63 protein-coding genes (1 of these 63 only partly in view) are annotated in these 57324 nt (G+C 33.6%); 33 read left to right on the top strand and 30 right to left on the bottom strand.

Annotation, left to right across the window (positions count from 1 at the left end):
* The 3 genes from LS70_RS06350 to traT all read right to left on the bottom strand — a co-directional run.
* Positions 1–747, bottom strand: the 5' end (the start) of a protein-coding gene (locus LS70_RS06350) for a heavy metal translocating P-type ATPase (RefSeq protein ID WP_034290044.1). The gene continues 1164 nt to the left of window position 1, outside the view; only the first 747 of its 1911 coding nucleotides appear in the window; its start codon is at positions 745–747; its stop codon lies beyond the left edge, outside the window.
* 9 nt (positions 748–756) lie between these two features.
* The gene (locus tag LS70_RS06345; protein ID WP_034290043.1) at positions 757–1098 is read right to left on the bottom strand and encodes an ArsR/SmtB family transcription factor; all 342 of its coding nucleotides are present in this window, start codon (positions 1096–1098) and stop codon (positions 757–759) included.
* A 150-nt stretch (positions 1099–1248) separates the two neighbouring features.
* A complete protein-coding gene (traT, locus tag LS70_RS06340; RefSeq protein WP_034290042.1) occupies positions 1249–2013 on the bottom strand; it encodes a complement resistance protein TraT in 765 nt (254 codons plus the stop codon).
* 161 nt (positions 2014–2174) lie between these two features.
* Here traT and tviB point away from each other — a divergent pair, with 161 nt between their 5' ends.
* Positions 2175–3428, top strand: coding sequence for a Vi polysaccharide biosynthesis UDP-N-acetylglucosamine C-6 dehydrogenase TviB (gene tviB, locus LS70_RS06335; RefSeq protein ID WP_034290041.1), 1254 nt, complete (start codon positions 2175–2177; stop codon positions 3426–3428).
* A 34-nt stretch (positions 3429–3462) separates the two neighbouring features.
* On the opposite strand, the gene LS70_RS06330 is transcribed toward tviB, so the two are convergent.
* The 8 genes from LS70_RS06330 to LS70_RS06295 all read right to left on the bottom strand — a co-directional run bounded on the left by LS70_RS06330 (position 3463) and on the right by LS70_RS06295 (position 11170).
* Positions 3463–4437 carry a hypothetical protein gene (locus LS70_RS06330; RefSeq protein ID WP_034290040.1) on the bottom strand — a complete coding sequence of 325 codons (975 nt, stop codon included), beginning with the start codon at positions 4435–4437 and terminating at the stop codon, positions 3463–3465.
* A 120-nt stretch (positions 4438–4557) separates the two neighbouring features.
* Positions 4558–5739 (bottom strand): type II secretion system F family protein, encoded by a 1182-nt coding sequence (locus LS70_RS06325; protein ID WP_034290039.1) that lies wholly within the window; start codon positions 5737–5739, stop codon positions 4558–4560.
* On the bottom strand, positions 5723–7120 hold the full coding sequence (locus tag LS70_RS06320) for a GspE/PulE family protein (RefSeq protein WP_052083402.1): 1398 nt from the start codon (positions 7118–7120) through the stop codon (positions 5723–5725). Before LS70_RS06320 ends, LS70_RS06325 begins: the two co-directional genes overlap by 17 nt.
* Positions 7120–7776: an SH3 domain-containing protein gene (locus LS70_RS06315; protein ID WP_034290038.1), complete on the bottom strand. Its 657-nt coding sequence runs from the start codon at positions 7774–7776 to the stop codon at positions 7120–7122. Before LS70_RS06315 ends, LS70_RS06320 begins: the two co-directional genes overlap by 1 nt.
* On the bottom strand, positions 7776–9239 hold the full coding sequence (gene mshL / locus LS70_RS06310) for a pilus (MSHA type) biogenesis protein MshL (protein ID WP_034290037.1): 1464 nt from the start codon (positions 9237–9239) through the stop codon (positions 7776–7778). The genes LS70_RS06315 and mshL overlap by 1 nt, the downstream gene beginning before the upstream one ends.
* Positions 9239–9517 (bottom strand): hypothetical protein, encoded by a 279-nt coding sequence (locus tag LS70_RS06305; RefSeq protein ID WP_034290036.1) that lies wholly within the window; start codon positions 9515–9517, stop codon positions 9239–9241. The genes mshL and LS70_RS06305 overlap by 1 nt, the downstream gene beginning before the upstream one ends.
* Positions 9517–10074 carry a hypothetical protein gene (locus tag LS70_RS06300; protein WP_138109390.1) on the bottom strand — a complete coding sequence of 186 codons (558 nt, stop codon included), beginning with the start codon at positions 10072–10074 and terminating at the stop codon, positions 9517–9519. Before LS70_RS06300 ends, LS70_RS06305 begins: the two co-directional genes overlap by 1 nt.
* On the bottom strand, positions 10061–11170 hold the full coding sequence (locus tag LS70_RS06295; protein ID WP_034290034.1) for a hypothetical protein: 1110 nt from the start codon (positions 11168–11170) through the stop codon (positions 10061–10063). The genes LS70_RS06300 and LS70_RS06295 overlap by 14 nt, the downstream gene beginning before the upstream one ends.
* Positions 11171–11299: 129 nt before the next feature.
* Here LS70_RS06295 and LS70_RS06290 point away from each other — a divergent pair, with 129 nt between their 5' ends.
* From LS70_RS06290 to LS70_RS06220, 15 genes are all read left to right on the top strand, one after another.
* A complete protein-coding gene (locus tag LS70_RS06290) occupies positions 11300–11533 on the top strand; it encodes a hypothetical protein (RefSeq protein ID WP_138109389.1) in 234 nt (77 codons plus the stop codon).
* Positions 11534–12310, top strand: coding sequence for a type II secretion system protein (locus LS70_RS06285; protein ID WP_052083401.1), 777 nt, complete (start codon positions 11534–11536; stop codon positions 12308–12310).
* A complete protein-coding gene (locus tag LS70_RS06280) occupies positions 12310–12723 on the top strand; it encodes a hypothetical protein (protein WP_034290032.1) in 414 nt (137 codons plus the stop codon). The genes LS70_RS06285 and LS70_RS06280 overlap by 1 nt, the downstream gene beginning before the upstream one ends.
* Before the next feature lie 65 nt (positions 12724–12788).
* Complete coding sequence (locus tag LS70_RS06275) at positions 12789–13661, top strand: ATP phosphoribosyltransferase regulatory subunit (protein ID WP_034290031.1); 873 nt, start codon at positions 12789–12791, stop codon at positions 13659–13661.
* A 49-nt stretch (positions 13662–13710) separates the two neighbouring features.
* Positions 13711–14913 (top strand): adenylosuccinate synthase, encoded by a 1203-nt coding sequence (locus tag LS70_RS06270; protein WP_052083404.1) that lies wholly within the window; start codon positions 13711–13713, stop codon positions 14911–14913.
* Entirely contained in the window at positions 14910–15338 is a 429-nt protein-coding gene (locus tag LS70_RS06265; RefSeq protein WP_034290029.1) for a flagellar export protein FliJ, read from the top strand. Before LS70_RS06270 ends, LS70_RS06265 begins: the two co-directional genes overlap by 4 nt.
* Positions 15339–15347: 9 nt before the next feature.
* Positions 15348–15926: a MotE family protein gene (locus LS70_RS06260; protein ID WP_034290028.1), complete on the top strand. Its 579-nt coding sequence runs from the start codon at positions 15348–15350 to the stop codon at positions 15924–15926.
* Between the two features lie 163 nt (positions 15927–16089).
* Complete coding sequence (gene rplM, locus LS70_RS06255; RefSeq protein WP_201273974.1) at positions 16090–16503, top strand: 50S ribosomal protein L13; 414 nt, start codon at positions 16090–16092, stop codon at positions 16501–16503.
* A gap of 10 nt (positions 16504–16513) precedes the next feature.
* Positions 16514–16903 carry a 30S ribosomal protein S9 gene (gene rpsI, locus LS70_RS06250; protein ID WP_034290026.1) on the top strand — a complete coding sequence of 130 codons (390 nt, stop codon included), beginning with the start codon at positions 16514–16516 and terminating at the stop codon, positions 16901–16903.
* A gap of 22 nt (positions 16904–16925) precedes the next feature.
* Entirely contained in the window at positions 16926–19106 is a 2181-nt protein-coding gene (locus LS70_RS06245) for an STT3 domain-containing protein (protein WP_034290025.1), read from the top strand.
* Positions 19082–20923, top strand: coding sequence for an asparagine synthase (glutamine-hydrolyzing) (gene asnB, locus LS70_RS06240; RefSeq protein ID WP_034290024.1), 1842 nt, complete (start codon positions 19082–19084; stop codon positions 20921–20923). Before LS70_RS06245 ends, asnB begins: the two co-directional genes overlap by 25 nt.
* The gene (locus LS70_RS06235; RefSeq protein WP_034290023.1) at positions 20923–21705 is read left to right on the top strand and encodes a HesA/MoeB/ThiF family protein; all 783 of its coding nucleotides are present in this window, start codon (positions 20923–20925) and stop codon (positions 21703–21705) included. The genes asnB and LS70_RS06235 overlap by 1 nt, the downstream gene beginning before the upstream one ends.
* Complete coding sequence (locus LS70_RS06230; RefSeq protein WP_034290022.1) at positions 21705–22745, top strand: SAM-dependent methyltransferase; 1041 nt, start codon at positions 21705–21707, stop codon at positions 22743–22745. Before LS70_RS06235 ends, LS70_RS06230 begins: the two co-directional genes overlap by 1 nt.
* A gap of 78 nt (positions 22746–22823) precedes the next feature.
* Entirely contained in the window at positions 22824–23372 is a 549-nt protein-coding gene (locus LS70_RS06225) for a queuosine precursor transporter (RefSeq protein WP_034290021.1), read from the top strand.
* Positions 23369–23932: a D-glycero-alpha-D-manno-heptose-1,7-bisphosphate 7-phosphatase gene (locus tag LS70_RS06220; protein WP_034290020.1), complete on the top strand. Its 564-nt coding sequence runs from the start codon at positions 23369–23371 to the stop codon at positions 23930–23932. Before LS70_RS06225 ends, LS70_RS06220 begins: the two co-directional genes overlap by 4 nt.
* Positions 23933–24078: 146 nt before the next feature.
* Here the strand turns inward: LS70_RS06220 and LS70_RS06215 are convergent, their stop codons facing one another.
* Entirely contained in the window at positions 24079–25287 is a 1209-nt protein-coding gene (locus LS70_RS06215) for an argininosuccinate synthase (RefSeq protein WP_034290019.1), read from the bottom strand.
* 91 nt (positions 25288–25378) lie between these two features.
* Between LS70_RS06215 and LS70_RS06210 the strand changes: the two genes are divergently transcribed.
* From LS70_RS06210 to rlmN, 3 genes are read left to right on the top strand one after another with little or no spacing between them, the layout of a single operon-like run.
* Positions 25379–25630, top strand: a complete 252-nt coding sequence (locus LS70_RS06210; RefSeq protein WP_034290018.1) for an RNA-binding S4 domain-containing protein — start codon at positions 25379–25381, stop codon at positions 25628–25630.
* A complete protein-coding gene (locus LS70_RS06205) occupies positions 25627–26217 on the top strand; it encodes a phosphorylase family protein (protein ID WP_034290017.1) in 591 nt (196 codons plus the stop codon). Before LS70_RS06210 ends, LS70_RS06205 begins: the two co-directional genes overlap by 4 nt.
* A complete protein-coding gene (gene rlmN, locus LS70_RS06200; RefSeq protein WP_034290016.1) occupies positions 26218–27267 on the top strand; it encodes a 23S rRNA (adenine(2503)-C(2))-methyltransferase RlmN in 1050 nt (349 codons plus the stop codon). It begins immediately after the preceding gene.
* A 95-nt stretch (positions 27268–27362) separates the two neighbouring features.
* Here rlmN and LS70_RS06195 read toward each other — a convergent pair whose 3' ends face one another.
* Complete coding sequence (locus tag LS70_RS06195) at positions 27363–28457, bottom strand: deoxyguanosinetriphosphate triphosphohydrolase (RefSeq protein WP_034290015.1); 1095 nt, start codon at positions 28455–28457, stop codon at positions 27363–27365.
* A 77-nt stretch (positions 28458–28534) separates the two neighbouring features.
* Here LS70_RS06195 and LS70_RS06190 point away from each other — a divergent pair, with 77 nt between their 5' ends.
* Positions 28535–29263, top strand: coding sequence for an MBL fold metallo-hydrolase (locus LS70_RS06190; RefSeq protein WP_034290014.1), 729 nt, complete (start codon positions 28535–28537; stop codon positions 29261–29263).
* On the opposite strand, the gene LS70_RS06185 is transcribed toward LS70_RS06190, so the two are convergent.
* Both LS70_RS06185 and LS70_RS06180 read right to left on the bottom strand, forming a co-directional pair.
* Positions 29260–29646, bottom strand: a complete 387-nt coding sequence (locus LS70_RS06185; RefSeq protein ID WP_034290013.1) for a group III truncated hemoglobin — start codon at positions 29644–29646, stop codon at positions 29260–29262. The genes LS70_RS06190 and LS70_RS06185 overlap by 4 nt on opposite strands.
* Before the next feature lie 10 nt (positions 29647–29656).
* Complete coding sequence (locus LS70_RS06180; protein ID WP_034290012.1) at positions 29657–30091, bottom strand: copper resistance protein CopD; 435 nt, start codon at positions 30089–30091, stop codon at positions 29657–29659.
* A 108-nt stretch (positions 30092–30199) separates the two neighbouring features.
* Here LS70_RS06180 and LS70_RS06175 point away from each other — a divergent pair, with 108 nt between their 5' ends.
* The gene (locus LS70_RS06175) at positions 30200–30781 is read left to right on the top strand and encodes a Crp/Fnr family transcriptional regulator (protein ID WP_034290011.1); all 582 of its coding nucleotides are present in this window, start codon (positions 30200–30202) and stop codon (positions 30779–30781) included.
* A gap of 44 nt (positions 30782–30825) precedes the next feature.
* Here the strand turns inward: LS70_RS06175 and fliR are convergent, their stop codons facing one another.
* The 5 genes from fliR to LS70_RS06150 form a co-directional block, all read right to left on the bottom strand.
* Complete coding sequence (gene fliR / locus LS70_RS06170) at positions 30826–31608, bottom strand: flagellar biosynthetic protein FliR (RefSeq protein ID WP_201273973.1); 783 nt, start codon at positions 31606–31608, stop codon at positions 30826–30828.
* Positions 31609–31646: 38 nt separating this feature from the next.
* The gene (locus tag LS70_RS06165; RefSeq protein ID WP_034290009.1) at positions 31647–32288 is read right to left on the bottom strand and encodes an ABC transporter ATP-binding protein; all 642 of its coding nucleotides are present in this window, start codon (positions 32286–32288) and stop codon (positions 31647–31649) included.
* A gap of 9 nt (positions 32289–32297) precedes the next feature.
* Positions 32298–33365 (bottom strand): translation elongation factor Ts, encoded by a 1068-nt coding sequence (tsf, locus tag LS70_RS06160; protein ID WP_034290008.1) that lies wholly within the window; start codon positions 33363–33365, stop codon positions 32298–32300.
* A gap of 9 nt (positions 33366–33374) precedes the next feature.
* Entirely contained in the window at positions 33375–34166 is a 792-nt protein-coding gene (gene rpsB, locus LS70_RS06155) for a 30S ribosomal protein S2 (protein WP_034290007.1), read from the bottom strand.
* A gap of 159 nt (positions 34167–34325) precedes the next feature.
* A complete protein-coding gene (locus tag LS70_RS06150; protein WP_034290006.1) occupies positions 34326–35273 on the bottom strand; it encodes a D-2-hydroxyacid dehydrogenase in 948 nt (315 codons plus the stop codon).
* A gap of 52 nt (positions 35274–35325) precedes the next feature.
* Here LS70_RS06150 and argB point away from each other — a divergent pair, with 52 nt between their 5' ends.
* The 4 genes from argB (at position 35326) to LS70_RS06130 (ending at position 39745) form a co-directional block, all read left to right on the top strand.
* Entirely contained in the window at positions 35326–36180 is an 855-nt protein-coding gene (argB, locus tag LS70_RS06145) for an acetylglutamate kinase (protein WP_034290005.1), read from the top strand.
* 342 nt (positions 36181–36522) lie between these two features.
* Positions 36523–37725 carry a hypothetical protein gene (locus LS70_RS06140; RefSeq protein WP_034289999.1) on the top strand — a complete coding sequence of 401 codons (1203 nt, stop codon included), beginning with the start codon at positions 36523–36525 and terminating at the stop codon, positions 37723–37725.
* A 114-nt stretch (positions 37726–37839) separates the two neighbouring features.
* Entirely contained in the window at positions 37840–38265 is a 426-nt protein-coding gene (locus tag LS70_RS06135) for a PepSY-like domain-containing protein (protein ID WP_034289997.1), read from the top strand.
* Between the two features lie 247 nt (positions 38266–38512).
* Positions 38513–39745: a multidrug effflux MFS transporter gene (locus LS70_RS06130; protein ID WP_034289994.1), complete on the top strand. Its 1233-nt coding sequence runs from the start codon at positions 38513–38515 to the stop codon at positions 39743–39745.
* Positions 39746–39848: 103 nt separating this feature from the next.
* Here the strand turns inward: LS70_RS06130 and cmoB are convergent, their stop codons facing one another.
* The 10 genes from cmoB to dnaA all read right to left on the bottom strand — a co-directional run bounded on the left by cmoB (position 39849) and on the right by dnaA (position 49958).
* A complete protein-coding gene (cmoB, locus tag LS70_RS06125) occupies positions 39849–40769 on the bottom strand; it encodes a tRNA 5-methoxyuridine(34)/uridine 5-oxyacetic acid(34) synthase CmoB (protein ID WP_034289993.1) in 921 nt (306 codons plus the stop codon).
* On the bottom strand, positions 40769–40978 hold the full coding sequence (locus LS70_RS06120; RefSeq protein WP_138109387.1) for a hypothetical protein: 210 nt from the start codon (positions 40976–40978) through the stop codon (positions 40769–40771). Before LS70_RS06120 ends, cmoB begins: the two co-directional genes overlap by 1 nt.
* Before the next feature lie 106 nt (positions 40979–41084).
* Positions 41085–42470, bottom strand: coding sequence for an anaerobic C4-dicarboxylate transporter (locus tag LS70_RS06115; protein WP_138109386.1), 1386 nt, complete (start codon positions 42468–42470; stop codon positions 41085–41087).
* A 211-nt stretch (positions 42471–42681) separates the two neighbouring features.
* Positions 42682–42942, bottom strand: a complete 261-nt coding sequence (locus LS70_RS06110) for a heavy-metal-associated domain-containing protein (RefSeq protein ID WP_034291117.1) — start codon at positions 42940–42942, stop codon at positions 42682–42684.
* Complete coding sequence (locus LS70_RS06105) at positions 42935–43258, bottom strand: hypothetical protein (RefSeq protein WP_034291118.1); 324 nt, start codon at positions 43256–43258, stop codon at positions 42935–42937. The genes LS70_RS06110 and LS70_RS06105 overlap by 8 nt, the downstream gene beginning before the upstream one ends.
* A complete protein-coding gene (locus LS70_RS06100; protein ID WP_034291119.1) occupies positions 43258–44361 on the bottom strand; it encodes a transglutaminase-like domain-containing protein in 1104 nt (367 codons plus the stop codon). Before LS70_RS06100 ends, LS70_RS06105 begins: the two co-directional genes overlap by 1 nt.
* Positions 44362–44447: 86 nt before the next feature.
* The gene (plsY, locus tag LS70_RS06095) at positions 44448–45095 is read right to left on the bottom strand and encodes a glycerol-3-phosphate 1-O-acyltransferase PlsY (protein WP_052083459.1); all 648 of its coding nucleotides are present in this window, start codon (positions 45093–45095) and stop codon (positions 44448–44450) included.
* A gap of 9 nt (positions 45096–45104) precedes the next feature.
* The gene (gene gyrB / locus LS70_RS06090; RefSeq protein ID WP_034291121.1) at positions 45105–47417 is read right to left on the bottom strand and encodes a DNA topoisomerase (ATP-hydrolyzing) subunit B; all 2313 of its coding nucleotides are present in this window, start codon (positions 47415–47417) and stop codon (positions 45105–45107) included.
* A gap of 8 nt (positions 47418–47425) precedes the next feature.
* On the bottom strand, positions 47426–48493 hold the full coding sequence (dnaN, locus tag LS70_RS06085; RefSeq protein ID WP_034291123.1) for a DNA polymerase III subunit beta: 1068 nt from the start codon (positions 48491–48493) through the stop codon (positions 47426–47428).
* A gap of 172 nt (positions 48494–48665) precedes the next feature.
* A complete protein-coding gene (dnaA, locus tag LS70_RS06080; protein WP_034291124.1) occupies positions 48666–49958 on the bottom strand; it encodes a chromosomal replication initiator protein DnaA in 1293 nt (430 codons plus the stop codon).
* Between the two features lie 135 nt (positions 49959–50093).
* Between dnaA and ruvC the strand changes: the two genes are divergently transcribed.
* From ruvC to LS70_RS06040, 8 genes are all read left to right on the top strand, one after another.
* The gene (gene ruvC / locus LS70_RS06075; RefSeq protein WP_034291125.1) at positions 50094–50585 is read left to right on the top strand and encodes a crossover junction endodeoxyribonuclease RuvC; all 492 of its coding nucleotides are present in this window, start codon (positions 50094–50096) and stop codon (positions 50583–50585) included.
* Positions 50576–51202: an FAD-dependent thymidylate synthase gene (gene thyX / locus LS70_RS06070; RefSeq protein WP_138109385.1), complete on the top strand. Its 627-nt coding sequence runs from the start codon at positions 50576–50578 to the stop codon at positions 51200–51202. The genes ruvC and thyX overlap by 10 nt, the downstream gene beginning before the upstream one ends.
* Complete coding sequence (locus LS70_RS06065) at positions 51195–53345, top strand: RNB domain-containing ribonuclease (RefSeq protein ID WP_034291128.1); 2151 nt, start codon at positions 51195–51197, stop codon at positions 53343–53345. Before thyX ends, LS70_RS06065 begins: the two co-directional genes overlap by 8 nt.
* The gene (locus tag LS70_RS06060; RefSeq protein WP_034291130.1) at positions 53345–54355 is read left to right on the top strand and encodes a DNA polymerase III subunit delta; all 1011 of its coding nucleotides are present in this window, start codon (positions 53345–53347) and stop codon (positions 54353–54355) included. Before LS70_RS06065 ends, LS70_RS06060 begins: the two co-directional genes overlap by 1 nt.
* Positions 54356–54452: 97 nt before the next feature.
* Positions 54453–54839, top strand: coding sequence for a 30S ribosomal protein S6 (gene rpsF / locus LS70_RS06055; RefSeq protein ID WP_034291132.1), 387 nt, complete (start codon positions 54453–54455; stop codon positions 54837–54839).
* 10 nt (positions 54840–54849) lie between these two features.
* Positions 54850–55419: a single-stranded DNA-binding protein gene (locus LS70_RS06050; protein ID WP_034291134.1), complete on the top strand. Its 570-nt coding sequence runs from the start codon at positions 54850–54852 to the stop codon at positions 55417–55419.
* 9 nt (positions 55420–55428) lie between these two features.
* The gene (rpsR, locus tag LS70_RS06045; protein WP_034291136.1) at positions 55429–55686 is read left to right on the top strand and encodes a 30S ribosomal protein S18; all 258 of its coding nucleotides are present in this window, start codon (positions 55429–55431) and stop codon (positions 55684–55686) included.
* A gap of 419 nt (positions 55687–56105) precedes the next feature.
* The coding region (locus LS70_RS06040) for a Cache 3/Cache 2 fusion domain-containing protein (RefSeq protein WP_201273971.1) at positions 56106–57324 on the top strand (1219 nt) is incomplete at its 3' end.

The following is a 57324-nucleotide window of genomic DNA, read 5'->3' as shown; positions in this document are numbered from 1 at the left end:
GCGCGCAAATTTTGTAATAAACTCTTCGCTTTTGCTTTTTTGTGCATTTCCTTCAGCAATCAGCTGCAAAACTTTGCTAAAAGTGGAATCCGCATAACTTTGCGTTGCTTGAATATGCAAGATTCCACTTAGATTAATTGCGCCCGAGCATACTTTGTCTCCTTCTTCAACGCTTACAGGGACAGATTCTCCATTTAATGCAGAGTTATCCACACTCCCGAATCCTTTAATAATCACTCCATCTGCTAAAATCCTTTCCCCTGCAAATACGACTAAAATCTCTCCTTTTTGCACTTCTTCTGGAGCGATACTTTCTTGTTTTTCTCCCCTTAAAACCCTTGCATTTTCTATTTTTAAATCCGCTAAGCTTCTAATTTGCTTTTTAGATTTCTCCACAATAAAAGATTCTAAAAATTCTCCGATTCTATAAAACAGCAAAATTGCAACTGCTTCAGCCCCATCTCCAACATAAAATGCTCCCAAACTTGCAAGCACCATTAGGCTATTTTCGTTAAAATACTCACGCTTTAAAAGCCCAAAAAATGCTTCTTTTAAGATTCCATATCCAAGGGAGAAATAGCATAAAACAAAAAGAAGTGATAAATAGGGCAAATAAAATAATCCGAGTTCGGCACATAATGCTACGCTATAACAAAAAATTGCAGCAGCAAAAATGCTATTTTCTAAAACTTTAGAATCGCTTTTTTTAGCTCTTGTTGCAGAACAACAACCTTGCGCACATTGCATAATCTTCTCCTACATTTCATTAATATGTTCTAAACCTTGGTCTAGGATTTTTTCAATATGGTCATCATCAAGACTATAAAACACTTCCTTGCCGATTTTTTGATAACGCACAAGACGCGCTTGGCGCAGGATTCTAAGCTGATGAGAAACAGCACTAGGGGAGATTTGCAAAAGAAAAGAAATTTCATTCACGCAAAGCTTTTCTTCACGCAAAATTGATAGGATTCTAATCCTTGAAGAATCTCCAAAAATCTTAAAAAATTCTGCTAAGTCATACAGCAACTCTTCTTTTGGAAGACTCTTTGCAATAGAATTTAAGGCATTTTTCCTTGTTGTATCAATTTCTGGCATTTTTATCCTTTAATATATGAACATTTATTCATATATTGTAATATTAAATTTCTTAAAGAGAAATTAGATAAAAAATGCAAAATTAAAAACGCTAAAAATTACAATCAATGAATTTGTAGAAAAATAGAAGTGAAATCTTCCAGGAAAAACCTAAAAGATTCCAGAGATTTGGCTAGAGACTTTATCCTCTAAAACAGGAATCGCCTCTTCAAGTGTTAGGTTAAGCTTTGTTGCTTCAGCAAGAAGTGTTGTTTGTTTTTGTGTGTAGTTGCGCTCATAAAATTGGTTATCATAGTTTGCAATATTGCTCTGTATTTGTCCGCCACCTTGTATATCGCGCACATTTCCACCAAAACTATTAAAAAATCCTGCTCTTCTTTGGTCGCTCACATTTGCTTGCCCAACATATTGTCCATCATTTACCCAAATATTTCTGTCAGTTTTTTGCTGTATGTTAATATCTACTTGCATTTGAAAGACTTTATCTTCTGTTATTTTTCCAACCAATCCACCAACAGCAGCTCCAGCTAATCCTCCCACAACAGTTCCTGTCGCGCTAGAATGATTATATGCTCCTACTCCAGCTCCAGCTGCCGCGCCTAGAATTGCAGCGTCTTTTGCATTATTTTCTTGTTTTAAATCACAATACAAAATATTTGCTTGCAAAATAAAAGTTGCATCATATGGGTTTTGTGTAATTCTATAACCTTTTTGCTGCAAATGATTTTCAATTTTTGATTGCAAATTGATATTATAACCACTTGTGTTTCTCACTGCGACATAAACAACCTTTTGTGTTATATCAACCGGGTCAATAAACACACTTTGCGACATTGTGGCTTTTGTTTGCAAATCTGTTGTTACACATCCACCAAACAACAATACACTAAAGATTCCAAGAATTAACTTTTTCATAAACTCTCCTTTACACAAAAAAGACAAATCACACTTTATTCAAAATTTAATAACAAATGAACAATATCTAAAAATTAATAAAATCTTCTATATTTTAGATTTTCTTTACTTTTTGTTTATTGAAACTCGATAAAATTTTATAAATTTTTTAAAGGATAACAATGAAAACTCTTGCAGTTATCGGACTTGGTTATGTTGGGCTTCCCTTAGCGGTTGAATTTGGCAAAACTTACAATATCATAGGATTTGATATTTTTCAAAAACGTATTGATGAGTTAAAAAATGGATACGACCGCACATTAGAAGTTGATACCGAAGAATTAAAAATGGCAAAGCATTTACAATTTACGACAAATTTAGAAGACTTAAAAGTTGCGCAAATTTATATCGTAACCGTGCCAACACCTATTGACAACTACAACAAACCTGACTTAACTCCACTTAAAAAAGCTTCACAAAGCGTAGGAAAAGTGCTAAAAAAAGGGGATATTGTAATTTATGAAAGCACAGTTTATCCGGGTTGCACAGAAGAAGATTGTGTGCCAATTTTAGAGCGCGAAAGCGGGCTTAAGTTTAATATAGATTTTTATTGTGGATATTCTCCAGAACGTATTAATCCGGGAGATAAAAAACATCGCCTGCCTAATATCAAAAAAGTAACAAGTGGCTCTACATCGCAAATTGCTGATGAAATTGACGCTCTATACTCTAGCATAATCACTGCTGGAACACATAAAGCATCTAGCATCAAAGTCGCAGAAGCAGCAAAGGTTATCGAAAACTCTCAACGCGATATTAACATTGCCTTTGTTAATGAACTTGCGTTAATTTTTGACAAACTCGGTATTGATACACTTGATGTTTTAGAAGCAGCAGGAAGCAAATGGAATTTCTTGCCCTTCCGTCCAGGGCTTGTTGGCGGGCATTGTATTAGTGTAGATCCTTATTATCTTACGTATAAAGCAGAATCTCTAGGCTATCATTCTCAAGTGATTTTAGCAGGACGTCATATTAATGATAATATGGGAATTGTCGTAGCAAATAAAGTGATTAAACTTATGGTAAAAAATGCGCATCAGATTGTAAAAGGAAAAGTTGCGATTCTTGGTGTTACTTTTAAAGAAAATTGTCCAGATATTCGTAACTCTCGCGTTGTAGATATTGTCAGAGAACTCAAAGATTTTGAATGTGAAGTTGATGTGTATGACCCATGGGCAAATGCAGAAGAAGTCAAACACGAATATGGACTAGTTTTAAGTGATTTTAACAATTTTGCCTTGCAAAATTATCAAGCAGTTATCATTGCAGTAGCGCATGATAAATTTAAAACACTAGATTTTAGCAAACGCGGTTCTGTAGTCGTGTATGACCTAAAAGGAATCTTACCAAAAGACCAGGTAAGCGCACGTTTATAGACTTTTGGTCTTTTGCGCTTATTAATAATACAGCCTAAACTCTCGCTTCAAACACTAAGCTAGAATCCGACTCAATTTGCTCAATAAATGTGTTAATTGTCTGCTCTAAATGCTTATTAACAACATCTGCATCTTTGCTTTTAAGCTGTTCGACTTCTCCTGCAAAATATTCTTTTAATAGCTCTTTCTCTTCTGGGCTTAGCGATTCTATGTCTTTGCTTTGCTTGATTTTTGCAAGTAGCTCTATTGCCTTTTCTTGTGCTTCCTCTTCCTCACTTTTCTTTTTCTTTTTTGCAGGCAATTTTACGCGCATTTCTTCAATCATTTCAGCAAGTTTATTTTCTCTAGCATTTAATTTTTCTTTTAGTGCATTATAAAGACTTCCATGTGTTTGTGTCGTATAATCCTCCAAACTTACCTTGCCATTTAAATTCCTATCAGCACTAATAAATGTATTGATAAAATCATCTAAAGTTTGAGAAAGCATAGAATCATCATTTCCATATTGATAACGCTCTAAATTATACACTCCAATATTTTTATCAAGGATTCCTTGTTTTTCACTACTTAAATGATAGGTATAGCCATTTAAAATTAATGTGCGCTCTTGATTTGAAAATTTACCATCTCCATCAATATCTGCTTTATCTGCGCCCATATTTTCTAAAAATTCACTAACCCAACCCCCAACATATGCTTCTGCTTTGCCACTTAAACGCAACGCTCCATCTTCTCTTTGATAAAAATTATTTGTATCAAATTTCTCTTTTAAGCGTGCAATATTTTCTTTTGTTAGCATAAGATTTATACGCTCTTCATTAATACTAACCTGCACAACTCCATAATTGCCTTTATCCTCTTGCCCAACAAGCTTTGCAGATTTTTTAATTCCAACGCCTCCATCTTGCAAATCCTGCTCTTCTTCGCTTCTTAGCATTGCTTCATCACGATTGTTTGCTACTAAATATGTCTTTGTATATAAAATATCATTTGCATTTTTAATAAACATAACATCTCCTTGACTATTGCCAAACTTAAACAAATATTTTACAAATTTTTATTTTAAAAAATACAACTTTTGTTTCTAAAATAGCAATAATTTCCATTTTGTATATTTCTGTAACAATCTTTATACATTTTGCATTTGCAAAGGCAGCTCCCAAAGGGGCAAAAAGATTCCAAGCGCGAGCCACAAAACAAGCGCACCAAGTATTAGAATCATTAGCGGTTCAATCGCTCCTAAAAGTGCTTCAGAATGTGTCTTTAACTCTTCTTGATAAAGCTCTAACAACACTTCTAAACTCTCCAAAAATCCAATTTCATTATGCACGCCGCTTAAAAGTTGCGCCCCAAAACCATCAAATAGCACACTTAATGCTTCTTTAATCTCCACACCTTGTGCGATTACGCTAAAGATTCCACTTGCTTTGTGCTGTAAATACCCATTATGCAAAGACTTTGTTGCGATTTCTAAAGCTTCTTTCAAAGAAACTCCAGCCCTATAAAGCCAAAAGAAACTTAGCAAAAATTGCACCATTTCAAAATCATACAACACCCTACCTAAAATAGGAAGTTTTAATGCCAAAAAATCGACACGCATTTTAAAAGATTCCACTTTTTTATACGTGCTCAAAAGCATTATGCAAAATGCACCAAACAATGCTAAACTTAATACCCCATAATCTAGCACCACTTCACGCATAAAAAGCAAGCTTTGACTCACAAAAGGTAACTGCGTATCAATTCCACTAAATAGCACTTCAAATTGTGGCAAGACAAAAAGTGTAACCCCAAGAAACACACAAACCATCACAAAAAATACAATGCTAGGATAAAGCATAACTTTTGTTAAAATTTTTTGATTTTTTTGTTGATTTTTAAGACGCAGAATCACAATATCCACAACTTCTTGTAATAAATTTGCCTTTTGTCCAACCAAAAGCATCGCACAAACAAAATCTGAAAATCCAGCTTCTTTAAAACTTTGTGCCAAATTCTTTCCAGAATTTAGCGCAAAGAGTGCCTTTTGGAATCGCAAAGCAAGTGTTTTATTTTTGCAATGGTTTTGGATATTCTCTAGCAAAACCTGCAAGGGAAGTTGCGCCTTTAATCCCAATTTTAACTCATAAAATGCACCCAACAAGTCTTTTGTGCTAATGCGCCTTTGAAAACTCTCCAAAAAGCTTGCTCTATGTGTGATTGATAACACCATATAATTTTTTAGATTCTGCTCTAAAGCGCTTTGTGAGTGTGCATTAAACGCCTTTGTATAAATTCTGCCTTGTGATTTATACTTAACAATAAAGCGCATTTTTTACCACACGATACACTTCATTTTCATCTGTGATTCCACACTCTACTAATGCCATAGCTTGTTGCTCTAATGTGAAATTTGACGTCAAAGATTGCAAAATCTCCAACATTTTTTCTTTTGAAATTTGCCCCTTAATAAAACATTCTAAATCTTTAGAATGGCACACCACCTCAACAACTGCGATTCTTCCAAAATAGCCTGTATGGTTGCATTTTGAACAACCTTTTGCAAAATAACCCTTATTGCTATTGCTTTTTTCTTTACAATCACATAGCTTTCTAAGTAATCTTTGTGCGAGGATTCCACTTAAAGCTTGTGCAATAAAATGTGTCTGCAACCCCATATCCAACAAACGTGCAATAGAATCTAGCGCATCATTTGTATGTAAAGTTGCAAAAACTAAATGCCCTGTAAATGCTGCTTGAATTGCAAGTTGCAAACTCTCTTTATCGCGCACTTCTCCCAAACTTATCACATCAGGATCTTGCCTTAAAACATTGCGTAACACATTTGCAAAATCTACCCCTTTAGTCATTGCCACTTGATTAATATGTTCTAAACGATACTCCACTGGGTCTTCTAGGGTGATAATTTTTAGATTTCTCTCTTTTAAAACATTTAAAATTCCATACATTGTTGTGCTTTTTCCGCTTCCTGTTGGACCTGTGATTAACACCAACCCAAAAGGAAGATTAAAAAGTTTTTGGATTTGCGCTAACTCCACATCACCAAAGCCTAAAGATTCTAATGGCATTAATGTTTTGTGCTTATCTAAAATCCTAAGCACGATAGATTCTCCTTGCACCAAAGGAAGTGTTGAAACCCGAAAATCAAAACTTTGTTCTAAAGTATTTCTATTTGTTAAATTTAAGGAGAATCGCCCATCTTGCGAGAGTTTAGATTCTGTCAAATTTAAATGTGCTAAAAGTTTTACGCTCGCACTAATAGGAGCAAACACCCAAGATTCCAAACAAAATTTCTCCACTAAAACCCCATCAATGCGGAATCTTATGCGCATATTTTTAAGGTCTTGTTCCAAATGCACATCGCTTGCACGCTCTAAAACCGCTCTTTGCAACACAAAACACACAAACTCTTGAATACTAGAATCTTTATCTTTTGATTCTTGCTTAATCTCTTTGCTGATTTTTTCTAGCAAATTTTGCAACATTTCTTCTTGCTCTAGTGTTTCTAAATGCTCCCAAAATAAACTTTCTAAGATTTCTACAAATTCTATTTGGTGTGTTTTAAAAAGATGTCTTAATGCTTCTTTATGAGGATTTTTCTTTATATCCAAAAGTGCAATACGCAAAGATTCTGCGCTTTGCTCTATGATCATCGCTCCAAAATAACGCATTTGCTCCGTGTTTAAAAGCATTAAATTCTCTCTCCTTTGCGCATTTGCTCTAAAAGTTCTACAAGAGAATTATTAGGATTTTGTAGTAAGAAATTTTGCAAAATCACGATTGCTTCACTTTGATTTCCCTCCAAATACAAAGCTTTAGCAAAAATCTCCCAACTCTCAATATTCTTAGGATTTTCTTGATTGATTTTTAAAGCAAGCGTTTTTGCTTTTGCATAATCTTGATTGTGAATTGCCAAACGTGCAAGCCTTAAATTATCTTGGGTTGGTGCTTTTTGAGTGCTTGTTAGCAAAATCTTACGTTCTTGTTTTGGGGTAGCCTTTTGCACATAATCACTATTTTTAGCAACCCTTATCTTTTCTGTTTGTGGTGCGCGACTTAGACTTAAATATTGTGTCGCAATATAACCCTTTTCAACACGTAAAAATCCATTCTCTACGCCAAAATATAGACATATTTTGGAATCTTTTGGTAATGTTTGCACAATTTTAGCCTGCACATTTGGACTTTGGCGCACATTAAGCGCGCTTGCTTGCACATAAAAACAAGGCTTTTCTTGTTGTGTTTGCATATTTTGTAAATTTTTTGACTCTTCTTGTGGTTTTAAAAAAGATTCTACAATTAACACTAAAGCCCCAAAACCTATACAAAACACAGCAAAGCGCAACATTACTTTTCTCCTACTAATTGATAACCCAAACTTGCCAAGCTCAAATCTCCCTCTTCAATAATACGCGGAGTAATAATAAAAACAATTTCTTCTGTATTGATAGAATCCTGCGTATAAGAAAATAAAGGTTTAATCAAGGGAATATCACCAAGAAATGGAATCTTATTACTCTGTTTTGTTGTATTTTGTGCAATCAGTCCTCCCAAAATTACTTTTTGGTTATTTTTAACTTTGACGATAGAACTTAATTGATTTGTGGTAAGATTTGGCGGAGAATCAAACGCACTTGCAGCAATTTTTGTCTGCATATCCTTTGTTTTGGTGATGGAAGGATTAACCTTAAGCATAATAGAATCTTCAAACACCAAAGGTGTAATATCTAGCAAAACTCCTGCAAAAATACTTGGATATTCATTGTTTGTGTTTGTTAGCGTTGTTTGCGCATTTGTATTTTGATAAATATTGCTCTTTTTGTAGCGCAAAATATCCCCAACACTAATCATTGCTGGCTGATTATTAAGCGTTAAGACTTTAGGATTTGAGATAGAATGCACTTCCCCATAACTTTTCAAAAACTCTACAATACGATTCAGACTAAGCCCTGCTGAAAAAATATTTAACCCATACTGCACACTATTTCCGTTACTTCCCCCTACAAAATTTAGCCCACTTGCATTTCCTATCTCTCCATTTCCCCCAAGACTTGCACTTTCTCCAAAAGGCGGTATTGTGAAATTTTGTAAATTATATAAGGAATCCCAATTAATCCCCATTGTTTGTGTATTATTATGGCTAACGCTTAGAATTTGCACATCAATAAGCACTTGTTTTTGCAATCTTGCATGTAACGCATTAATATAAGATTCCACTTTCTGAAGAGACTTTTTATCTCCCTTTACACTAATTAGCCCCGCACCTTTATTAATAATCACACGTCCATTATTTTCATCGACACCCAAAAGTGCTAAAATCTCTTCACTAATCTTCTCCCAAAAGTTAAATCCATCTTCACTTTTAATCATAATTCCAGATTGACTCACTTTGTTTTCACTATTTTCTAAGCTGTTTTGACTCTCTTCGTTATTAATAGAAACCGCTGTGTTGCTAATCCCTTGACGATTTGTGCTAAGATAGTTAATCTTAAATGTTTTTGTTGTTTGCACATTTAAATGCAAAACATCATCACTAAAATGATAATGCAAGTTTGCTGCGCTAAAAAGCAATTCCAAAATAAAATCCAAATCTTTATCTTTAAAATTAACCATAGATAATTTTTGATTTAAACGTGATTCCACTTCTGATTCATTCCAAAGCACGCTAAAATGGCACACGCTAGAAAACTCGCTTAAGATTTCTTGCACACTCACAGCATATTCTTGCACACTTAGATTAAACACGCGCTCTTTACAAGCAAAAAGCTCCACTCCAAGACATAAACATAAAAAAATTTCCAAAAATCGCATTAGTATTCCTTAATAAATTTAGGCTTGCTTTTACACAGATTCTGTTTTGTTTTGGATTCCAAATTTTCCACAATCACACAAGAATCTTGAATACTTAAAAGTTTAAAATTTACATTTGCATGCACAAAATTTGTATCAAGCTCCACCCATCTCCCATTAATATTTGCCTTTTTGTGCATTATGGCAAAAAGCCTAAGCTCTCCAAGCTCGATATTTCCATAATAAAAAGGGTCAGCTATAAGTAAGCACTCAGCTAAAATCAGTGCAAAATACCGCATTAATTTCCTTTTATCTGCAAAGTTGCAAATACTATCAAATCTAAAGCATTTGGATTTGGATAAAGCTGCACCGCATCAAGAGAAATTTTAGGCTGCTTTTGCAGAGATTCCAAAAAATTTAACATTGTGCTGTATTTTCCCCTTGCTTCTAAGTTTATTTTGTCTTGTGCTTGTGAAATCTCCACATTATAGAGTTCATTAATGCTTGCTAATTCTTTTAAAAAATACGCGCTAAATTTTTCTAAAGATAATTTTCTGCGCTCTTCTTGTATAGCAATTTCTTGTTGTATTTCTAAAATTTCTTGATGAATTTCTTGTGCATCTTGTTTGGTGAGATTATTTTCTTCTATTAATGAATTTTGTAATACAAAAAGCAGGTTATTTAGTTCTATATTTTTAGCCTTTTGCTTTGTGATTCCATTTTGCGCCCTTTCAAAACCAAACATAGCTACAATCGCAAATCCCAAAACAAAACACAATGCAAAAAGCAATACCATTTCTCTTTTTGAACGTTCTTGTAAATAGGCTTCTATCTGCAAATTTTCAAAAATCTTCATTGCTCTTCTTTTTGGCTTGAATTTCACTCCAAACAAAATCTCCGTAATTCTCAACCACTTGAACATTTCCCAGAGATTCCCTCTCTAAAATTTCTAAAATTTTTAAAGCATTTTTGCCAAATAAAAGCAACGCAAACCACTCTTTATCCATTGCAAAATATGCAATTTTTACTTGATGTGTCTTCAAATAAGGATTGAGTGTTTGCACAAGTTGCGCGACTTGAATATCTGTATTTTCAAAGCCTTTAAGGGATTCCACGTTTGCTTGATACACTGCTTGTAGAGATTCTAACTTTTCTTGCAAAGCTAGCATTTCTTTTTGTGCTTTTGTGCGACTTTTTCCAAGTGTTTCTAACTCATTTTGCAAAAGAATAATTTGCGCTTCTAGGCTAGTGTTTTTTCTTTGCTGTATCAACCCCACAAAAACAAGTGCTATCCACAGCGACAAACCCAATGTTAATCCTATTGCAAACCATTTTAATACACTTCCCATACGTGTTTTTATAAAAGGTAAAGATTTTTCTAAAGGATTAAAATTAAAAGATTCTAATAATTCAACATTTTTAATTTCTTGCGGAATAAAATTGATAGAAAATTGCTCGCTTAATTGCTTGAATACATCTTGCTCGCTTTTTGTAATCGCACCCACTCCCCAAACCCAAAATGTGTTTAGCTCTAATGCTTCTAATTTTTCTTGCAAACTTTTTAAATCTTCTAAAGCAGAAAAATACACTATATCTTGTTTTGCATAGCCTATAAATGTCCATTCTAAATTTGAATCTTTAACCAAAATATAGGCGAAAGATTCCGCGACAAACTGCCTGCATAAAAAGCAAGGATGGCTTAAATAACACTCCACATCACTCACGCTTTTCTTTAATGCTTCTTTATCCAAAAGCAAACAATGATATGCATTTCCGCTACTTGTTAAAGCATAACGCAAAAAATACTCATGTTCTTTTGGTAAATTAAATACCACACAAATTCTTTCCTCTAAGAAATCTCTTAAACTCTCATTATTAACGTGCGCTTGTATTTCTTGCTCACTTAAAATTAATGTGTAAAATCTAATGTTGTTGCGATTCAAAAATTTCAAAAATTAGAATTCCTTTTATAATGCTTTAACTCATATCCTAAACAACTTCAAAAACATTGTCCAACAATTCAACTTAATAAAGATTAAAATAAATTTTACTTTTTGACAAGAAGCTTATATAATCTTTTTATGAAAGCATTTGCACTTTTAGAATTTTTGATTTTCATTATAGTTATAAGCATTGTGGCTATTGGAATCTTGAGTAACTTAAAGCAAAATTCCATTAAAGAATTAAAAAACCCAAATTATTTTGACCTTAAAAATGTAACATTTTGTAGCAAAATTGCCCCCAATTGTATTTTAGATTCTAAGATTCCTCCCCTTGTTCCCCTCTTTGAAATCAATGCAACAAAAGCTCCTTAAATGCAAAAAAGTGCTTTTACGCTTCTTGAAATCTTACTTGTAATAATTTTTTTAGGAATCTTTGGAATCTTTAGTTCAAAATTATTATTAAAGATTTACAAAGACTATAACCACAACAATCAAAATATTCAAAATCAACTAGAAGCACAAACTGCGCTTTTACAAATTAAACGCTTGCTTGAAAATTCTCATCTTGATAGCCTGCAGATTCTACCAAATTTACAGATTTCAAACATCTCTACAAATCTTATTGGCAAAACACTAATCTTTTATGAAAAACTAGAACATTTTACTTTAAATGGAAACTTTGCGATTCCATGTTTGCATGGAGTTTTTGACCCAAAAAATATTCAGATAAAAGACACTTTAACATTAAATTTTCTTAAACTTTCCTCTAACACATCTTGCAATCTTAAAACCCCAAAAACTGCTCTTTTAATCACAGAAGATTTTATTGCTCCAAAAGATTTTTATAATCCAGATTTTCAAGGAAAAATCCTTGCATTAAATGCAAATTCCATTACGCTAGAAATTCCACCAATTCTCATTGCGCAACCCTTGATAAAAATTAAACCGCAGCTCTATTTTCTAAACTCTCCAACACTTTTAACGTTTAATCATTCTGTTACCCTAGAAAAAGACGGCAATACAATTATCTTAACAAAAAATCTAAGCAATTTTAGTTTAAAAGCACATTCTTTAGGACTTGAAGCAACCCTGTGTTTGAAAAAAGCACAAAATACCCATTGTGCTAGTAGTGTTATTGTAAGTTTATGATGAAAAAAACTATTGTTTTATTACCTTTGATTCTTTTTGTGATTTTAGGTGCATTGATATTGCTGCTTAGCACAAAATTAGAATACAAAAGCAAAACGCAAGATTTACTAAATACACGCGTTTTATGGTTAGATTTACACTTAGTTAGCGTCAAAGAAGCCTTAAAAGTTCATTTAAAAAACAAAACTCTAAACCCTGCAAATTTTACAGAATTTTCAATACAAATTGGCGACTATCATTATATTGCCGTGCTAAAACAATTTTATCCTACTCTGACAATACAATCTACACAACCCCAAATTATCACCTACTATTTTGTAGATATTTTTGGAATCTACAAGGATTCTAACAAAGAGTTTTTACAAGAATTTTCTACAAGGCGAAGCTTTATTTTGCCCCTTAGTGAGAAATAAACATAAAGTTTCATTTAAAATATGCTACAATGCTTACTTTTCAGTTTTAAAGGAAAGGGAAATTTGTGATTTTAAGCCACGAGATTCCGCAAGGTTGCAAACTATACTTTGGCAAAAGTGCGAGACTAAAACGTGAGATTGAAGCCCTTGCTAGCACGATTCTTTATAAAAATGGATATGAAGAAATTATCACGCCAACTTTTGCTTACTTAGAACATCAGCGTGATATAAAAAGTCGTGAAGTTGTGCGCACCAATAATCAATACAATCACCAAATCGCATTACGTAACGATTCTACCATTGATACAATCCGCTTATTAGCTCCCCATTTGCGTGAAAATGCTCTAAGCAAGCGTTGGTTTTATATCCAGCCAATTTTTGTTTATCCCACCACTGAAATTCACCAAATCGGTGTGGAAAATTTGGAAAATTGTGATATTGTGCCTTTTATTTCAATATCTTTAGAGATTTTAAATTCTATTAAAAAACCAAATCACAAACCCTTTTTACAACTTGCAAATGTTAAGATTCCACAAATTTGTGCAAAAATTTTTGAGATTCCACTTGTTGCTTTTGAAAAAATTGATGTTGGTGTGATTACTCATGCAAATCCTATTATGCAAGAACTTTTACACATCAATAATGCAGAATCCTTAAAAAATTTTATACAACACCACAATACTTTACCACAAGATTTAAATCTTGCATTGCAGCAACTTTTAGACCTTGCAGAAACAATCAGCTTTGAAAATTGCATTATTTCACCACTTTATTATGCACCAATGCACTATTATACAGGCTTATTTTTTAGGTTTTTTGCAGAAAATGCAACACTAATTTTAGGTGGAGAATATACAATCTTAGAACAAAACGCTTGTGGATTTGGAATCTACACAGATGATTTAATCCAACATTTATTAAGGAGCAATAGTGAGTAAAGCGGATTTAATTGTAGGAATCCAATGGGGGGATGAAGGCAAAGGAAAAATGGTGGATTTGCTTGCACGCAATTATGATTATGTCGTGCGTTACCAAGGCGGACATAATGCTGGACACACGATTGTTGTAGAAGGTAAAAAATATGCTTTACATTTAATTCCTTCTGGGATTCTTTATCCAGCTTGCAAAAACATTATCGGGAATGGTGTTGTTATTAGCCCAAAAGCACTCATTGAAGAAATGCAGCAATTTGAAAATCTACATGGAGGATTACAAGGACGATTCTTCATCAGCACAAAAGCACATTTGATTCTATCTTACCACGAAATCCTTGATAAAATGAGTGAAAAAAGCGCAAAGATTGCTATTGGCACGACAGGCAAAGGGATTGGTCCTGCTTACACAGATAAAGTTGCGCGCAGTGGAATCCGTGTTGAAGAGCTAAAAAATACAGAATCTCTAAGCCAAAAAGTGCTAGAAAAATTACAAAATCTTGCGCAAAAAGGCTTAGAAATTTCTCTTCCCACACAAGCGGAATTAAAAGCAGAATTAGACCTCTATGCTAATACTCTTCTACCTTATGCAACAAACACAACAGCAATGCTGTGGAAAGCAATGGACAAAAATGAAAAAATCCTATGTGAAGGCGCGCAAGGCAGCATGTTAGATATTGACTTTGGAACTTATCCTTTTGTAACAAGCTCTACCACAATAGCAGCAGGAGCATGCAGCGGAACAGGAATCGCCCCAAATGAGTTAGGAAAAGTCATTGGAATCACAAAAGCTTATTGCACACGCGTAGGCAATGGACCATTTCCAACCGAAGAAGAAGGAGAGATTGGAGAAACTTTGCGCACAAAAGGAGGAGAGTTTGGCGTAACGACAGGACGCGCAAGGCGTTGTGGTTGGCTAGATGCAATGGCGGTAAAATATGCTTGTCGCATTAATGGGGTAAGTGCGCTTGCAATGATGAAACTTGATGTGTTAGATGGCTTTGAAGCCATTAAAGTTTGTGTGGGATATACAGACGCACAAGGCAATCCATTAGAAGATTTTCCTAGTGATATTACGCAAGTTAAACCAATCTATCAAAACTTTCAAGGTTGGGATAAAACTGCTGGTGTTAGAGAATTTTCTGATTTGCCAAAAAATGCACAAGAGTATATTTTAGCCTTAGAGAAATTTATCGGAGTAAAAATCGCGATGATTTCCACAAGCCCAGATAGGAACGACACAATTTTTAGAACATGAAAACAAAATTTACACAGCTTGTGCTTTTGCGCAAAAAAAAGGTAGATGAGATTGAAATGTTGTTACAAAAAAATGCGCAAAGCATTGTCGCAAAACAAAGAGAAATTGACGCGCTTGTTGCAGAGTTTGCAACACTTAAAGAACCACAAAATGGAATCTATCAAGCCTTTTTAACTTTTGTGCATCACAAGGAAGAATATCGCTCTAGTATTGATTTTAAAATGCAAGAACTTGCGCAACTCAAACAAGAAAAAAAAGAATTGCAAGAGTATTTTAAACTTCAAAATATAGAATATGAGAAAGCAAAATATTTAGATGGGTTAGAAGTTAAAAGAATGTTAGATAAAGCGCGTATCCAAGAAAGCAGAGATTTAGATGAAATCTCTGTAATGCTACACGCGAACCACAAAGATACACCACACTAAAGGAATCTTATGAAACACTTTTTAGTAAGCTTAAGCATAATTACAATCCCGCTTTTACTCAATGCAAACGAAGGCGATAAAGTTATTGACTGTAATATTATTTTTGAACAACGCAAAGGCGAAATTTTAAGAGAATTAGAACGCATTGATGAGCAACAACAAGCCCTTCAAGCCCTTCAAAGTGCTACACAAAATGTCTTAGACCAAAAAGAACAAGACCTTAAAAAACGCGAACTTGCCATTGCTCAAACACAAAAAGAAATTCAAGAAAAACAAGAAAACATCGAACGTCTTCTTAAAAGAAATGAAGAAATTTTAAAAGAAATGAAAGGTATTTCACAAAATAAAATTAGTGAAACTTACACTTCAATGAAAGATTCTAAATCTGCGGCAATTCTCCAAAGCCTACCAGATGATGAAGCTGCTACAATTTTATTTGCACTAGATACCAAAGTTTCAAGCAAAATTCTTGCAAAAATGGACACACAAAAAGCAGCAACGCTTACTACACTTTTACAAAAAGGACCGCCTTTTAAAAAGGATTCCAAAGAATCAGAATCAAGCGCAGCGCAAAATACCAATCCATAAATCAATGAATTTATGCGGGATTTATAAATCTCGCAAGATTCTATCATAAGATATAACTTAAATTAAGTAATTTTTAATATATTTCCGTTATAATTGCGACCTTATTCCAAAAAGTTTTTAAACTTTTAAGCAATATATTTTTAGGAAAGGCAACGCAATGAATATTACCAAAATGGCAAAAGCCAATGAAATTAAACGCGAATGGGTTGTTTTAGATGCGGAAGGCAAAACTTTCGGACGCCTTATTACAGAAATTGCAACACTTCTTAGAGGAAAACACAAACCTCTTTATACACCAAATGTAGATTGCGGAGATTTTGTTATTGTTATTAACGCACCAAAAGCAAAATTTAGTGGTATGAAATTAGAAGATAAAGAGTATTTTACGCACTCTGGATATTTTGGTAGCACGAAATCTAAAACACTCAAAGAAATGCTAGAAAAACACCCGGAAAAACTTTATAGGCTCGCTGTTCGCGGTATGCTTCCTAAGACAAAATTAGGGCGAGTAATGCTTAAGAAGCTAAAAGTCTATTGTGATGCGAATCACCCACATAGCGCACAAGTTTCAAAATAAGGATTGAAAAATGGCAAAAATTTATGCAACAGGAAAGAGAAAAACAGCAATCGCAAAAGTTTGGCTAACTCCAGGAACAGGAAAATTAAGCATTAATGCAACAAATCTTAATGATTGGCTTGGCGGACATGAAGCAATCAAAATGAAGGTTATGCAGCCTTTGCTCCTCACAAAACAAGAAAAAAGTGTAGATATTATAGCACTAACACAAGGAAGTGGTTATTCTGCACAAGCAGAAGCATTACGCCATGGAATCTCTAAAGCCTTAGCCTTGTATGATACAAACTTTAGAGGAATCCTTAAGCCAAAAGGCTTATTAACGCGCGATTCTAGGGTTGTAGAGCGTAAAAAATACGGAAAGCGCAAAGCAAGAAGAAGCCCACAATTCTCAAAAAGGTAATGGTTTTCTTAAAGAGCCTTTTTTGGCTCTTCATAATAAAAGCCATGTTAGAATCTTACATGATAGGCTAGCATTGCACTCTATGGCAAAAATAGATTCTCTCTTTCATAATATAAACTTTTTACACTTTTTTTTCATAATAATTCTTTGTAGTATTCACTTTGGATTCCACTTTTTAGATTTTAAACTCCTATTAGACAAGCCCCAAAACTTTGTTGATGCAATGCTGATTCTCACTTCTTTTGACGCATATCATTATGCAAAAGGCACTAGGGAATTTTTATCGATTTTAAATACGCCAAATTTTAGTGTTATTTATAATTCCCTATCCACATTCCCACTTTTATCAATACTAGCAGGAATCCTTGCAAAATACACAAGTTTAAATTTTTCCTTAAGCTTTAGCAGTCTGCTATTTAGTGCTACGTTTGCCCCGATAATGTATGCGTTAAATTATTCTACACTAAAACTTTTGGCGCAAAAACGCTATTTTTCTAATTTACTTTTAGCATTTGTTGCATTTATTGCCACTCTCATTGCTTTGCTTTTACCAAGCTTCTATCAACGTGTTGGGGCTGGATATTTTGATACAGACATGCTGCTGCTCACCTTGCCTTTGTGCGCATTATTTTTCTTATTAAAATTCATAAATACAGAACATTTTAGCTCTCTTGTTCTATTTGCTATTTTTGCTTTTCTTGCGATAAATTGGCACAATGGAATCCAAAATCTATTTTTACTAGGTTTTTTACTCTTTTTATTTGTAGAAATTTTATTGATGATTCGATTCCATACAATTCCACTCCAAAATATCTTTTTATCCACAATATTTTTTGTTGTTTTGACACCCTCTCCTTTATGCTTAGCTTTCCTAATTGCGCTACTTTTCGCCTTTAGATTCTATCCAAAAGGCATTTGGCTATATTTTGGAATCACACTAATTTATTCTGCGACTTTTGGCTTATTTAACCCATTCATCTCTCAAATCAATGCTTATATTTTTGGGAGCACCCAACACACAGAAACATTTATTTTTACTTCTGTTGTTAATACAATTTTAGAAACAAGCCCCACTAAACTTTCTGTCCTAATCTCTCGGAGTGGGGGTATTTTTATATTCTCTCTTGGAATTTTAGGTTTTATGATTTTGTTATACAATGTATCTTTTGCGTTCTTTAGGGCAATAGTAATGCGCAAATGTATAAAAATACCACTGCTTTACCTAAGCCTATTTTTACTTCCCTTTTGTCTTTTGGGTATTGGAGCAATTCAGCTTGGTGTGCGTTTTAGCTTTTTTCTAGTTCCTATTGTCTCTTTAGGTGTTGCACTATTTCTACTTTTTTTCTTTGCAAAATTCTATCGCTATTTATCCTTTTGTATTGTTACAAGTTCCATTATGTTATCCCTATCCTTGATGTCGCTTAACTATTCAATCCCAAAACCAATTTTATCCGCACAAGAAATCATTGCATTTAAAACACTAGATTCCAAACTTAGCCCAAATGACTTTATCTTTTCTTGGTGGGATTATGGCTATGCGTTACGTTATTTCACAAAAGCACAAATTTTACTTGATGGGGGACGCCATTCTGGTGCTATTAACTATCCTATTGCAAAGATTCTACTAAGTGATTCACCAATTTTGTTTTATAACTTCTCACTGCTTCTTGCACAAAATCTGCAAAATACTCCACAAAAATTATGGAATAATCTTTTTTCTTTAGTTTTAGAACACTCCAACACGCATAATATACAAGACTTTTTAGAATCACTCTCGCAAAACTACCAAAATATCTCCTTGCAAAATAATGCACAAGTGTATTGGGTTTTGCCACTGCGTGTTTTGCCTTTGCTTGCAAACATCAATACCTTTGCAAATCTAAATCCAGAAAATGGGAAACCGATAAACACGCATAGCATTTTTGCTTTTAATACAGAAAATTTACAAAAGACGAAGATTCATCAAAAAATTAACATTTATCAAGATTTTTATACACAAGAAATTTTACAATATTCAAAAACTCCGCTTACGCAAATCAATTTAGGGAAAAACTCTTTTTTATTAAGCATTGATTATCTAAAAAGCAATATCATTCAAGCAATGCTTTTTAATCATTATCCCTTATGCACGCAAGCAAGCGGAGAAATCGTGCGTATTTATCATTTAAAGGACAAAAAATGTGCGGAATCGCAGGCTCACTAAATACAACGAGGCTTCCTATTGAGCAGATTTACCCCCTAATGCAACATCGAGGACCAGACGCAAAAGGTGCATTTTATGATTCCACACAATGGGGGCTACTGCAATTCTTTCATGCGCGCCTTAGTATCCAGGATTTAAGTCCATTAGCACACCAACCTATGCAATATGAAAATTTGTGTCTCGTCTTTAATGGAGAAATTTATAATCATTTAGATTTTAGAAAAAATCTTGATTTTCCTTTCAAAACCCATAGTGATACAGAAACAATTTTAGCTCTTTTTGCGCATTATGGAGAACAATTTTTAGAACAACTCAATGCTTTTGATGGAATGTTTGCTTTCGCGCTTTATGATAAAGCTGCACAAAAAGTTTATTTTGCGCGCGATAGAATGGGCAAAAAGCCTATATTTCTCTACCAAGATTCCACAAAATTTGCCTTTGCAAGCGAGCTTAACACTCTGCATGCCTTATTAGATAATGCACTAGAAATTGACAAAAATGCACTTAATTTTTATCTACAGAGTGGTTTTTTTCACCACGATGGCACGCCTTATGAAAATATTTTCGCGCTCCCAAATGCAAGTTATGGAATCTTAGATTTAAAAACACATTCCTTAGAGATTCAACCTTATTTTAGTTTGGAATCCTGTTATAAAGCTCCAAAAATTACTGATGAAAATGAAGCTTTACAAACTTGTGAAGCTCTACTTAAACAAAGCATACAAAATCGTATAGATTCTTCAGATTTAGAAGTGGGAGCATTTTTAAGCGGAGGAATTGATAGCTCGCTTATTGTCGCCCTTAGTGCGCAAATTACTCCTAAATTACGCACATTTACAGTAAGCTTTGAAAACTCTAGTTTTGATGAAACACATCTAGCGCAAATCACTGCAAAGCGTTATGACACACTACACACAACGCTAAAAATTAGCACAAACCTAAAAGATGATGTCCCAAAAATTCTCCAAAATTATGGTCGCCCGTTTTTTGATAGCTCAGCGATTCCAAGTTTTTATGTCGCAAAAGCTGCAAAGGAACATTTAAGCGTAATTCTAAATGGCGATGGTGCTGATGAGCTTTTTGGTGGATATAGACGCTATGTTGGGCATTTACTTTTAAATAAAATTCTACCCTTTAGTTTTTTTGCAAATTTGCTTCCAAACCCAAACACAAAGCAATCTTTATACAACTACTTTTATCGCCTTTTGCAAATGGCAAATGCCTATAAAAAAGATTTATCAGAATATTACTTGCGCGCCACAACAGATATTTTTACTGGAGTTTATAATTTTCCCCAAAATCCAAACTTCAAACAAGAAGTAGAATCCGTATTTCACAGCAATCTTTCTCCTTTATCAAAAATGTTACTTTTAGATGCGAAACATTTATTATTGTGTGATTTGTTGCCCAAAATGGATATTGCCACAATGGCACATTCTTTAGAAGGTCGCTCTCCTTTTCTCTCTAAAACATTAGTAGAATTTGCCCCACGCCTAGATGATAATCTAAAGGTGCGCAAAAATGTTACAAAATATCTTCTTAGAAAACTCGCAGAAAAATACCTTGATAAGGCGGTTTGCAATGCTCCAAAGCGTGGCTTTGAAGTGCCTTTGGCGGCTTGGGTTGATGGTGAGCTTAAATCTTTAATCTTAGAAACCCTGCAAACACCAAAAATCACACAAGAATTTTTAGAGAAAAATACGCTAGAATCTCTTTGCTTTAAACCACATCTTTTTTCTAAAGAAAAGCGCGCAAAAATGCTTTGGAGCTTATTTGCGCTAGAAATGTGGTATCAAAATCAACACAAGAAGTTATAATGGAATTAACACAAGAAGAACTAGAGCGATATCAACGCAACATTTTACTAGCTGGAATTGGTAAAGAAGGGCAATTAAAACTCAAAAAAGCGCGTGTTTTTGTCGCGGGAGCTGGTGGGCTTGGCTCACCGATTTTATACTATTTAGCAGCTGCTGGAGTTGGAAATATTGGGATTTGCGATGGAGATATTGTCGATACAAGCAATCTGCAACGTCAGATTCTACACAATACGCAAGATATAAATAAAAACAAAGCAAAATCTGCTTGCGAAAAGCTACAAGCTCTAAATCCTGCGCTCAATTTGCACTGCATCGAAGAAAGACTTAATACAAAAAATATCTTAACATATATTAAGAATTATGATATTGTCGTAGAAGCTACAGATGTATTTAGTGCAAAGTTTTTAATCAACGATGCATGTGTGCTAGCTAATAAAATCTTAGTGCGCGCAAGTGCGCTTGCCTTTAGCGGACAAGCAATGAGTATTAAGCCAAAAACTAGCGCGTGCTATGCGTGTTTATTTAACAAGCCACCAAAAATTGCAATGCCCACAAGTGCCACGGTGGGGATTCTAGGTTCTGCTGCTGGGCTATTTGGCTGTATTGAAGCTAATGAAGTGATAAAAATTATTACAAGTGTTGGAGAACCACTCTTTGACAAGCTTTTGACTTGCGATGTGCGCTCAATGGATTTTAGAACAATTGCAATTAAACGCAACCCAAACTGCCGTGTATGTGGAGAAAACGGAATCACAAGCCTTGAGGATTCACTTTATCAATAATGCTAGAACCTAATCAATTAACATTCGGTAACTTTATGCAAGAATGGCTCTATGGAGATGGAGCAATCTTTCACACAAAAGGATATTATCATTCTTCGTGCGTTGGTGCTTTAGGGGATTTTTATACAAATGTCAGCGTAGGAAAGTTTTTTGGGTATTGCATTGGCTATTATCTGCATACAATCCTTATGCAAAGTGCGTTAAAAGGCAGAATCGCAATCGTAGAAATTGGCAGCGAAAAGGGAGATTTAATCGCCGATGTTGCAGAATTTTTTGCACAATTTGACACACATTTAGCACTAGATTTTCTAACACTAGAACCACTTGCTTCTTTGCAGAATCTACAAAAACATACCTTTAAAACACGCGGTTTAAATATTGATTGTATTAGTGATTTTAACGCATTAAAAGCCTGTAATTACGATTGTATTTTATTTCTTAGTAATGAGCTTTTAGACGCCTTTGCTTGTGAGTTGGTTTGGAATGAAACAATGGCTTTTATTGACAAAAAGACCCTAGAACTTACTTTTCAGCCTGCAAATAAAGAAGTGTTGGAATTAGCAAATTTATTTGGAATCTCTATTGGAGAGATTCCACTACATATTTTTGATTTTACAAAACATCTTGCAGATTCTGCTCCAAAATGGCTTTTTTTAGGCTTTGATTATGGAGATTTAACACCACGTAATGCGTTTTCTTTGCGTTTTTATCAAAACCACAAAACAGACAATCTCTTTTTTGATTCTACAAAACAAGATTACAATAAAGAATTATTAAAAAACTTTGGATTAGCAGATATAACCTATGATGTAAATTTCTCGCTTTGGAAAGGGGCTTTTTTGCGCTCTGGCGGGGAGAGTTGGTTTATTCATCGTCAAAACCGCGCGCTTGTAGAAATGGGTTTAGATAAAATGTGTTCTTGGTATATTGAAAAATTTGGATTAGAATCTTATATGCGTCAAAGTGGAAAACTTCGCACACTCATTTCACCCGGTTCTTTTGGAGAGCGATTTTTTGGCTTTGTTTTTGCAAATTTTTAGGCAGTCAATATCCTTTCTTATGGAATCTTAAACTCTAAAAGCATACAATGCGGAACTAATTTTTAAAGGCTTTCTTTGATGTCAAACGCTGTTATGATTTTCTCTGCGATGATTTTTACGCTATTAATCATTGCTTCAAATTACCTTGTGCAATTTCCCCTAAACGACTTTTTCACTTATGGCGCACTCACTTATCCCTTTACTTTTCTTTTAGCGGATATTTTAGCAGAGCGTTACACAAAACAAGAAACACTAAAAGTTGTGCGTATTGGAATCTTGCTCGCCTTTATTCCTTCAATGTTTTTAGCAGAATTTAGAATCGCAATTGCAAGCGTTAGCGCATTTTTTATTTCTCAACAAGTTGATGTTTATGCCTTTTATTGGATTAAATCAAAGCTTCCAAAACTATGGTGGCTAAGAAGTGCTGGAAGCACAGCATTTTCACAATTTATGGATACAATCATTTTCTTCCACATTGCCTTTTTATTTGTAATGCCGTGGCAAAATGTGCTAATGTTAATACTAGGAGATTATCTAATGAAATTCATATTTGCCTTTGCTAATACACCATTGTTTTATCTCTTTGGGATTAAAATGCAGAAATTTTTGGGGATTTTCGCACGATGAAAAAACGTAAAATTGTCTTTTTTGACCGCGATGGTGTAGTAAATATCGAAGACACTCCTTATGGCTATCAGATTGAAACTTTCTATTTTGCACCAAATTTTGTGGAACTCTTTTTAGAGTTAAAAAAACAAGATGCGATTTGCATTTTAGTAACTAATCAATCTGGGATAAATCGTGGAATCTTTACACAAAAAGATTTTGAGATTCTTAGCAACTTTATGCAAAATTGCATAAAATCTTGCCTAATGATTCCATTGCGCCAAAGTGGCTTTATGCCAAAAAATATTTCCTTTGATGGAATCTACTTTTGCCCACATATTAAAGAAGACAATTGCTCCTGTCGCAAACCAAAATCTGGAATGCTAGAAAATGCCCTTAAGGATTTTGGACTAGAGCTTAGCAATTATAATTCTTTTATTATTGGTGATAAGGATACAGATATGCAAGCAGGACTTAATGTTGGTGTGGAAACACGTATTTTTATCGGCGAAGATGAAGCCCCTAATGCAACCCATACAGTTAAGAATCTAAAAGAAGCAATGCCGATTCTTTTAGGTTAAAATATCTATTCTACCCTATAAGCAAACTTGTAACTTTCATCTAAAATTTACAATTTCTACTAAATCACCACTCCGCAAACCAAATTTAGATTTTGGCGCAATGCAAAAAGCGGAACACCACTTTTTGCTAGTAAAAATTCTTGCATTTACTTAGCTTTTCCTGCGATAATAAATCTTAACGCATTAAGCTTGATAAAGCCTCCTGCGTCTTTTTGGTTATACACAGAATCTTCTTCAAAAGTGCTATATGCTGCGTTAAAGAGAGATTTTTTAGATTCTCTTCCTAGAATTGTTACATTACCTTTGTAAAGCTCTATGCGCACTGTCCCTTCTACTTTTTCTTGTGTTTTATCAATCAATGCTTGCAATGCTTCGCGCTCTGGACTAAACCAGTATCCATTATAAATTAAGCTTGCATATTTTGGCATAATTTCATCTTTTAAATGCGCTTCTTCTCTATCAAGACATAGCGATTCTATGGCACGATGCGCTTTGAGATAAATTGTCCCACCCGGAGTCTCATAACATCCGCGTGATTTCATTCCCACATAACGATTCTCTACTAAATCTAAGCGTCCGATTCCATTTTCTCCTGCTAATTTATTTAATTTTTCCCAAAAATTTGCCGGACTTAGCTTTTCTCCATTAATCGCAACTCCATCACCATTTTTAAATTCTATCGTAAGAATAGTTGGCATATCAGGAGCATTTTTCGGCGAAACACTCCAACGCCACATATCTTCTTCAGGAGCAACATTTGGGTCTTCCAAAATCTGCCCTTCATAACTAATATGCAATAAATTAGCGTCCATTGAATAAGGTGATTTGTTTGCCTTTTTCTCAATAGGAATCCCAGCATTTTCTGCATAAGCAAGTAATTTTTCTCGGCTATTTAAATCCCATTCTCTCCAAGGAGCAATCACTTTAATATCTGGATTTAACGCATACGCTCCAATTTCAAAGCGCACTTGGTCATTTCCTTTTCCTGTCGCTCCATGAGAGATAGCATCTGCGCCCACTTTTTTGGCAATCTCCACTAAGCGTTTTGCGATTAATGGACGCGCAATACTTGTTCCAAGCAAATATTCTCCTTCATAAATTGTATTTGCCCTAAACATCGGAAACACAAAATCACGAATAAACTCTTCTCTTAAATCCTCAATAAAAATATTTTCAGGCTTAATTCCAAGTTTTTGCGCCTTTGCTCTTGCGGGTTCTACCTCCTCGCCTTGTCCAATATCAGCAGTAAAAGTTACTACTTCACAACCATAAGTATCGCCAAGCCATTTTAAGATTACACTTGTATCTAATCCGCCACTATAAGCAAGCACCACTTTTTTAAAGTTTTTTTGCATTCTAAGTCTCCTATATAAATATCGGCACTATTATAGCGTTAGACAAATTAATATTATTTTAGCTAGAATATGGCAAATAATAAGGATAAAAATGAGAGTTGATAAGTTTTTAAATGCAGTTAATATTGTAAAAAGGCGTGCGATTGCTCAAGATATGCTTGAAAATGGAGTTGTCAAGATTGATGGAGTGAAACTCAAAGCAAGTCGTGATATTAAGGTTGGAGATATTATAGAAATTGCTTTTTTAGAAAAATCAAAATTCTACCAAGTTTTGCAGATTCCAGAACAAAAAACAATTAAGAAAAATGAATCCCATTTATATTACAAAGAGCTACAACAATGATTTATTGTGCAGGAAAAATAGAAAATTTTGCTTTTGCAAAAAGTATTGGTGTTGGGTTAGTAGAATCCTCTATCAATCTCACTCACTCAATCTTATACGACAAACCTGATGAAATTATTTTTATTGGCACTTGTGGAAGCTACTCTAGCAATCAACCCTTACTAGAAATCTTTGAATCCCATAGTGCATGCAATATTGAGTTATCTTTTTTACAAGGACAATCTTACACGCCTTTAGATAATTTTTTAACAAATGTTTCACGTGAAACATCTACATTTAAAGATTCCAACACCTCAACACAAGCTTTATCTGAAGCAAAAAATATTGTTAATTCTAGTAATTATATTACCACTGATTCTAAACTTGCAGAACACTTTGTAAAACTTGGAATTTTCTATGAAAATATGGAGTTTTTTAGCGTCTTGCAAGTTGCACAAAATTTTCAACTTCCAGCAATTGGAATCTTTTGTAGCACAAACTATATTCACAAAGATGCACAAAAAGAATTTTTTGCAAACCATAAAGTAGCAATGCAAAAGCTAGAATCCTATGTCAAAAATAAATTAGATTCTGCTTTAGGTGTATAAATGCAAGAAAATATTTTTAGCCTTTCTCTTAATGCGCTTGGTGCAATTCTTGAAAATGCAGGATTCCAAAAATTCCGCGCAAAACAAATTTATCATTGGCTTTATGTCCGCTATGTAGAAAATTTTGAAGCAATGGATAATCTTCCAAAAGATTTAAAAACTTATTTAAACAAAAATTTTACCACCAAAAGTGCGCATATTTGCAAAGAAGAAAAAAGTCTTGATGGTAGCGTAAAATATCTTTTTCAAACGCAAGATAATCTAAGTTATGAAGCTGTTTTTTTAAAAATGAAAGAAGATAAATTTACACTTTGTTTGTCTTCTCAAGTAGGGTGCAAAGTTGGGTGTAGCTTTTGCTTAACTGCTAAAGGGGGATTTGTGCGGAATCTTAGCGCAGGAGAAATCGTTTATCAAGTTTTAGCAATCAAAAAGCAACAAGGGATTCCACACAATAAAGCAATCAATATTGTCTACATGGGAATGGGAGAACCATTAGATAATTTAGACAACGTTGTCAGCGCAATTAAAATCACTGCAGAGCTCGATGGATTAGGAATTTCTACGCGCCGCCAAACAATCTCTACAAGCGGAATCGCACCAAAAATCAAGAAGCTTGGCGCACTTAATCTTGGAGTTCAGCTTGCAATCTCTTTGCATGCTGTTGATGATAAGCTAAGAACAGAGCTTATGCCAATTAATAAAGCCTATAATATCCAAGCAATTATTGATGAAGTTGCGAATTTCCCTATTGATAGTCGCAAAAGAGTAATGTTTGAATATCTTGTGATTGATAATTTAAATGATGATTTAGATAGTGCAAAAAAACTTGTAGCTTTGCTCAATAAACTCAAAGCAAAAGTAAATTTGATTTATTTCAATCCCCACGAAGGCAGTATCTACAAACGCCCAAGTGTAGAAAAAGTAGAAGCTTTTAGAGAATTTTTACTCAAAAAAGGGCTTTTATGCACTATTAGAGAATCCAAAGGCTTAGATATTAGTGCAGCATGCGGACAATTAAGAGAACGCACAATCACACAAAAGGGAGCATAATGGGATTATTAGATATTATTTTGATTATATTTTTAACACTTGTATTTGTCGTAGGAATGGGTGCATTTTTGTATTATGCTTACAAAAAATAATGCTTAAAACCCAAGCTCTTTATACAAAGCAATAGCATATCTATCTGTCATGGAAGCGATATAATCTGCGCAAACACGATGAATTTTCTCTCCTCTCTGAATACGCTCTTGTAAATCCTTTGGCAACAAACGAATCTCATCATTAAAGCACTCATAGAGCTTGCGCACACAACGTTTTCCCATAAACATTTTTCTAGCAATTTCTTCATGATAATAAAGATGTTTAAATAGAATCTTTTTTAACGTTTTAATTTCTTTTTCCATTTTCTTTGTATGCGTTAGTGGCAAAGGCTCATTAGCACTATATTTAAAACATTGTGGAATCTCTTGATTAAAAACTGCATTGTTTTCTAAAATATCATAAACAAGAGTAGAAATCAAACGCGAAGTAAAGCGATGTTTAAAAATGGAATCCTCACGATTTATTTTTTCTACTTCCTCCACATAAATCATTGCAGTATTCACCAATTCACTATCCCTTAGCAAATCAAAATTAATCAATCCATATTTAATCCCATCATCAATATCGTGGCTAAGATAAGCAATTTCATCAGATAAATCTACAAGAATCGCTTCTAAACTTGGATGAAATTCTGGTTTAAAAGTTGTTTTTAGATTTGCGCTCAAAAAAGGCTTTTCATAGGGATAAGAATGTTTTAAAATCCCTTCTAATGTCGCAAATGTAAGATTCAATCCTTCAAAATCTTTATAACGTTTTTCTAGCTTTGTAACCACGCGAAAAGATTGAAAATTATGTTCAAATCCATTGCTATATCCATATTTACGCATAACCTTATCCAACTCATCACCTCCTGCATGCCCAAAAGGTGTATGTCCTAAATCATGTGCCAATGCGATTGCTTCTGCTAAATCTGCATTTAAACCTAAATTTGTCGCCAAAGTGCGCGCAATTTGACTCACTTCCAGAGAATGCGTTAAACGCGTGCGAAAATAATCTCCACTATGGTTTAAAAACACTTGTGTTTTATACTCTAAACGTCTAAAATACGAACTATGAATAATGCGGTCCCTATCTCTGCCAAAAGGATTTCTAAAGTCTGGATTCACTGGATAAAAGCGTTGAGTTACAAAGTCCATATTTTTACCTTTTTTGTATTATTTTAGCGATTTTACGTTAAGATTTGCAAAGATTTTGAAAATAAAAAGGAATTTTTATGCAAGTTTTTGACAATGAATTTTTTAATGTGCTATGTGAGCCTTTTGGAGAATACCAAACAAATTGTTATTTAGTCTTTGATAAAAACAAAAAAGAAGCCTTAATCATTGACCCGGGCATTGGGGCAAGCACATGGGTAATTGACAGCCTTCAAAATGCAAATGCGATTCCACTTGCAATTTTAAACACACATGGACATTTCGACCATGTGTGGAGCAATGCGGAATTATCAAAACATTTTACAGATATTCCTTTGTTGTGCCCCTATGAAGATGCTTTTATGTTGGTGCAAGATTGTTTTAGCACAGGGCTACCAAACTCTACTCCTACACTTTTAGTTGGGGCAAAAGAAAAAGATGAGATTTGTGAAAAAACTTCCAATACAAATAATCTGGAACGCAAAAATGATTTCGCCTATGGGGATTTTATTATCACATTTATTTGCTATCCCGGACACACTCCGGGTTGCAGCGTTGTTATTGTGAGCCATAAAAACTCTAAAAGCGCACAATCAAAAGAAAATAAAGTAATGTTTAGCGGAGATTTTATCTTTCATCGCTCCATTGGCAGAAGTGATTTTCCTTATTCTTCTAATAGCGCAATGAAAGCAAGCTTAGAAAAGTTTTTAAACCTGCAAGAAGATATGCTTGTTTTCCCAGGACATGGGAATTCTACAAGTGTTTTGCAAGAACAAAACAATATCCCTTTTTGGCTTCCGCGTCTTTAATGTTTATTTTCATAAAGCATAAATTGGAATCGCTGCGCTATCATTTGCGCGCGTTGCAAAATCTCACAAGCAATTTCATCATTAAAAACTTTCTTTAAACTTTCATCAAATAAATCTAACCAAATCTTAAAATATTCTCTAGGAAATGCAGGTAAATCCAAATGTGCCTTTAAAGGAGCTCCTGCATAATCCCCTTCTCCAAGCAGCATTCCTCGCCAAAAATTAGAAATTTTGCGCTTATGATACTCCCATGCTTCATCGCTTTCGCCAACAGCATTATTAAAAATCTCTCCAACACCATTTTTATCTACACGAATCTTTGCATAAAAAATATCCATCAAAATATCTATGCTTTCTTTACAAATTACATCATATTTTTGCATTTTCTCTCCTTTAATAAAAAGCTAATTTTGCCAACATAGTAATAAAAATTCCAAGCACTAATGCAATAGGGTGTATAATTTTTCTTAAAGGGCTTGGCTTTTTAAGCTCATAAAAGTATGTCAAAGACACAACAATCATTCCTGCAATTATAAGTGCCAAAGCCGTCTTAATAACCAAAAATTGTTGCAATTGTGTATTAAAAAATCCAATTTCAGAATTAATGTATTGAGACAGCATTGCTCCGCCACTTAACAGCAGAATCAAAAAGCACAAAGGCATAAACTTACTTCTTGTGCTAATCACACTTGAAACTTTATTGGCAATCTCATCACCTAACTTTTTGCGCACCAAACTCAAAAATACTACATCACAAAAAATATAACCCAAAAAAACTATTGCACAGATTAAATGCAACAATAAAAAATAAGGGTAAAAAGATTCCATTTTTAAACCTTAAAATAAAAATTTTGCAATATTACCTAAACTTTTGCATTTAAAAGTTGATAATTGTTAATATTTTAGATAAAATGGATAAACCACAAAGGAGAGACTATGGAAAATTATTTTAAACTGCTTTACAATATAGGCTATAAAAGGTTTTTTAACAAAGATGAAATTTTATTTTTTGAAGGAGAGACTCCAAAAAAACTTTTTGTTCTACTAAGTGGAAAAGTTAGAATCTACAAATCTATACAACCAGCCAAAGACATAGCCCCAAAAGAAAAAACATTGCATTATATCACCGCACCAAATTTTTTAGCAGAGATGCCAAGTCTTTTAAAACAAGCTTTTCCTGCAAGCGCAGTTTGCACTCAAGATTGCGAAGTTTTAGAAATTAATATTGAAACTTTTCAAAAACAATGTGTAGAAAATCCAAATTTCTGTCAGCAACTTATTGCATCTCTTTGTCAAAAAATCAGAATCCTAGAAGCATTGGTTGCAGAATCTTCACTAAGTTTAAAAGAAAAACTTATGGCATTTTTACAAGACAATGCGCAAAGTCTAAATACGCTCACACAACGCGAAATTGCAAAACGCTTAAACACAAGCCCAGAATCCTTATCGCGCACAATAAGAGAGCTAAAAGCACAAGGTAGAATTGAGACAAAAAAAGGAAAGATTATTCTTTCTTAAGTATCTTAAACTTGCACAATCAATTTTTTACCTTGCCTTATGAATTAAAAACTATTTTGGAACAAAAGTGTTAATGCGTCAAATGCACTTAAAAATTCTCTTTTAAAATGCAACATAATCGCAGGCACAATTACAATTAGCACAGCAAAAGCAATAGCGATTTTAACAGGAAAACCAATAGCTAATAAGTTAAATTGCGGATGTGCTTTCATAATCATTCCAAAAATAATATCGCTCAATAAAATCAACGCGATAATAGGAAAAGACATTGTAAGCCCAATCACAAAAAGATGTGAAAAAGATTTTACAAGATACTCTATATAATTCTGCGCATACATAAATCCACCAAGTGGAATCTCTTTTACACTCTCGCCTACAAAATAAAAAAAGAGATGATGATAATCAAGTCCTAACATAATCAACAATGCAACAAGCGTCAAAAGCTGCCCAACAATAGGTTTTTGAGCTCCAGTTACAGGGTCATAAGCATTTGCAATTGTTAAACCCATTGCAAAAGAGATGATTTCTCCCCCAAAAGAAATCATACCAAATACAATTTGCAACGCGACAGACGCAAGGAATCCTAGCATAATTTCTGAAAGTCCTGCTACAATAAAACGTAAAATCGTCCAATCAGCAGGCGGAATCACTTCAAGCATTGGAATAAAAAAAATCGTTAAAAAGAAAATCAATGCTCCCTTTAGTTGTGCAGTAATAAGTTGATTCTCAAAAAAAGGAAAAAATGCAATGATTCCAGCAAAACGCAACAATAAAAGCAAAAAATTTGCAACATTTCCTTCTGTTAAGTAAGCTAGAAGTTCCATTATAAAGAATCTTTATTGACAAATTCCATTACTTATTTTTCCTAATCAATCACTTTTAATGTTGTATCTTCAAGTTTATAAGCATACATTGCTTTTCTAGCTAAAATCGGGTCATGTGATGCGAAAATAAGCAAAGATTGTGTCAATTCCACATAATCAAAAAGTAGTTGCATTACATTAAATGCGGTTTCTCTATCTAAATTTCCAGTAGGTTCATCGGCAAAAATTATTTTTGGACGCTTTGTTAAGATTCTAGCAATAGATAAGCGTTGCTGTTGTCCTCCACTTAACGCACCAATATTTTGCGACAAAATATCCAAGATTCCAAACAAGCTTAAAATCTCTTCATCAATCTTTTCTTTACTTAATAATGCTGCAACTTCCAAGTTTTCTTGCGCACTAAAACCAGAGAATAAATAATGCGATTGAAAAATAATCCCGATAGAATTACGCCGCAAGGAAAGGAGTTTGTTTGGAGAAAGCGCGTAAATATCATCGCCAAAGATTCTAACTTCACCTTTTTGAGGTTTTAAAAAGCTTGAGAGTATATGCAAAAGAGTGCTTTTGCCACTTCCGCTAACTCCCATAATAGAGAGTGTCTCTCCAGCTTTTAAAGCCAAAGAAACATCTTCTAAAATTAGTCGTTCTTCATAGCCAAAAGAAAGATTCTTAGCTTCTAACATAGACTAAATTTAGCCAAGTTGTGCTGCAACTTCATCTGCGAAATTACAAGCTTGTTTTTCAATGCCTTCACCAAGCTCAAAACGCACATATTCTACCACTTCAATAGAATCGTTTAGCTCTTTAGATTTGTCTGCTAAAACTTGTGCGATTGTCTTTTTTTCGTCCATTACAAAGAATTGCCCAAGCAATGTTAATCTTTGGTCTAAAAGCGTAGAATCCGCTTTAAAACGCTCAATTTGTCCGGGAATAATTTTGTCCCAAATTGCTTCAGGCTTCCCTTGTGCTTTAAGTTCTGCTTTTAAAATTTCTTCTTGTTTTGCTAAAACCGCATCTGTTAATTCTAATTGACTAACATATTGCGGAATCTTATGCAAAGGCTTTCCAAGTCTTTTTAGCTCTTCATTCTCTTTTTCAAGCTCTGCAATAATTGCAGTTTTTTCAGTATTTACAAAATCTGCATCAAAAGAGTGATAAGAAATGACTTGTGGCTTCATTGCTGCTGCGTGCATACAAAGATTTTTTGTAAAATCAGGAAGCTTTGCCACATTTGCTTCATTTTGGCACTTAAGGGCAATGATAACACCTACGCGTCCATTTGAATGCACATACGCATTTACGATTCCATTACCTTGTGCTTCTACTTTTGCAATTCTTCGGACAACAATATTTTCACCAATTTTTGCAATTTGTGTTTTTAGATATTCTTCAAACTTTGCACCATCAAGCTCTAAAGAATGCAATTCTTCTGCTGTTGAAACATTAGAATCTTGCACCATTGCAATAGTTTTTGCGCTAAGTTCTTTAAAACCATCATTCTTTGCCACAAAATCTGTTTCAGAGTTAATCTCTGCCATACTTACTTTTTTGAAATCACTAGATACCTTAATGCTAATTGCGCCTTCTGCTGCAATTCTATCTGCCTTTTTAGCAGCCTTGCTTAAGCCTTTTTCTCTTAGGTATTCTATCGCTTTTTCTAAATCGCCGCTAACTTCTACAAGAGCTTTTTTGCAGTCCATCATTCCTGCACCAGTTCTATCGCGAAGCTGTTTTACTAATTGTGCGCTAATCTCTGCCATAAGTTCTCCTTATTCTGCTTCTGCTTCTTTTGTGAAATCTTCTTCACGCATTGCTTCTTCAATCACTTCTTGCTTTTCTTCTTCACTTGCTGGAACTGCTTCTTGTGGTATTGCTTCACCACCAGCAATTGCGCGCCCTTCAATAATTGCTTCTGCCATTTCTTTGCAGAAAAGTTGGATAGAACGAATCGCATCGTCATTTCCCGGAATTGGATAATCCACAACATCAGGATCGCAGTTTGTATCTAATGGTGCAACAACAGGGATTCCAAGTCTTCTAGCTTCTGCAACAGCAATTTTTTCTTTTGCTGCGTCAATCACAAAAATCATATCTGGAGCTTTTTTAAGATGTCTTACGCCGCCTAAATATTGCGTTAATTTCTCTTTTTTGCGCAAAATCATTAATTTTTCTTTTTTGGTAAGCAAATCAATTTGCCCACTAGATTCCATTTCTTCGATAATTTCTAATTTACGGATAGATTTTTTGATTGTTGAAAAGTTTGTTAGCATTCCACCAAGCCAGCGATAATTTACATAAGGTGCTTGCACGCTTTCTGCATATTGCTTAAGCGTTTCACTTGCTTGCTTTTTTGTCCCTACAAACATAATTGTTTTGCCCTCTGCTGCCGCATCACGCACAATATTATATGTATAGCGAAAATAACGCAAAGTTTTTTGCAAATCAATAATATGAATATTTTTTCTCACGCCAAAAATGTATTTTTTCATTTTTGGATTCCAGCGTCTTGTTTGGTGTCCAAAATGCACACCACATTCTAAAAGGTCTTTCATTGTTACCATAATTTTCTCCTAAATGTGTTTTGGTTTTCCCTCCACGCTCCTTAACGCAATGCGCAACCTAACTAGGATTAGCGTGTGTGAGTTGATAAAATAAAAGACGATGATTATACTGAAAGTTCTTTTAAATTTAGCTAAACTAAAGCTAAATTTAATGTGTTATTAACCCTCTACAAATTCTTTGATATTCTTTAAGATTCCTTGAATTAAAACTTCTTTGCTCTCTTCATAGCCCCACGCATTATGTGGCGTTAAAAGAAGCTTATTAACAAGTTTTGAATCTAAAAAGGGGTGATTTTGCACCATTGGTTCTTTTACAAATACATCAAATCCTGCATAAATTTCACGCTTTTTAAGTTCTTGCGCTAAGTCTTCTTCATTGACAATTCCTCCACGCCCGACATTAATTAAAATCGCTCCATCTTTTAAAAGATATAAATTCTTTGCATTTAATAAATCTTGTGTTTGTGGGTTTAGTGGAGCGTGGATAGATACAATTTGCGATTCTTGCAACAAAACCTCCAAACTCTTATGTGGATATTCTGCATTAGTATTTTTGCCACTTGTGGAATAATAACTCACTTCTGCTCCAAATGCACTTGCAAGCTTAGCAACAGTTTTTCCAATGCTTCCTAAACCAATAATTCCCCATTTTTTCCCATCAATTAAATGCAAAGGATAAGAAAGATTTGTAAATAAAGGATTTTTTGCATACTCCCCACTTTTACAATACGTATCATAAAAGGGAAGTTTTGCGCTCAATGCCAAAGCTAGCATTAGCGTATGTTGCGCGACACTTTGGGTAGAATATCCTGCGACATTTTTAACAATAATCCCAAACTCGCTAGCAGCTTCTAAATCTACATTATTCATTCCTGTTGCAGTAATACATATAAGTTTTAAAGTCCCTTTTAAAGTCTCTAAAATCTCCCTATTTAACACAACTTTATTCGTTAGTATGATTGTTGCACCCTTTGTGCGCTCAAGCACTAAATTTGGAGGAGTAATATCAAATTCTGTGTATGCAAAGCGTTCCTTATAAGCTTCTAGTTGCTCTTTTAAAGTATTCTTGCCTAAACTTAATCCATCTAAAAATACGATTTTTTGCATTTGCGTCCCTTTTGGTTATAATTTCAATCCATTTTACCAAAAAAGAGACAAAATGCGTAATCCATCTAAAATCGTTTCAATTCTTCTTGACGCACTCCCTTATATCCGATTTTTTCGTGGTTCTAAAATTGTAATCAAATACGGTGGAGCAGCACAAATCAACCCAGAACTTAAAGAACAATTTGCTATTGATATTGTTATGCTATATATGCTAGGCATTAAGCCTATCATTGTCCATGGTGGGGGAAAGCGCATTAATACGCTTTTGGACGCCCTAAAAATTAAAAGTGAATTTGTAGATGGGCTACGCGTTACAAGTATTGATGCGCTAAAGATTGTAGAAATGGTGTTAAGTGGTGAGATTAACAAAGAAATCACTGCATTTTTAAACTTTCATGGAGTCAATGCGCTCGGAATTAGCGGCAAAGATGCTTCACTTTTTCAAGCGATTCCAAAAGATAATGGGAAGTATGGTTACACCGGAGAAATCATAGAAACAAATGGTGCAGTTATTAATGATTTGTTAGAACAAAACTTAGTCCCAGTTATCGCCCCTATTGCTTGTGGTGATGAAGCAGGACATCCGGGATTTAATATTAATGCAGATTCTGCTGCAAGTGCAATTGCGGTTGCCATAAACGCAAAAAGGGCGATTTTTCTAACGGATACAAAAGGTGTTTTAGACAAAGAAGGAAATATTATAGAATCTCTAAATCTAATACAAACACAAGCTCTCTATCAAAATAATACAATTCATGGTGGAATGATTCCAAAAGTTGAAGCATGTTTGGATTGTGTGAGAAATGGCGTAGAAAAAGCGCATATTATTGATGGCAGGATTCCACATTCTCTACTTTTGGAGCTTTTCACAAGCACAGGAATTGGCACAGAATTCACAGCAGAATAAGATAGGATTTAAACTTTTTAAAATTTTTACCGATTTAGTTTAAAAATTTTAAACAAGTGAGAAGCTATGAAAATTAATCCGCAAAATTTAAATATTAGGTTATCTGAATCTAGTATAAAGAACAAAACTAAATGCTATAAATTCTATTACAATTAATTCTGCAAAAGAGATAAGCCAAAGAAATGAGATTGCGCACAAAGCCGATGCTATCTTAAATGGTGGCGGATTAAACTATTTTAAAATGTATGATAGTAGCAGTTATAGCAAAATAAGAACTTTTGGGGAAGCGCATTAAATTATGACAAATTTGATTTTGCACTCTCTGCGCAATCCACAAATCGCATGGGAGGAACTTATGCGCAAATTGACCCTATTAACACACTCAATAATACAGGTAAAAGCAAATTCCTTGACACTCCTATTGGACAAATGGAAGTCTTTTTGGACTTAGAAGGCGATAATGATAAATATGGAATCGGAAAAGTTGGATTTATGGGGCAGCTAATCAATTTAGACAATAATAGAGACGGCTTTTTGGATTCTAGTGATGAGTTTTTTGATAAACTAAAGCTTAGAGGTTATGATTCTAATGGTGAAGAAGTGGTTTTAAAACTTAGCGATGTGTATAACTCCCTAGATTTGACAAAATTTGTTAAAACACAAAAAGAAATTGATAATAAATATACAGCAAATGGCACAACTCTTTTTCGTCCAGAAGAAAGCTATAAAGAAATAGAACAAGGACAATTTAAACAACTATTTAAAGAATATGGAAATAAAGATGGGTGGATTAAAATGGATAGTTTGCCTATGGGCATGAATTTTGCATATAAAAAACCAAGCTTAGATGGCTCTACAAGACTACAATCTTTTAGCATAGGTGCTTCAAACAATGATAAAGACAAGTCTTATATAGAAAATATGCAAAGTCGCTTTAATGCAATGTATCAAAACTACTATACAGACAATAGTTTTGCTTCTAAGTTTGCAATCAAGCAAGAATTTCAAACCATCACAGGAATGCAGTTTAGCGAAGCTAAATTTAAAGAGTTTTATGAGGGATTAAATAATCCAAAAACTGCAGAAAAATATGCAAATGCCCTAAAAGATATGGATGCAGTTATCGCAATGAAACTCAATGATGATGGCACTATTACACTAAAATTTGATTCTGGTAGGACATTAGAAGTTAAAGAGCTCTACAGCACTAATGGAGAATTCAATCTAACAGAAAAAGGTGAGAGAGCAAGCCTAATGAGTGAGGCTACAAATCTAAATGACGAAGAGCTAAATAAGCTTGACTTTACACAAATTGGAATGCAAACAGATAATGGAATCATATCTTTAGCAGATTTAGGTATACAATTTATTCAAAAAGAAATGTTTAAAAATGGCAAAACTGCATTTGTTTTGACAAAAGAAAATGGTTCTACACTTATAGCTTCGGATTTATACAAAATAAGAAGTGTAGAGAATATGCTTTTATTTGAAGAATTAAAAGAAAAAGACAAGCTAAGGGCAACGAAGTTTGAAAGAGAAGCGTAAAGATTATATAGATTCAATTCTCTTATAATTAACAAAAACTTAACAAATACTTCATAAAATCTTTACCGCTCTACTTTATCATTTCATTACAATTTTTATTTCAAGGAGTTTCAAATGAAAAAGTTATGTTTAGCTTGTGCTTTTAGTGCTGTAGTTGGAGCAAGTTCTCTCTTTGCTGCTGATGTGGTTATCCAACAAAACGAATTGCCACAAAATTCGCAAAAATTTATCCAAACTTATTTTGCAAACGAAAAAGTAGGCTTGGTTGAAAAAAGTTTTAATGATTATCAAGTAAAATTCTTGGATGATTCTAAAGTAGAGTTTGCAAAAGATGGAGATTGGAGAGAAGTAAAATCTTATGCCCCAATCAGCAATACAAGCTTTATTCCTAAAGAAGTGCTCAATACAATTAAAACAAAATACGCAACTGCGAAAATTATGGAGATTTCAAAAAACTATAATGGTTATGAAGTCAAATTAGACAACCATAAAGAATTGATTATGGATACAGCAGGCAAATTGATAAGTGAGAAATATTAAATAAGGATTCTGCTATTGCATAAATGAGTTACTTTGTAAAGTAACTCATCACTTGCAAATCCATAATGGAATCTTGCTTATAACTTTTGCGATTCCATTATAAAACTTACTGACAAACAAAGCTATAAATTTGCCACTACTTTGCTTACATAGAATCTTGCAATAACACACTTATGGTTCTGTTTCAGCTTAAATAAGAGATTCCGTAATTATAATTACAAAATTATAATTTGCAAGGAGAGCGTGAATGCAAAAACAAAAGATTTCTTCCTATCAGGGTTTTGCAAAAACAAGATTAATCTTTGTCTTAGCCTTTATGTCAAGTCTTGCTCCATTATCTACGGATATGTATTTACCTGCACTTGGCGCAGTGCAAATTAGCTTTGCTACCACCCCTTTTTATACGCAACTTTCTCTTGCTGTCTTTTTTGTCGCCTTTGCGTTTGGGCAGCTGCTTTATGGACCCCTTAGTGATATTTATGGCAGGAAGAAGCCTCTTTATTTTGGAATCGCACTTTTTATTGTAGCAAGTATTATGTGCGTTAGTTTTGATTCTGTCCATAGTTTTATTTTTTGGCGTTTTTTGCAAGCACTTGGTGGTTGTGCTGGCGTGGTGATTGCACGGGCGATTATCAATGACAATTTTGAACTCAAAGAAGCTGCAAGCGCATTTGCATTAATGATGGTTGTCTCTTCTCTTGCTCCTATGTTAGCTCCTGTGTTTGGGAGCTTTTTGCTTGATTTTTTCTCGTGGAAAAGTATTTTTGCGACACTTTTTTCATTAGGGATTCTACTTTTAATATTCATTACTTTTGGAATCCAAGACCAAAAGCCAAAGACAACTACGCAGTCAAATTTTCAAACAATACTGCATAACTATTTTCATATCCTAAAAGACCGAAGATTCCGTGTTTATGTCTTGTCTGCTAGTTTTGTTATGGCGACAATTTTTGCTTATATTACAGGCTCATCATTTCTTTTTCGCGAATATTTTGGATTGAGCGAAAAAGCCTATGGAATCTTATTTGGCATCAATGCTTTAAGTTTTATGATTTTTGCAAATATTAATGCAAGAATTGTGCGCAAAATTTCGCCTTATGCAATATTGCCTTATGCGTTTGTAGTAATGTTTGGAATCGGAATTGCAATGATTATAGTTGGGTGGCTTGATTTGGGATTTTTACCTTTTGAGATTCTTTTGTTTTTAATGCTTGGAATGAATGGATTTATTGTTCCAAACACCACAACGCTTGCAATGGCGCGTTTCAAGCAAGCTTCTGGAAGTGCTTCTGCTATTTTAGGTATGGCACAATTTGCTGTTGCTGGAGCAATTTCTTTTGTTGTTGGAGCAGTAGAAGCCAATACTCCCTTTCCTTTGGCACTGATTATTGCTTGTTGCTTGCTGATTGCTTGTGGAATCTATTTTAATCTTAATGCTAGAGAAGTGCGAAGATATAAAAGGAAATTTTTTGGCTTATAGGATTCTATCTTTAAAGCTTTCAAAGACAAAAAACAATCTAGCTTTACAATCTATGCAAAGCCAACACATTTGCGTATAAGTTTTTCTTATATCCATTTTAATTTTAAACTTTCCTAGCTTTTAAATACGCTCTTTTAGGTGCTGGATAACCTTCGATTGTTTTCTCCCCTGTGGAATCCAAAAAATCTTCTAAAGATTCTCCACTGCTCCACGCGGTTTTTCTCTGCTCATCAAAAGCAGTTTTCAAAGTCGTAATATGCAAAACTTCTTTAAATCCGCAAGATTCCAACCAATTCATAAAAGTTCGCACCGTTGGGATAAAATACACATTTGGCATTTTTGCGTATCTTTCTTTTGGGCAAAGCGCAATTTCCTCTTCCCCTTCTATAACTAAACTATCAAAAATCGCTTCACCGCCCTTTTTAAGAGAGTTATACACTAACTTTATAGAATCTAATGGGCTTTTTCTATGGTATAAAACCCCAAGACATAATAGCGTATCAAAGAAATTTGCAAAATAGCTTAATTCCTCAATCCCCAAAAGCTCAAAGTTTAAACGCTCATCTTTAGCAAAAAATTGTAAAAATTGATATTGTAAAAAACAAAGCGGCATAGGGTCAAATCCTAAAACTTGTCTAGGGTTTTGCTCTAATGCCCTAAACATATAATACCCATTATTACAGCCTATATCTCCTACAAGTTTATTTTCTAAATCCAAATGGGGTGCAAGTAGATTGTATTTTATAGCACTATTCCACTCGCTCACAATCTCTAAATCATTGATTTTAAAAGGACCTTTACGCCAAGGAATCAGTGCCTTAGCCACTTCACAAATCAAAGCAAAAGATTCCATGCTAATGTGTGGAATCTCTAAAGTGATGCTGTCTTTGTAGGAAATTTTAACTTCTGTTAATTCGTATTTTGGAATCGTATTTAGAGATTTTAATTTTTCTTGTAAAGGTAAAATATGTTTAAAGTTTAATGCAAGATTGCGTGTTGTTCTTATTTCATCTAAAGTTTGCATTACCAAACTTCTTGTTCTTGTTGTTGTCTTAAAACCTCATCTTTATAAATGATATTATCAGGGCAAACTTCATGATATTTTCCCTCTGCATCATAATAATAACTTTTTTCGTCCCAATAAGAATTTGAGATTCCACAAGCATTTTGATAAAAACAACCACTAAAACCCATTGCAATAAGAAAAGAAAGAAGACTTTTTTTAATCCACATTTTTTACCTTGTAAATTTTAATAGAAGTGTATAACGCAAAGTAAAAGAAAACGCTTAAGAAAGAGTTAGCAAAAAACAGAATCGCAAAATTTGCGATTCCATATTTTTATAAATATCCTGCAAACATTGCGAAAATATAACCAAACACACAAGAGCTAAACACACCAATTAAGCCTGGTAAAATAAAGCTATGATTGATAACAAATTTCCCAATATGTGTTGTTCCTGAGCGGTCAAACTGAATGGTTGCCAAATCACTAGGATAAGTTGGCAAAATATAATATCCATAGCAAGCAGGAGCAAAAGCTACGATAATAGCAGGATGCACACCGATTCCAAGAGCTAAAGGCACAAATGCCGCAATCGCTGCAGCTTGAGAATTAACAAATTTAGAAATTAATAAAAGCATAATTGCATAAGTCCAAGGATAATCTTGCACCACGCTTCCTAATGCTGTTTTCATCATCGGCGTATGCACTGCAAACATTGTATCTGCCATCCAAGAGATTCCAAACACCGCAACAAGCGCAATCATACCAGAGCGGAAAATTTCGTTTTTGCCGATTTTACCTGCATCAACTTTTGTGAAAATCAACAGCGCAGAACCTGCAAGAAGCATAAACATCTGAATTGTATCTACCATACTCATAGGTTTGCTTACGCCTTTAACCTGAAAATGCGGACGAAGCTCTGGGAACGCACCTAAAATCGCAACAATTGCAATTGCGCCTAAGAAAATCCACATTGCTGCCCATTGCACGCCCGGAAGTTTAACGCCAAGCAAAGTTTTGGAATCTCCATAAACATATTTTTTAAACTCTTCATCTTTGATTCTTTCTTGAAATTCCTCATCTTTATCCAAGTCTTTACCTCTAAACCAAGAGAAAATCCCAACAACCAACACACCACATAGAGTCGATGGAATCGTGATTTTGAGCAAATCCACATAACCATCAAAACCTGCTAAATGTGTTTGAGCATTTAACAAAAATGCAGTTAAAGATACAACAGCCACAGAAACAGGGCTTGCAATAATTCCCATTTGTGAAGAAATAGAAGAAGCTGCCATTGGACGCTCTGGGCGGATTCCATTTTTGATAGCAATATCATAGATAATTGGCATCATTGTATAAACAACATGTCCTGTCCCACAAAGAATTGTCAAAAAGCAAGTTACAAAAGGAGCTAAAATCGTCAAAAATCTAGGATTTCTTCTTAAGATTCTCTCTGCAATTTGCAACATAACATCTAATCCACCACTTGCTTGTAAAGTCGCACTTGCCACAACAACCGCTAGAATCGTAAGCATAACAGAAACTGCAGGTTTTCCGGGCTGCACACCAAATCCAAAAGCAAGCACAAGAAGTCCGACCCCCCCCAACAGACCAAGTGCGATTCCGCCTTTTTTTGCACCATAGAATAAACAAATCAAAACAACAATTAACTGAATCGTAAATTGTGTTCCTTCGCCTAAGGACATTAAAAAATCCATAAAACTATCCTTTAAAATAAAATTAACATATAATTATATTACAAAAAGCAATAAAAGAGACAAAAATTAACAATTTAAATAAAAAAATATAGTTATTTTTATTTTTTAATTTTATATTAAATAAAAGGTAAAATGATATTTAAACTTTTACAATTTCATTCTAAGTGTGGCAAAAGGCATAACAATTTATGTAGCTTGTTAAGTTCAATTTCTAAGGAACAAATACTCCACTATAACCTGTTGTTGCAACAGCCTCTAAAAGCTTATCTTTGACAACATTATCTTCGCATTTTACTCGAGCAATTTTATCTTTTAAAGTAACCTTGACACTTTTTACCCCTTCTGCCTTTAAAAGTGCTTTTCTAACCATAGCAGTGCAAAGCGGACAATGCATTCCTTCTACATAAATTTTATATTCTTCGGCAAACGCTAACCTACTACAAAATATCAAAAGCAATAAAACTCTAACCATATAGCCAACCTAAAATTTCTGGATAAAATAAAACAACTAGCAAAATAACAAACAAGAATAATCCGCTTATTAATTTTAATTTCTTACTAGAATTTATACAAGAATTTTTACAATCACATTTTAAAATACCAAAATAAAAATACAGGGCAAAACAAAGCAAAGACAATAAAATTAAAAGCGGACGATAAGGGGTTAAAAATTCTGCGCCGATTCCAAAAGAAAATCCAAAAAGCAAAAAAAGAAGTGCTGGCAAGCAACAAAGGCTTGCCGCCACTCCTAGACAAAAGGAAAAAAATAAACTTAATTTCGTTTGCATTAAGATTTTTCAATAGAGCGATAGGAATAAGAAAATTCTTTCGCGTCATAATAATCTAATACATTTTCATCGACTTCACCATAAGGATAACCAAAATTATTTAAAGGTATTTGTGCTGGAGTTGGAGTTAGAATAAAATCTCTTGCTGTGTTATAGCCTAACCAACACATTTCCCAATTTCCAAAAAGATATTTTCTTAAATTGATGATTTTAGAATCATTATTTGTTAATTTTTCTGCTAATTTTACTTTTGCTACATCACCCGGGTCGCAAGGAATCCAACCATAACCCCTTACATAAAATTCTGCGCGACAATGTTGTCCCCCTGTAATATTTGCAACTTTATCTTTCGCACTTCCCATTGCATTAGAAAATCTTGATTGTCCAAGTCTAATACCAAAAATTTCCCTAGCAGGAATACCCACACTCCTACAAAGAGCGACAAAAACAGAACTAATATCTGTGCATTTTCCATAAAGTTTTTTGGATTCCAAAATCTGCTTTGCATCTCCAATTCCGCAACCTAAAATACTTTCATCACGCTGCATATTGATTGCAACCCATTCAAAAATTGCTTTTGCCTTTTGCAAATCATCATTTTTTTGTGATTTTGCGTCTTTTAGAATGTTTCGTGCAGTTTGAGCCACAATACCATCTGTTTGAATATGTTCAGTCGCAGCTAAATAAGGCTTAACTTCATCTGGAATCTTTGCTTTTGGATTAAATTTTTTCTGCACTTCTTTAAAATCTGTTGTCCGTTCTATTGTTGTAACATTAAAATTTATATTTAAAGTCGGCTCTTTGACTGCATCAAATTGTGCAAAAAGCGTAGGAATCTGTGTATTGCTAATATAAATATTAGAATAATTCCCACTCCAAGCAATGTTACTTGTTAAATATTGATAAGAGGTAGATTGTGGTAATGGAATCCAAAGATTACATTTCCCTTGTTCTAAAATTTTATGCTCTAAACTTACAGAAAATTCCCTTTTTTGTAAAACTTGGCTTTGATTAACCTTCTCTTGAGATTCTGTCTTTGCCAACAATGGCAAACAACCTAAAGCACTAACTCCTGCTAATTTAAATAGTGTGCGTCTTCTCATTATACTTATCATCTCCCTTTATTGTTAATATTTATTAATACTGACCAAACTTCGATTGAAAATAACTTACTAAGTCTATTCAAATATCATATAACTTTTTGTTCTTTTCTTTGAATTAAACGCACAATATTTGGAATATGTTTATAAATGACAATAAAAGCGATTAAAACTAAAGGTGTATGCGTGGTAATATGTGGAATCTCTGGATGAATGATAAAGCTAGAGCCGATTCCTACAAGTAATCCAAGCAAAGAAGCAAGTGAAGAGATTTTCAAAAATTTACCGACTAAAAACCAAACAATTAAACCTAAAATTGCTTCAATAGGCAAAAATACAGCAACTACACCAACTGTTGTTGCAACTCCTTTGCCACCTTCAAATTTCAAAAATGGTGAAAAACAATGCCCAACCACAGCCAAAAATGCCATCATCCATTGTGCTTCAAAGCTTAAACCTACAAGTTTTGCGATTCCAATTACAACTACGCCTTTAAGCGCATCACTTAGCATTGTTAAAATTGCAATTTTTTTGGCAAGTTTGGGATTCTGTGTTTTTAAGGCGCGTAAAACATTTGTCGCACCAATGCTTCCACTCCCTATTTCACGGATATTGATTCCACCAAAAAACTTCCCATAAAGCAAGCCAAATGGAATCCCACCTACGAAATAAGCTAAAGTATAAAAGATTCCATTAATGCTTGTGAAAAAGTCAATAATTCCTGCTAATAAATACATAAAATTTTCCTAAACATCTAAATGTTTGACATCTTTTGCGTGTGTTTGGATATATTCACGGCGTGGTTCTACCTCATCACCCATAAAGAGCGAAAACACATCACTTGCAGCATTATCATCTTCAATCTCTACACGAATCAAACGGCGATTCTCTGGGGTCATTGTAGTTTCCCATAACTGCTCGGGATTCATTTCACCCAAACCTTTATATCTTTGGATATACGCACCTTTCTTGCTACTTTCTTCTATACGTTCAAGCATTGCAATAGGATCTTCACCATTTAAAAACGATAAATCTCTCTCTTGGATTTTTCTATACACATAACATGCTTCTTCAAAAAGTGGATGCGTGAAAAGCTCATCATCAATTTTAATATCAACCAATCCAGAATCTGTTTGCACATACAAATGGATTTTTTCTTCATCAATATAAGAATTTAGAATATTAAAATTTAATGTCGCAATTTTTTCTTTAATCGCTTCTGCTAGGGCGTCATTTTTAAGCCCAATTAAATTTGGATTTTCAATTAAATGTTTTACAATTTCAATCAGTGAAAAACGCTTTTTAAGATTCTGCAATGTTCCACGATAATGCGCAATAATTTTAAAGAAATCCATTAAATCTTTATTTCCGATTCCACTAAACTCAAAATTTTCAATCCCATTTTCAATCAAATATTCACTTAAAGCTTTTTCATCTTTGAGATAAATCTCTTTTTTGCCCTTTTTAAAGCGATAAAGCGGCGGCTGTGCAATATATAAATAACCTGCTTCAATAATGCCTTTAAGATAGCGGAAAAAGAAAGTCATCAAAAGTGTTTGAATATGGCTTCCATCAACATCGGCATCGGTCATAATAATGATTTTATTATATCTTGCTTTTTGAATATCAAATTCTTCTCCGATTCCACAACCAAGAGCAGTGATTAAGTTTTTAATCTCCTCACTTTTTAGAATCTTATCTAAGCGGGATTTTTCTACATTTAAAATTTTCCCACGTAAAGGTAAAATTGCTTGATATACTCTATCACGTCCTTGTTTTGCAGAACCGCCAGCAGAATCTCCCTCTACGAGATAAAGTTCGCTAATACTTGGGTCTTTGCTTTGGCAATCTGCTAATTTACCAGGTAATGTGCCAACACTAAAAGATTCTTTTTTACGCGTAAGTTCTCTTGCTTTCTTTGCCGCTTCTCTTCCTCTTGCAGCAAGCAGAGCTTTTTGCATAATTGCCTTTGCTTCATTAGGATTTTCTTCAAAATATTTTGCGAGCTTTTCATAAGTGAGTTTTTGCACAATAGGTTTCACAAAAGAACTTCCTAATTTTCCTTTTGTTTGTCCTACAAATTGCGGGTCAATCACTCTTACAGAAATAATAGTAATAAGCCCTTCTCTAATATCATCGCCTGTGATTTTGGAATCTTTTTCTCTTGCATTTGCATTTGCTTCGATATAATTTGTAATCACTCTTGTAAGCCCAGCTCTAAAGCCTGCTTCATGTGTTCCACCTTCACTTGTATTAATATTATTAACAAAGCTTAAAACTTTTTCATCAAAACCTTCATTATAAGTGAGTGCAATTTCGACCTCAACATCTTCATCTTTGCCTTCAAAACTCATAATATTTACAATAGAAGGCTTTTTATTAATATCTGTGATGAATTGGGATAGCCCGCCTTCAAAATGATAATTTTCATTAAATCCATCACGTTCATCTGTAAAGTGGATTGTAATTTGGTGGTTTAAATACGCAAGCTCTTTAAAACGTTTTTTTAGAATCTCTTTATCAAATTCTACAATTTCAAAAATTGTAGGGTCTGGAATAAACTCAATTGTTGTTCCATTTTCCTTAGTTTCTCCGATGATTTCTAAAGTATTTTGTGGAATCCCTTGCGCGAAATCTTGACGATAAATCTTATTATGTTTATAAATTGTCATTTGTAAAGAGGTGGATAAAGCATTTACAACAGAAACACCAACACCATGCAAACCACCTGAATAGGTTTTTTGGTCAAACTTGCCTCCTGCGTGAAGCACAGTTAAAGCAACAGTTGCAGCAGAAATATTTTCTGTGGGGTGAATATCTACAGGGATTCCACGCCCGTTGTCTGTAATTCTTGCTCCCCCTTCTTTTGTCAAAATAACATCAATTTTTGTGCAGTATCCTGCCATTGCTTCATCAATACAATTATCAACAACTTCATAAATTAAATGATGCAAACCATTAATATTTGTATCACCAATATACATTCCGGGGCGTTTTCTAACAGCTTCTAAGCCTTTTAAAACCTTAATACTATGTCCAGTGTATTCTAAATCTTCCATATAATTCCTTAAAGAATAATTGGCATAACAACCGTAGAGAAATTTTCACTTCTTAGGACAAAAGGAGCGTTTTTACCATTTAATTCCCAAGTGAAAGTTGCTGTATCAATTTGTGTTAAAAAATCTAAAATATGACGAGAATTCACACCAATTTCAATTTCTTCGTTGATTGCAAGTTCAATTTCAATCTGTGTTTTAGCTTCAGAATTATCTTGACTTAAAGATTCAAATAGAATTTCTTTTGGTTTGAAGGTAAGTTTGACATCATTTGTTACAGAATTAATAACATTGATTCCTTCTATAATGTTTGCTTTTGGAATATTAAGGCTGATTTCCATTTCTTTAGGCAAGATTTTTTCATAATCTGGGAATTTTCCATTAATAAGATGTGAGAAAAAGATGTAATTTTGTGATTTAATAATGACATTTTTTTCGTTGTAAAAAAGTTCAACATTATCAAAAAATAACTTTTGGATTTCTGTAATTGCTTTTCTAGGGAAAATTAAAGAGAGATTTCTACCAGAAGGTTTGTCAAATTTAATCATTGCTAAACGTTTTGTATCTGTTGCTATAAAGTTATAAGAGTATTCTTTAATGTCTAATAAAGCACCATTTAATTCACGTTTTTGATTGTTCATATCAATAACTGGGAGAATTTTTTTCATTGAAGTGATAAGCTCTAAAGAGTTAATTTCTAGTTTTGGTAAGTTTTCGTATTCTGGAAAAGTTGGGAATTGTTGTGCATTAAACATTGGAAGTTTAAAAGAGCTTCTATTTTGTTTGATATGTAAATTTTCATTATTTGTATAGAGATTTACTTCTCCTTCTTTTAAGCGTTTAATGATGTCTAGGATTTGCTTACCATTTACAGTTGCGATTCCTTCTTCTGTAATTGTCAAAGAATCTGTAATTGTGCAAAGTCCCATTTCAAAGTCTGTAGCTTTACAAATGAGTTGATTATCTTTTGTCTCAAGATAAATGTGTGAAGTGATTTGACTGGAATCTTTTTTATCCAAGAAAGGTTGTAAAGCAGTAAAAATATTATCTAATACACTATTTGAAATCGTGATATTCATAAAAGCTCCTTTATTATTTTAAATTTTTAGAAGTGTTAGTAGGGTGGTTGAATTGTTGAATAACTACTATAAACTTCTAAAATTAAGGTTTTTTTCGTGTGCAAATGTTATTTGGAATTTCACATTAATGCACAATTTTAGCAAAAGTTTGTTTGGATTGTATTTAAAGGAATTATTTTATCTTATTTTTAATTTCTTCAACAATGGTTTTGAAGTTTTGATTTTCATTGATTTCAGTTTGGATACTTTTCATTGCTTTGCTAACTGTGCTGTGGTCTTTCATTCCAAAGAAATTTGCAAGATAGGGCATTGAATTTGGTGTGAGCGTGCGTGCTAGATAAATGACAATTTTACGCGCTGTTACAATATTTTTAGAGCGACTTTTGCTTTTAATATCAGAAGGTTTAATATTATAATATTTCGCAACTGTATCAATAATAGAATCCATATTTACGCTTTCTTTAGATTCTTTAATATATTCTTTTAAAATTTCTTTAATAAATTCAAGATTAATTTCTTGGATATTTGTAACATTCATAGAAAAGCTAAGTTTAACAAGCACGCCTTCAATCTCGCGGATATTATCATTAATATTTGCAGCGATGAAATTAATAATATTATCATTTAAGTGGATTCCATCTAATTCACATTTTGCACGGATAATATTGATTTTTGTTTCTAATTCTGGAGGTTGAATATCTGCAAGTAATCCAGAAGTAAAGCGTGTTTTTAGACGTTCTTCTAAACCCTTCATATCTTTAGGTGGGCGGTCAGAAGTTAGCACAATTTGTTTGTTGTTTTCTTTTAGTTCATTAAAAGTGTGAAAAAACTCTTCTTGAATTTGGTCTTTTCCACTTAAAAATTGAATATCATCAATAAGAAGATAATCGCATGCGCGGTATTTTTCGCGGAATCTTTCCATTGTTCGATTGCGGATATGTAAATAAAAATCATTTAAAAATTGCTCACTTGTTGTGTAAATAACATTTTTACCTACACTGACATTTGTATTTCCAATCGCATTTAATAAATGTGTCTTTCCTAACCCTGTGTTGCCATAAATTACCAAAGGATTATAACTTGTGCTTTGATTTTGCGCCACAGCTTTTGCGACATTAAAAGCAAAATTATTAGAATTTCCTACGACAAAAGAAGCAAAAGTAAAAGAAGGATTAAGATTTGAAGCACTATTTTGTTTGCGTATGTTAGGCTTATTTTCTTTCTTTTTATTAGGATTTAGCACTTCTACGATGATTTCAGGTTTAAATCCATTATGAATTTCAAATAAATGTGCAATTTTATCAGCATATTTTGTTTTTACCCATCTTGCAATAAACATATTTGGTGCATTTAAAACAATTCTATCATCACGTGAGTATTTTTCATTATAAGAAATTTGAGCAATGTAATTATCAAATTCAAAAGGTGTAATTTCGTTTTTTAGCTGCAAAAGAATAGAATGCAAAGGAAACTCCAAAGGTTATTCACAGAATGTGAAAAAGATGTGAATAGATGATGAAATTTTAGCAAATTTTTTGATTTAATCTATAAAAATAAATAACTTTAGTAGAATCTCAGAAATATTTTACTTAGGGATAGAATGAATATTTTAGGCATTGACCCGGGAAGTAGAAATTGTGGTTATGCGATTATAAAATTAGAAAATGGCGCAATTTCTTTAGTTGAAGCAGGTTTAATCAAAATCAAAGAAAGGATTTTACAAGACCAAATTGTAGAATTTGTTGAAGGGATTGATTTGGTATTAAAGCAGCATCATATTAATAGTGTAGCAATTGAAGATATGTTTTATGCGTATAATCCAAAAAGCGTGATTAAGCTTGCACAATTTAGGGGTGCTTTAAGCCTTAAGATTCTGCAAGAATTAGGAAATTTTGCTGAATACACGCCTTTGCAAGTCAAAAAAGCATTAACAGGTAATGGAAAAGCAACAAAAGAACAAGTTGCTTTTATGGTTAAGCGACTTTTGGGCATTAAAAGCGACATCAAACCCTTAGATATTACTGATGCTATTGCTATTGCAATCGCGCATGCACAACGACTTAAATTCCAAAAAGGACAAACATGCAAATAGAATTGTTATCTTATACAAATTTAAACATCTGCTCTCACGCGATTCGCACTTGTTGGCAAAGTTTTGAAAAAGGCGATAATGGCGGGGAAAAAGATAAAGAATTAATCGATAAAGTTGGTAATAAATTTAAACATGCTTCGACTTTGGAACATTTAAATTATACCTTTTATATTCAAGGAATCAGTAGAGCTTGTTTGCAAGAATTAGCAAGGCATAGAATGGCATCTCTAAGCGTGAAATCCAGTCGTTACACATTAAAAGAGCTTAAAGAAGAAGAATCCTTTTTGCCTTTTTGTGAAGATAATCTTAAAAGAGCAGAAAAATTTATAGTCTTTACAAGCAATCAAGCTGTTAATGAAGCTTCAATGTATGCGTTAGAATCTTTAAGAAAATTACTTGTTACAAATATTAGTAATGATTTAGCAAAATTTGCAATGCCAGAATCTTATAAAACAGAACTTACTTGGAGTATTAATGCAAGGAGTTTGCAAAATTTCTTAGCTTTGCGTAGCTCAAAAGCTGCTTTATGGGAGATTAGAGATTTGGCGTTAAAGATTTTTGACACACTTCCACAAGAACATCAATTCATTTTTAGTGCCGTATTAAGCGATGCTTGAATTTTTAAATTTACTTAAAAATGGGATTCCACTTGATTTTAAACTTGCAGAATCTTTTTTAAAAACTTTAGAATCTTTACGTATTCTTGATGTGTTAGAAGTGCGTAAAAATTGCTATGTGTTAAAAAAACATTTTTGTATTGGTGAGATAGAATTAGCAAAAGAAGGCTATGGCTTTGTGATTCCATTGCCAAAAGGAAAAGCACGTGATTGGCTTGTGGAGAAAAATTTATTAAAAGGAGCACAAAAGGGTGATATTGTGCTAGCAAAAATGCTAAATAAACAGCGCAATACACGTGTTTATGCAAAAGTGATTCAAATCCTAGAAACAAAAGAAAATAGCGTGCTTTGCTATTTAGAAAAATATAAATTAGATTGTATGGCAATCTCAATTCCAAATGAGATTCCTTATAAGATTAAAGCTTCACAAAAATCCTTAAAAACATTGCCACCAAATACAATTTTAAAATTAAATCCAAAAAATGGTGAAATTTTAGAGATTTTAGGGGCATTAAGCGACCCTAGAATTGATGAGAGCATTGCATTGCATTTATACAATAGACAAGAATCTTTTAGCTTGCAAGCAGAGCTTCAAGCTGATAGTTTTAAAGCTGTGCATTTAAAGGATTTTAAAGAAAGGGTGAATTGCACGTATTTGCCTTTTTGTGCGATTGACCCTGTTGGGGCAAAAGATCATGATGATGCAATTTTTTATGATGATGAAAATTCTACACTTTATGTCGCAATTGCTGATGTGAGTTACTATGTTTCTAAGGATTCCGCTCTTGATATTGAAGCAAAGGCGCGGGGATTTAGTGTGTATTTTCCACATAAATCTATTCCTATGCTGCCAAGGGTTTTAAGTGAGAATCTTTGTTCGTTAAGCGAAGGAAAATTGCGTCTCGCAATGGTTTGGAAAATCCGCTTGCATAAACGCACAAAAGTAGTGCTAAATAGTGAGCTTTTTGAAGCAGTGATTAAAGTGCGCCAAAAGCTAACTTATGAAGCTGTTGATACATTTTTAAACACAAAACAAAGCAAAGAAATAAAGCCAGCTTTAAAACCAATGCTTTTTTCTCTAAATGCCTTAGCACAAAAGTTGCGACAGAAGCGTTTGAAAAATGGATTTGATTTTTTAGGCGATGATAGTGTTATGGAGCTAGATAAAAATTTAGAATTAAAAGATCTAAAGATAGAATCCCAAACGCAAAGTCATCAACTTGTAGAAGAATGTATGCTTCTTGCAAATATCCAAAGCGCCATTTTGCAAAGCAAACAAAGCACGCAAGGAGATGAGCGGTTAAAATTAGGGATTTACCGCGTGCATGACGCACCTAAGCAAGCAAGCATTCAAGATTTATTTGCAGAATTTAGACTGCTTGGAATCTACCAAAAAAATACGATTCCAAAAAATACAAAAGAATTCCACAAAGCAATTTTAGAAATCCAAACTTTAGTCAAAGATTCTAATATGGCAGCAGAAGTGGATAAACTCATTATTAAATCAATGCAACAAGCATTTTATGCAAGTCATAATATTGGGCATTTTGGTTTGGGGTTTGAAATGTATAGCCATTTTACTTCCCCGATTCGGCGTTATAGTGATTTGCTATTACACAGAATCTTAAAAGCAAAAATAAAACTCAATCAAGAATCCCTAGAATCTCTCCCGCAAATTTGTGAGAATTTAAGCCAAAAAGAAAGAGAAGTCGCAAAAATAGAAATGGATTTTAAAGATAGAAAATTTGCGCGGTATTTGTATAAAAAAATCGGGCAAGCATATTTAGGAGTGGTGATTAATGATAAACGCCCAGAGCTTATTGTGCTAACCACACCCCCGCTTCAAGGTGCGCGTGTTGTATGCTTAAAAGGGACAGGAGTAAAATACCAAAAAGTGTGTGTGCAAATTGTAGATGTTAATCTTGCTACAACAAAGGTGTATGGTAGAATCTTGGAAAGTTTTAATGAAGGATTTGGAATCCAAAATGCACAAATTTCTAAATATCTTTTTACAAAAACACACCAAAAACTACAAAATGTAAGAGAAAAGGCAAAACTCAATGCTAAAAAAATGGGTAAAAATATTAAGAAAAGAAGCAAAAGTTCAAGCTTTAAGCCACGTCATAAGCGCAAGGGTAAATGATGTATAAAAAAGAATTAGACGCAAAACTTGCAAGTAATGCTTCAGGAATTCGCGCAATTTTGCTTTATGGAGCGGATATATTTTTAATAGGACATTATGGAGAAAAAATTGCAAAAATTTTTTTAGAAAAGGGATATGAGAAAAATAGCTTTTATTTTGGTGAGTTTGATTTTGAAAACGCATTAAGCTGTTTTTCGCAAGGCTCACTTTTTGGTGATGCAGCATTAGTATGGATAAAAGTCGATAAAAAGATTCCAAAAAAACAGCTTGATACGCTTGTAGAATCTTTGCTAAAAAATGGAAATGGAGCTTTGATTTTAGAATTTTATCAAGCAGATAATAAAACAATTATGGAATATATGGCGGACGCTAAAAGTATGGTTAGTAGCTTCAATCAAGCAAAAAATGGAGTGTTTGAAGTGCGCTTTTTTGCACCAAATTTCAATGAAGCAATGCCAATTTTGCAAGAATATGCAAAGGAGCTAAAAATCAAGATTCCAAATTTTCTACTGCATAGGATTTTTGAACAGCAAAATCTTGATTTGGGATTGAGCATTGCAGAGCTTAGAAAATATGGAATCTTTGACCAAGAAATTACCGCAGAAATTGTCGATAATTTAGGTTATGGATTAGGCAGTGTTGAGGTTGATGAGATTTTAGAATTATTACTACTTAAAAAACCTTATTTTGACAAACTCTCGCAATTTTTAGAACAAGGCTTTGAAGAAAAGCAACTCATAAGTGTCGTGCAAAAGTATTTTTTTGTGCTATTTTTGCTAAAGATTCATATTCGATTAAAAGGGGATTCCAACTTAGCAGAAGCCTTAGGCTATAATCCCCCAAAAGCTATATTGGAAAAAAAGAAAGCGTTTGCTACGATGATTAAAGAAACGCAATATGAGTCAATTTTTTTTATTTTAAACACTTGGCGCGAAGAATCGTTTAAAGGAATGAATCGTGGTAATGGATTTTTAAGCACTTTAATAAAAATCCAAGCAATTTTAAGGTAAAATCAACCCCTTTACATTTTGTAAAAATTGTAAAAAACTTATAAAAATCCTTGCTCTTTTGAAGCGCAAAAGGGCAAAAAATCCATAAGGAGACTTTATGCGTTTTTATGAAACTATGTTTGTGGTTAAACCCACTTTGACACAAGAAGAAATCACTCAAAAGATTGATTTTTACAAAGCTGCAATCCTTAATAATGGCGGGGAAATTAGTGCAACTTTAGATATGGGAATGCGCAACCTTGCTTATGAAATTAAGAAAAATAAGCGCGGTTATTATTTTGTGATTTATTTTAAAGCAGAACCAAAGCTTGTTTTAGAACTAGAGCGTTTGTATCGCATTAACGAAGAGATTTTACGCTTTATTGTGATTAAATATGAAAGCAAAAAAGAGCAAAAAGCATGGGAAACATTAGTAGATAGAGCGGTGAATAACAAAAAATCCACTCCTTTAAAAGATACAGAGGATAAGCCTCAAGAAGCTTAAAGGATATTAGATGTTTAACAAAGTCATTTTAGTTGGAAATTTAACACGCGATGTTGAATTGCGTTATTTGCCAAATGGAAGCGCATTAGCAAAAATTGGACTTGCTACAAATCGCCGCTACAAAAAACAAGATGGTTCACAAGGTGAGGAAGTGTGTTTTGTAGATGTCAATCTTTTTGGTCGCACTGCTGAAGTGGCAAATCAATATTTAAGACGCGGTTCTCAAGTTTTAATTGAGGGACGTTTGGTATTGGAGAGTTGGACAGATAATAATGGACAAAAGCGAAACAAACATAGCATTACAGCAGAAAGTATGCAAATGCTAGGTTCAAGGAATGAAGGCGGAATCCCAAATCATGGGGGCTATAATCCAAATAACGATTATCAAGAAGATTATGGGCAAGGTGGATATAACGCAGGTTATGGTGGAAACTCTAATCAAAACTATAACAACCAAAGCAATTACAATAGTTATGATGCGCAATCAAACTATCAAGCAAAGCCAAGAGCCCAACAAAAGCCACCAAAAGAAGATGAGATTCCAGTCATTGATATTAACGATGAAGAAATACCATTTTAAAGGAACATTATGGCAGAGAAAAAACGATACTCAAAAAGATATTGCCGTTATACAGAGGCAAAAATTGAATTTATTGATTACAAAGATGTGGATATGCTTAAACACTCCCTATCGGAGCGTTATAAAATTATGCCACGCCGTTTAACAGGAAATTCTAAAAAATGGCAAGAGCGCGTAGAGGTGGCGATTAAACGCGCAAGACATATGGCATTAATCCCTTATATTGTAGATCGTAAAAAAGTAGTAGAAAATCCTTTCAAAATCTAAAGTTAGGTGAATGCAGATTTCTTATTCTCCCTTGTTTGGAGAGTAAGATTTCTTCTCTAAAGATTTAAATAAAAACTAGGCTTTCTGCTAATTTTAAAAATTATTTTACGCTTTTTCATTCTTTTTTAGTTGAGTTATTTTTTATTAAACATTTAGTAGATTTAGGATTCTACTATCATAAAATTTTAATGATGAAATGAAATGTAACAATCAACCAAAAAGTCAAAAAAATATTAACTCCATTTAGTTTAAATTATATCTGTTTTAGTTATAATCTAGGATTTTGCAATTATTAATAATCACAATATCAAAGGATTGGAAATGTGGAATAAACTTTCTATTGGGAAAAAATTTTCTTGTATTCAAATTATCGTTGCGCTTATCATTGTAGTGCCTTTTGTTCTTTTTATCAATCTAGTATGGATAAATCTACTCAAGACCAAATCAAACTGCAAATTACTCAAATGGCATCTATAGTAGAGGGAAATTTTGAAATTATCTCCAATCAAATCATTAGAGAAAGCGATAATTCTCTTAGCTTTTTTGAAAATGCAATCTTTACTCTTTATGGTAATGCAAATGCTGCTAGCTACCAACTTGGCAATCCTACAACAATTAACCAAATAAGCATTCCAAGCCTTATGTTTAATGGGATAAATCTTGTTGGCAATACAGATTTGGTTGATAATTTCTCAAATCTCACAGGCGGGGTGGCAACAATTTTTGTCCGAAAAGGAAATGAGTTTGTAAGAATCTCTACTTCGCTTAAAAATGAGCAAGGTAACAGAATGATTGGAACTTCAATCAATAGCTCTCACCCAGCTTTTGCTGAGGTAACCAAAAGTAACCCGCGAGTATTTCGTGGAAAAGTGCAACTTGCTGGCAAAGATTATATGTCTATCTATAAACCTATTTTAAATGCACAACAACAAACAATCGGACTTTTGTTTGTTGCTTATGGTTTGAAAGATTCTTATGAACTTATTGCAGAAAAACTTAATGCAATTCGTATCGGAAAACAAGGAAAAATTGTTGTTTTGGATAAAACAAATGATAAATTTATCTTTGGTAAAGACGGCAAACCAAGTGATTATCAGTATCTACAGAATCTAAAACAAGGCACTAGCATTTACCACACCATCAATGGAGAAAAATATGAATCTTATGTGGATTATAATAGCTCACTTGATTTGTATATCCTTGTAGAAGTGCGTTTGCAAGATTTTATGGAAGCTAATCAAAAAATTGGATTTATTGTTATTTTTGGAATCATTATAGTTCTAGCAGCGATTTTAATCGCATCTTTCCTGATTATTAGACTTTCCTTATTAAATCGCCTCAATGGAATCTCTAAATTGCTTTTCGATTTCCTAAAATTCCTCAACCATGAAACAAAAACTCCTCCACATCTTGTCCGCCCAAAAGCAGAAGATGAGATTGGAAAAATGGCATTAGCGATTAATCAAAATATTGAGATTACACAACAAGGCTTAAAGCAAGATGAAACAGCTATTACCCAATCTGCAAAAACAGCAAAAACAGTAGAAGAAGGTAATTTAACTGCAAGAATTATAGAGAATCCTCATAATCCACAACTTGTAGAATTAAAAAATGTGTTAAATAATATGCTAGATGTCT

Source organism: Helicobacter sp. MIT 11-5569 (genome assembly GCF_000765695.2).
Classification (GTDB): Bacteria; Campylobacterota; Campylobacteria; order Campylobacterales; family Helicobacteraceae; genus Helicobacter_D.
This window is presented reverse-complemented; position numbering and strand designations above follow the sequence as displayed.

Coding starts and splice junctions, on each gene's coding strand:
- LS70_RS06220 (WP_034290020.1), top strand. CDS start 23,369: ATGAAAAAACGTAAAATTGTCTTTTTTGACCGCGATGGTGTAGTAAAT.
- LS70_RS06280 (WP_034290032.1), top strand. CDS start 12,310: ATGAAAAAAACTATTGTTTTATTACCTTTGATTCTTTTTGTGATTTTA.
- LS70_RS06285 (WP_052083401.1), top strand. CDS start 11,534: ATGCAAAAAAGTGCTTTTACGCTTCTTGAAATCTTACTTGTAATAATT.
- LS70_RS06105 (WP_034291118.1), bottom strand. CDS start 43,258: ATGCAAACGAAATTAAGTTTATTTTTTTCCTTTTGTCTAGGAGTGGCG.
- LS70_RS06135 (WP_034289997.1), top strand. CDS start 37,840: ATGAAAAAGTTATGTTTAGCTTGTGCTTTTAGTGCTGTAGTTGGAGCA.
- asnB (WP_034290024.1), top strand. CDS start 19,082: ATGTGCGGAATCGCAGGCTCACTAAATACAACGAGGCTTCCTATTGAG.
- LS70_RS06235 (WP_034290023.1), top strand. CDS start 20,923: ATGGAATTAACACAAGAAGAACTAGAGCGATATCAACGCAACATTTTA.
- LS70_RS06120 (WP_138109387.1), bottom strand. CDS start 40,978: ATGTGGATTAAAAAAAGTCTTCTTTCTTTTCTTATTGCAATGGGTTTT.
- LS70_RS06315 (WP_034290038.1), bottom strand. CDS start 7,776: ATGTTGCGCTTTGCTGTGTTTTGTATAGGTTTTGGGGCTTTAGTGTTA.
- LS70_RS06330 (WP_034290040.1), bottom strand. CDS start 4,437: ATGTTTATTAAAAATGCAAATGATATTTTATATACAAAGACATATTTA.
- rpsF (WP_034291132.1), top strand. CDS start 54,453: ATGCGTTTTTATGAAACTATGTTTGTGGTTAAACCCACTTTGACACAA.
- LS70_RS06290 (WP_138109389.1), top strand. CDS start 11,300: ATGAAAGCATTTGCACTTTTAGAATTTTTGATTTTCATTATAGTTATA.
- LS70_RS06190 (WP_034290014.1), top strand. CDS start 28,535: ATGCAAGTTTTTGACAATGAATTTTTTAATGTGCTATGTGAGCCTTTT.
- LS70_RS06320 (WP_052083402.1), bottom strand. CDS start 7,120: ATGCTTTTAAACACGGAGCAAATGCGTTATTTTGGAGCGATGATCATA.
- LS70_RS06110 (WP_034291117.1), bottom strand. CDS start 42,942: ATGGTTAGAGTTTTATTGCTTTTGATATTTTGTAGTAGGTTAGCGTTT.
- tsf (WP_034290008.1), bottom strand. CDS start 33,365: ATGGCAGAGATTAGCGCACAATTAGTAAAACAGCTTCGCGATAGAACT.
- LS70_RS06115 (WP_138109386.1), bottom strand. CDS start 42,470: ATGGATTTTTTAATGTCCTTAGGCGAAGGAACACAATTTACGATTCAG.
- rpsR (WP_034291136.1), top strand. CDS start 55,429: ATGGCAGAGAAAAAACGATACTCAAAAAGATATTGCCGTTATACAGAG.
- argB (WP_034290005.1), top strand. CDS start 35,326: ATGCGTAATCCATCTAAAATCGTTTCAATTCTTCTTGACGCACTCCCT.
- plsY (WP_052083459.1), bottom strand. CDS start 45,095: ATGTATTTATTAGCAGGAATTATTGACTTTTTCACAAGCATTAATGGA.
- rpsB (WP_034290007.1), bottom strand. CDS start 34,166: ATGGTAACAATGAAAGACCTTTTAGAATGTGGTGTGCATTTTGGACAC.
- LS70_RS06300 (WP_138109390.1), bottom strand. CDS start 10,074: ATGAAGATTTTTGAAAATTTGCAGATAGAAGCCTATTTACAAGAACGT.
- LS70_RS06060 (WP_034291130.1), top strand. CDS start 53,345: ATGTATAAAAAAGAATTAGACGCAAAACTTGCAAGTAATGCTTCAGGA.
- rlmN (WP_034290016.1), top strand. CDS start 26,218: ATGCAAGAAAATATTTTTAGCCTTTCTCTTAATGCGCTTGGTGCAATT.
- LS70_RS06175 (WP_034290011.1), top strand. CDS start 30,200: ATGGAAAATTATTTTAAACTGCTTTACAATATAGGCTATAAAAGGTTT.
- LS70_RS06205 (WP_034290017.1), top strand. CDS start 25,627: ATGATTTATTGTGCAGGAAAAATAGAAAATTTTGCTTTTGCAAAAAGT.
- LS70_RS06050 (WP_034291134.1), top strand. CDS start 54,850: ATGTTTAACAAAGTCATTTTAGTTGGAAATTTAACACGCGATGTTGAA.
- thyX (WP_138109385.1), top strand. CDS start 50,576: ATGCAAATAGAATTGTTATCTTATACAAATTTAAACATCTGCTCTCAC.
- rpsI (WP_034290026.1), top strand. CDS start 16,514: ATGGCAAAAATTTATGCAACAGGAAAGAGAAAAACAGCAATCGCAAAA.
- LS70_RS06100 (WP_034291119.1), bottom strand. CDS start 44,361: ATGAGAAGACGCACACTATTTAAATTAGCAGGAGTTAGTGCTTTAGGT.
- LS70_RS06185 (WP_034290013.1), bottom strand. CDS start 29,646: ATGCAAAAATATGATGTAATTTGTAAAGAAAGCATAGATATTTTGATG.
- LS70_RS06215 (WP_034290019.1), bottom strand. CDS start 25,287: ATGCAAAAAAACTTTAAAAAAGTGGTGCTTGCTTATAGTGGCGGATTA.
- LS70_RS06305 (WP_034290036.1), bottom strand. CDS start 9,517: ATGCGGTATTTTGCACTGATTTTAGCTGAGTGCTTACTTATAGCTGAC.
- tviB (WP_034290041.1), top strand. CDS start 2,175: ATGAAAACTCTTGCAGTTATCGGACTTGGTTATGTTGGGCTTCCCTTA.
- LS70_RS06225 (WP_034290021.1), top strand. CDS start 22,824: ATGTCAAACGCTGTTATGATTTTCTCTGCGATGATTTTTACGCTATTA.
- dnaN (WP_034291123.1), bottom strand. CDS start 48,493: ATGAATATCACGATTTCAAATAGTGTATTAGATAATATTTTTACTGCT.
- LS70_RS06130 (WP_034289994.1), top strand. CDS start 38,513: ATGCAAAAACAAAAGATTTCTTCCTATCAGGGTTTTGCAAAAACAAGA.
- traT (WP_034290042.1), bottom strand. CDS start 2,013: ATGAAAAAGTTAATTCTTGGAATCTTTAGTGTATTGTTGTTTGGTGGA.
- LS70_RS06265 (WP_034290029.1), top strand. CDS start 14,910: ATGAAAACAAAATTTACACAGCTTGTGCTTTTGCGCAAAAAAAAGGTA.
- gyrB (WP_034291121.1), bottom strand. CDS start 47,417: ATGGAAGATTTAGAATACACTGGACATAGTATTAAGGTTTTAAAAGGC.
- LS70_RS06195 (WP_034290015.1), bottom strand. CDS start 28,457: ATGGACTTTGTAACTCAACGCTTTTATCCAGTGAATCCAGACTTTAGA.
- LS70_RS06165 (WP_034290009.1), bottom strand. CDS start 32,288: ATGTTAGAAGCTAAGAATCTTTCTTTTGGCTATGAAGAACGACTAATT.
- LS70_RS06230 (WP_034290022.1), top strand. CDS start 21,705: ATGCTAGAACCTAATCAATTAACATTCGGTAACTTTATGCAAGAATGG.
- LS70_RS06260 (WP_034290028.1), top strand. CDS start 15,348: ATGAAACACTTTTTAGTAAGCTTAAGCATAATTACAATCCCGCTTTTA.
- LS70_RS06140 (WP_034289999.1), top strand. CDS start 36,523: ATGGGAGGAACTTATGCGCAAATTGACCCTATTAACACACTCAATAAT.
- cmoB (WP_034289993.1), bottom strand. CDS start 40,769: ATGCAAACTTTAGATGAAATAAGAACAACACGCAATCTTGCATTAAAC.
- LS70_RS06150 (WP_034290006.1), bottom strand. CDS start 35,273: ATGCAAAAAATCGTATTTTTAGATGGATTAAGTTTAGGCAAGAATACT.
- LS70_RS06065 (WP_034291128.1), top strand. CDS start 51,195: ATGCTTGAATTTTTAAATTTACTTAAAAATGGGATTCCACTTGATTTT.
- LS70_RS06270 (WP_052083404.1), top strand. CDS start 13,711: ATGGTGGATTTGCTTGCACGCAATTATGATTATGTCGTGCGTTACCAA.
- LS70_RS06180 (WP_034290012.1), bottom strand. CDS start 30,091: ATGGAATCTTTTTACCCTTATTTTTTATTGTTGCATTTAATCTGTGCA.
- mshL (WP_034290037.1), bottom strand. CDS start 9,239: ATGCGATTTTTGGAAATTTTTTTATGTTTATGTCTTGGAGTGGAGCTT.
- LS70_RS06325 (WP_034290039.1), bottom strand. CDS start 5,739: ATGCGCTTTATTGTTAAGTATAAATCACAAGGCAGAATTTATACAAAG.
- LS70_RS06210 (WP_034290018.1), top strand. CDS start 25,379: ATGAGAGTTGATAAGTTTTTAAATGCAGTTAATATTGTAAAAAGGCGT.
- ruvC (WP_034291125.1), top strand. CDS start 50,094: ATGAATATTTTAGGCATTGACCCGGGAAGTAGAAATTGTGGTTATGCG.
- LS70_RS06345 (WP_034290043.1), bottom strand. CDS start 1,098: ATGCCAGAAATTGATACAACAAGGAAAAATGCCTTAAATTCTATTGCA.